The following is a 55961-nucleotide window of genomic DNA, read 5'->3' as shown; positions in this document are numbered from 1 at the left end:
GAACGTGGCGTGGTTGGCGATGTGGAAGATCGCCGCCACTGCTGCCAGCGGGCTCGACATACCCAGCAGCGTGGTGATCAGGCCGAGGTGGCTGATGGTCGAATAGGCCAGCAGACCCTTCAGATCAGTCTGGAAGATTGCGGCATAGGCGCCGAAGATCAGCGTGGCGAGGCCAGCGAAGGTCACGATCCAGAACCAGGCATCCGTGCCGGCCATGACGGGCCAGAAGCGCACCAGCAGGAACACACCCGCCTTCACCATCGTCGCCGAATGCAGATAGGCCGAAACCGGGGTCGGCGCCGCCATGGCGTGGGGCAGCCAGAAATGGAACGGGAACTGGGCGCTCTTGGTCAGCGCGCCGAGCAGCAGCATCAGCAGCGCCGGCAGGTACAGTTCGTGATTGCGGATCATGTCGCCCGAAGACAGGACGACGTCGAGGTCATAGCTGCCAACGATATGGCCGATGATCAGCATGCCCACGAGCAGGCCAAGCCCGCCCAGCCCGGTGACGGTCAGCGCCATGCGTGCACCGTCGCGGGCGGTTTGCAGGTGGAACCAGTAACCGATCAGCAGGAAAGAGGTGATCGAGGTCAGTTCCCAGAAGACCACAAGCTGAATGATGTTGCCGGACATGACGACGCCCAGCATCGACCCCATGAAGGCCAGGAAGAAGGCCATGAAACGGGGAACGGGGTCTTTGGGCGACATGTAGTAACGCGCATAGAGCACCACGAGGAACCCGACGCCGGTCACCAGCACGCCAAAGAGCCAGGAGAACCCATCAAGCCGCAGGATCAGGTTGAGCCCGAGCGAGGGGATCCACTCGATGTCCTGCCGGACGATTCCGCCGTTGGCGACATGGGGGAAGAGCCAGGCCATGGCTCCAAAACCGAAGACCGCTACTATACCCGCCAGCCAAGTCTCGATGTTGCGCGCGTTCGAGGGAAGAACCGCAGCCGCTAGGCTGGCTGCGAAGGGCAATACAAGAACCAGGATGAGTAAGGCGGATGGCGTCATTGTCTCGGTTTGGGCCTCTCTATGCCAATTTCGGTGAAAGCCCTCTGAAATGGGCCGACTTTTGCCTTTTCAACTGAGCAAAGATTTTGCGCAACCCCGAATTTCGTCGGGGGTGGGGATGAAAACTCCGCGACGAATTCCTATTGGGCATCAACACGCTTTGGAGAATCCAGCATCGCCGGAAAATCGCTTCCACGCGAGCTAAAAACCGCTAAATCCGGGCCTCCGCTGACCCATTTTCGTTACGCAGGATCCTTCACCGACGCCAGCGGGTGAAAATCGGCCTGCCGACTGACAATTGCGTCATAAAAGCCCACAAGCCCCGGATTTACCTTCATGGCCGTCATCCGGCACCGTTCGAGAGAATCGGTTCCCCCCTGCCCGGCCGCCAACTGGGTTAGCAAATCGTTGTGCAGCGACGCCAGCGTAAGGAAGACCTGCGATTGCGCCACCGCCTCCCGCCCGACCAGCAGATGAACCGCTCCGGGTTGGCTGATCCCCTTGAGCGCCAACGCCCCTGCCGCGAGGAAGGCCAGTTCGGGCGCTGCGTCGCGCGTCTCGGTGGTTACCAGAATGTCGTAGCCAACCTGCTTGCAAGCCCCCTCAAGGCGGCTGGCACGATTAACAGTTTCCCCGATGCAGGAATAATCGAACCGCGTCTCGAACCCCATATTGCCCACCAGCGCCGGGCCGGTCGCCAGCCCTATCCCGATGACGATCGGCGCATTCCCTGGGTTCTCAGCATTGAGCCGTCGCAGTGCCTCCCGCATGTCGAGCGCCGCAAGGCATGCGTGGTGAGCGTGGCGCGGCACATCTACCGGCGCATTCCAGAATGCCATCACGGCATCGCCCATGAATTTGTCGATCGTGCCGTGCTGGCCGACAATCGCCGCCCCCAGGACCGCGAACAGGCGATTGAGCATGGCCACCAGCTCGGTGGGTTGGCTCCGTTCGCTGATGGCCGTGAAGCTACGGACATCCGAGAACATCACGGTCAGCTCCCGCACATCACCGCCGAGCTTCAGTTTGTCGGCATTGGCCTCGATCTGGGTCAGCAGCGCCGGCTCCACATAATGCGCGAAAGCCCGCCGGATGCGCCGCTTATCGGCGTCGGTTACTGCGAACTGGAAAAATGCCATGGCGGCATAGGTCACCAGAGTGCCGAACAAGGTGTAACTCGGGTCGAGCAGCACGCCATAATGCGCGAAGGCGAACCAGCTCACCGCGGTCGCCATCGCCGCAATCATGATTGAGAAGATCAGCCCCACCAGCGGCCCGGTCAGCAGGAGCACCAGAACCACCGCCATCCCGCTCGCCGTCATTGCCAGCAGTTCCAGCCCGCCAACCCAGTCGGCGCGGTGCAAAAAGCTGCCCGTCAACATCTGCTCGATGGCCTGCAGGTGGATCGAAACGCCAGGGACAGCGTCGCCGAGGGCACTCGCCCGCATATCCAGCAGTCCTGCCGCTGACGTTCCCACCAATACGATATGCCCGGACAGCAACGGCGCGAGGTCACTGTAGCCATCGCCCAACAACTGGCCGGCCGATACCGAACTCTCCGGTCCCAACGGACGGTAATAGAGCCACATATCGCCGCTCGGTCCGGTGGGAATCTCGAAGGCCCCGACGCGAACGCCTTGCACCGTGCTCGCCTCGTCACCGAGCACCACAACCGTGGAGATTGCTTGCGCGACGCGGATCGCCTCTAGCGAAAGCGCTGGCATGGGCGTTCCGTCACTCTCCCACAGCAAGGGCAGTCGGCGCGCCACCCCTGCCCCAGAGCGGTCAAGGCTCGCAACCCCAAGTCCGGCGGCCGCCTCGCCCAACACCGGCAAAGGAGCAGCGACCCCGCCCAAGGGTGGCAACTCTCCCAACGGATCGCTTCCGACAACCGCAAATCCGGTCTTTGCCGGGGGTGCTGTGCTCCCCGCCCCATTTCGGCTCATCGCCAGGATGCTGGGCCCACGCTTCAGTGCCGCTGCAAACGTCGCGTCGGCATCGCTGTCCAGCCGATCGGGCTCGACAAATAGCAGGTCGAACACCACCGCCGCGGCCCCCAGCTCGGTCAGCCGGTCAGCGACCTCCGCCATGGTGCGCCGCGACCACGGCCACTGCCCCACCTCCGCCAGCGACACCTCATCGATATCGAGGATCCGCACTGGAATGTCCGGCGGCGCTTCGCGCGGCTTGATCTGCTGATAGATGTCAAAGGTGGTTTCGCGTGCCACCTGAACCGCATAGGGGTCGGCGGCGCGCAACAGCACCAATCCAGCGACAACCGCGGCTCCGACGATCAGGGCCGCCAATCGTCGCTTCCACATGCGTCAGTTGATCGGGTTGCTGGTGCTGGGGCGCAGCACCAGGGAGGCACTTGGTCGACCGCGCAAGTCGCGCCGGAAGTCAGTGGGTGACATGCCTGCGATCTTGCGGAAGGATTTGTTGAACGCGCTCAGCGAGCCAAATCCGCTATCCATGGCCACCTGCAGCACATTGGCTTCCTCCTGCATCAGCAGGGCCTGCGCGTAGCTCAGGCGCATCAGGTTTACGTAATCATTGAGCGTCATGCCCGTCGATTTCTTGAATACGTTCATCGCGTATTTCGGATGGACGGCAGCAGCGCAGGCGATATCGGCGGAATCGATGTCCTCGAGGAAGTTGTCGGCGATGAAATCGCAAATCCGCACCACGATGGGTGAGGCGTGCTGGTCGACACTGCCGGCTTCGCCAGGGCCACCCATGCCCGAAATCAGCGAATAGTCATCAAACCGGATGCGCTCGATTCTCAGCAGCAGTTCGTCCACCGCCATGCCGGCCTTCATCGGATCGCCCGAGCGGGCATAGGTGTTCCACCGCGCAAAATTGAGCGCGTCGGACGCGTCGGTCGCGCTGGTCAGCAGGATGGCACCTTGCATCAGGTTGGATTGCACATTCTGCGGCAGTCTCAGCCGGAAGAAGTGCACAAGTGGCAGGTGCCCGCCAGCATAGATCAGGTCTTCGGACGCATCATTGAGCAGATGCGGACGCCCACCCCAGAACAATGCCAGGTCGCCTTTCTGGAAGCGGATGTCCCGGCCGGACATTTGATAATTGGCCCAGCCCTGCACGACGTAATTGATTTCGACCTGGGCGTGCCAGTGTGCGGTGCGCATTAAAAGAGGCGAGGCAAGGAACATACTTAGTTCCGTTGGAAGCCGTTCCACCCCGTTCTTGCCGGGTTCATAATACGCCCGCTGCGTCATCTTACTTTCCGCCCATTCTGCATGCCCGTTGAGAGGGACGCCATGCGCAATGACGATAGCTTAGAAAGCGCTCAACATAAGAGCAATTGAAAAGGGAGGACTATATGAACCGCATAGTTTCGCGTCGTGTGCGTGCGCTCGGCCTGGCCTTGACTGGTGTTAGCTTTCTGAGTGTTGCGAGCGCCATGGCTGGCGACGTCACCGTTTGGGCGTGGGACCCCAACTTTAATGGCGCCACCATGAAGGAAGCCGCCAGCCGCTATAAGGCGATCAATCCCAACGCCAACATCATCATTGATGACACGGCCAGCCAGAATGACATCCGCGCCAAGCTGCAGACCCAGCTCCTTGCTGGCAGCACTGATGGCCTCCCCGACATCGTGTTGATCCAGGACGACATCGCGCAGAAATACCTGCAGGCATTCCCAGGCGCCTTCGAACCCCTTTCCGACTCCATCGATATGTCGGCCTTCGCCCAGTACAAGGTCGCCGCCGCAACTTACGATGGCAAGTCCTACTCCCTCCCCTTCGACTCCGGCGTGACCGGCCTGTTCTATCGCTCCGACTACCTCAAGGAAGCCGGCTTCACCCCGGACGATCTCAAGGACATCACGTGGGACCGTCTGGTCGAAATCGGCACGCAGGTCACTGCCAAGACCGGCCACAAGCTCCTCGACCTCGACCTCAATGACACCGGCCTCATCCGCATGATGATGCAGTCGGCCGGCAAGTGGTACTTCACCGCCGACGGAAGCCTGGACGTTCTCGACAACGCCGTGCTCAAGAAATCGCTCGAAACCTACGCCAAGTTCTACCAGGCCGATCTGGTTAACCCGGTTTCGAGCTGGGCCGAATATACCGGTTCGTTCACCTCGGGTAACACCGCGATGGTCCCGGTCGGTGTCTGGATCACGAGCACGATCAAGGCCAATGCCGATCAGGCCGGCCTGTGGGGCGTGGCCCCAATTCCGCGCCTCGACATCGAAGGCTCGGTGAACGCATCCAACCAGGGCGGCTCGAGCTGGTACGTTCTGGCGTCCTCCGACAACAAGGAAGAAGCCATCGACTTCCTCAAGCAGGTCTGGGGTAGCGACGTCGACTTCTACCAGAAGATCCTGACCGCTCAGGGCGCCGTGGGCTCCCTGCTCGCCGCGCGCGAAGGCGACGCCTACAAGGCGACCGACGACTTCTTCGGCGGCGCCCCCGTCTGGCAGGACTTCTCCACCTGGCTGAGCCAGATTCCGAGCGTCGACTACGGCACCTTCACCTCCGAAGTGGACGCGGCCGTGCAGGCCCAGCTCCCCACGATCATTCAGGGCGGCGACCTCACGGCAGCCCTGCAGGCCATCAACGACCAGTCGGTCCAGCAAATGCAGTAATCTGCTTGGGAAAGCGGGTTTCGGCCCGCTTTCCCTCCCGCCGACATGATGTTGATGCACCGGGGAGGGTGACACTTGGCACAGGCGCGACTTGATCGCAGAGAGAGCTTTACCGGCTGGGCATTCGTAGCCCCTGCCCTGATACTGCTCGGATTGTTCATGATTTATCCGATCGTCTGGTCGCTCTGGATGAGCTTCCAGGTCGGCAAGGGCATGAACCTCAGCTTTGGCGGCCTCGCTAATATCGAGCGCCTGACCAAGGACCCCGTATTCCTGCGGGCCTTGGGCAATACCTTCACCTTCTTCATCATCCAGGTGCCGATCATGATCGTTCTGGCGCTGCTGTTCGCAGTAGCACTGAACGACTCCACCCTCAGATTTCGAGGCATTTTCCGCACTGCGATCTTCCTGCCCTGCGTCACCTCGCTGATCGCCTATTCCACCGTCTTCAAGTCGATGTTCGCCATCGATGGGGTGTTTAATCAGGCCCTCATGGCGCTCCACCTCATCAACAGCCCGATCTCTTGGTTCGGCGACCCCTTCTGGGCCAAGGTTGCCATCATCATCGCCATTACCTGGCGGTGGACCGGCTACAACATGATCTTCTACCTGGCAGCCCTGCAGAATATCGACCGCTCGATCTATGAGGCCGCCCGCATCGACGGCGTCCCCGCATGGGCGCGGTTCCGCTACCTCACCATTCCCATGCTGAAGCCGGTGATCCTGTTCACCACCGTCATCTCAACCATCGGTACGCTGCAACTGTTCGACGAGGTCTACAACTTCACCGCGGGCACCGGCGGCCCATCGGACTCGACCGTTACGCTGTCGCTCTACATCTACAATCTCACGTTCAAATTCATGCCCAGCTTCGGCTACTCGGCGACCGTGTCGTGGGTGATCGTCGTGCTGGTGGGGATTTTGAGCCTCATCCAATTCCTCATCGCCCGTGACCGGAGGTCGGCATCATGACAGCCACATCGATCACAACGGCCAGCGAGGCCGGGGCGGCCGCCAGAAGGCTCCCTGGCAATCCGCTGGCACTCCTCCGCCGCGGCATCGTCTATGCCCTGCTCTCGATCGCCGCTTTCGTTTCGGTGTTCCCGTTCCTGTGGATGATCATCGGCGCCACCAACACGTCCGCCGATATCATCAAGGGCAAGACCTCGTTCGGCTCGGCGCTCTTTACCAACGCGGCTTCGTTTTTCACCCAGGTGGATGCCGTGCGCATCTTCTGGAACTCGGGCTTCATCGCCGTCGTCGCGACGGTTCTGACGCTGGTGATCTCGTCGCTGGCTGGCTACGGCTTCGAGATGTTCCGCAGCCGCGTCCGCGAGGGCATCTTCGCCCTGCTGCTGTTGCTGCTCTCCATCCCGTTCGCGGCGATGATGGTGCCGCTCTTTGTGATGTTCTCGCAGGCCAAGCTGGTCAACACCTACACCGCGGCCATCCTGCCGAGCATCGCCTCGATCTTCATCATCTTCTACTTCCGCCAGGCGACCAAAGCCTTCCCAGGCGAATTGCGCGATGCGGCCAAGATCGACGGTCTCAAGGAATGGCAGATCTTCTTTTTCGTCTACCTGCCGGTGATGCGTTCGACCTATGCGGCCGCGACGATCATCATCTTCATGGCCAACTGGAACAACTATCTGTGGCCGCTGATCGTCCTGCAGACCCCCGAGAACAAGACCATCACGCTGATCCTGTCAGCCCTGACGTCGGCCTATACGCCTGACTACGGCATGATCCTGTTCGCCACGGTTCTCGCCACTCTCCCGACCCTCGTCATTTTCTTCCTGCTTCAGCGTCGCTTCGTCGAAGGCATGCTGGGAGCGGTCAAATAAGGTGCAAATGCCATGAGCAGCGTAAAACTTAGAGGCGTGCGCAAGGCCTATGGGTCCCACGAGGTGATCAAGGGTGTCGACCTCGATGTGCCGAGCAAGCAGTTCGTCGTCTTTGTCGGGCCATCGGGCTGTGGCAAGTCCACCCTGCTGCGGATGATCGCGGGCCTCGAAAACATCACCGCCGGTGATCTCGAAATCGGCGGCCAGCGCATGAACGATGTCGATCCGTCCAAGCGCGGCATCGCCATGGTGTTCCAGACCTATGCGCTCTATCCGCATATGACGGTGCGCGAGAACATGGGCTTCGCGCTCCGCTTCGCCGGCATCGCCAAGGACCAGATCGCCAAGCAGGTCAACGATGCCGCCCGCATCCTGGCGCTCGAACCCCTGCTCGATCGCTTCCCCAAGCAACTGTCAGGCGGGCAGCGTCAGCGCGTCGCCATCGGCCGCGCCATCGTGCGCAACCCGGAAGTCTTCCTGTTCGACGAACCGCTGTCGAACCTCGATGCCGAGCTGCGCGTGCACATGCGCATCGAAATCGCGCGCCTGCACAAGGAGTTGCAGACCACCATCATCTACGTGACCCACGATCAGGTGGAGGCCATGACCCTGGCCGATATCATTGTAGTGCTGCGCGATGGCGTCATCGAACAGGTCGGCAGCCCACTCGATCTCTATGACCAACCGGCCAACCAGTTCGTTGCCGGATTCATCGGCTCGCCCAAGATGAACTTCCTGTCCGGCCGAATCGCCGAGCGCGGCACCGGCACAGCCACCGTCGAGCTGCTCAATCACGGCCACGCCCGCATCACCCTGCCCATCGCGGCCGGTGTGGTCGGCGAGAAGGTCACCCTGGGCGTCCGGGCCGAGCATTTCGGTGCACCCGGCGCGGGAGACACCGACATCACGCTCGATGTCGACGTCGCCGAGCACCTTGGCTCCACCAGCTATGTCTACGCCAGCGGCGGCGGCGAACCCCTGGTGATCGAGCGAGAGGAGTTCCGCCAGGAGCTCGACCTCAAGACCATCACCGTCTCGATCTCTGCCGCCAAGGCCTACCTGTTCGACACCAACGGCCAGCGGATCCGCTGACCAGCACCACAAATTCCGGCTGGGGTGATCCGCCAGGTCCTCCCCAACCACCACGCCGCCCACGGACTTGAACCGCGGGCCAATCGCCGCGCACACCGCGCCATAGCCGACCTGCGGATCATTCCGTGGGCAGGGCCGGTGTGTGTCTGAAGCACAGTTCAAATCGCCCGCCCACTCAAGCGGATATCGAAGGACCAAGACTATGACCGATCAAAAGATCCGCTGGGGAATTATCGGGCCCGGCAGCATCGCCAAGGCGTTCCGGGGCGGCCTTGCGGACAGCAAGCATGGCGTGCTGGCGGCGATCGCGACGCGTGACCCCAACAAGCCGAACCTGGCCACCGACTTCCCCGGTGTCCGCGTCGTTCACGGCTACGACGCCCTGCTCGCCGATCCCGAAATCGACGCCGTCTATATTGCCGTCCCCCATACCGGCCATGCCGAGTGGGCCATCAAGGCTGCCGAGGCCGGCAAGCATGTGCTGGTCGAAAAGCCCTTCGCCCTCTCCGCCTTCGAGATCGATGCCGTGCTGCATGCCCACCGCAGGGCCGGAACCTTCGCGGGCGAGGCCTTCATGTATCGCCTGCATCCTCAGGCCGCCAAACTGGCAGAGCTGATCCGCTCCGGCGTCATCGGCGAAGTCCGCATGATCCAGTCGAGCTTTGGCTTCTCGATGGGCAAGTTCCAGCCCCAGCACCGCCTGTTCGCCTCCGAACTGGCCGGAGGCGGCATTCTCGATGTTGGCGGCTATCCGGTGTCGATGGCCCGCTTCATCGCCGGGCAGGCCATGGGCAAGCCCTTCGCCGATCCGGTGAAAGTTACCGGCACTGCCAAGCTCAATGCCGAAGGCACCGACGATTGGGCCGCCGCCGTCCTCACCTTCGAGAATGGCATCGTCGCCCAGGTCTCCTGTGCCGTCATGATCAATCTCGATAACGTCCTGCGCATTCACGGCTCGGAAGGCCGCATCGAAGTGCCTGACTTCTGGTTCGCCGGGGGCGATCGCACTCAGGGGCTTGGCCGCATCGACATCATCAAGGGTGGCAAGACCGAGACCGTCAGCGTCAACGAAACCCGCCACGTCTACTCGTTCGAGGCCGACGCCGCTTCCGAGGCCATCATGGCCAAGCGCCAGGAGCTGAGCGCACCGGGCATGACCTGGGCCGATAGTCTGGGCAATGCCCGCGTGCTCGACGCCTGGCGCAAGGATGCCGGTATCACATTTTCGGTCGAAACCGCGGCCAAGCGCGTCAACACACTAGCCAATCGCCCGCTCGGCCCCAATACCGGCGTCATTCCCAAGTGCTCCATTCCGGGTCTTGGCAAGCAGGCTTCGGCCGTCGCCCTCGGGTTTGAGGATTTCCGCACCTTCGCCTCGGGCTCCATCCTGCTCGATGCATTCTGGGAAAAGGGCGGCAACGTCTTCGACACCGCCTATGTCTATGGGGCCGGCTACACCGAAACCCTGTTTGGCCAATGGCACCGCAATCGCGGCACCCGCGAGGGCTCCGTGCTTATCGGCAAGGGCGCGCACAGCCCCCTCTGCTACCCCGACGTCATCGGCAAGCAGCTCACCCAGTCGCTGGATCGCCTGCAGACCGACTATGTCGACGTCTACTTCATGCACCGCGACAACCTCGATGTCCCAGTCGGCGAGTTCGTCGACGCGATGGATGCCGAGGTGAAGAAGGGCCGCATTCGCGGACCGTTCGGCGGTTCGAACTGGACCAAGGAGCGTTTCGACGAGGCCACCGCCTATGCCGAGCGCACCGGAAAGACCAAGCCTATGGCCCTCTCCAACAACTTCGCACTCAGCGAAATGCTGGTGCCGATCTGGGATGGCTGCGTTACCTCGTCCACTGACGACTGGAAGGCGTGGCTGAAAGACCGTCAGGTCACCAACTTCTCCTGGTCGAGCCAGGGCCGTGGCTTCTTCACCGACCGCGCCGGCCGCGACAAGCTCGACAACGAGGAACTGGTCCGCTGCTGGTACAACGACAAGAACTTTGCCCGTCGTGATCGCGCCATCGAACTGGCCAACAAGCTCGGCCATAGCCCGATCCACGTCGCACTCGCCTTCGTGCTCACCCAGCCCTTCCCCTCGATCCCCCTGATCGGCCCCCGAACCCTCGGCGAGCTCGACGACAGCCTCAAGGCCTTCGAAATCAAGCTGACGCCCGAGCAGGTCAGCTGGCTCGACAACGGTTAACGGAAACAGTGGGCGGCACGGGCTGCCCACCCACTGCCTCCCGGAGAATCGCCTTGGGGCGCCCCCTCACCCACCCACCGCGTCACCCCGGGCTCGACCCGGGGCCCATCTCGAGATCTCTCCCCCGCCGCAAGGTCTTCACTACCCGGCCATCTCAGGGTGGATCCCGGCTCAAAGGCCGGGATGACACCGAGCGTGTGGTAACAATAGCGCCTCACCCTCAGTCGTCTCCCTCCCCCTTGTGGGGAGGGATCAAGGGTGGGGGTGGCTCACTCGCAGCGAGCTGATGCTTCGGGCTCGGCCGCAGACGTACCACCCCCAGTAGGTCATCCCGGCGAAGGCCGGGATCCATGTCCCCATCCATCCTCAGCATCCAGCGCCCAGCGCGCTCTCCGTCACCCAGCGCCTTCGTGAACAATTTTCTGCGACCGTTCGCCAATTCGGCATAGTTACCAAATTGTATCCACTTGTCCGCTTGGGGCCCCTGCCCTATGTTCCGGCCGTGGAACGAAAACGTTCCGCATGTTCTCAGGGCGGGGTGCAATTCCCCACCGGCGGTAAAGGCGGCGACGCCAAGCCCGCGAGCGCCTTCGGACTTCGGTCCCTGGGGTCAGCAGATCCGGTGTAACTCCGGAGCCGACGGTATAGTCCGGATGAAAGAGAACGGGACCAACGCTGGCTTGCCCGCGTCTGCACATCCGTTTGTGCGGCCGGCTGCCGGCGAGACTTCCCGTAACCCTGAGGAAACTGGTTACGGAAAGGACTTCAGATGAACCAGGTTTCCTCTACCCAAAATGGCGCCACCACCGGCGCGATCCTCATGGTCACGGCGGCCTTCGCTTTTGCAGGCTCCAATGTGCTGCAATCGGTGCTGCCGACCCCGGTCGAGTATGGCGGCTTCGGCATGAGCTCGACGGGCATGGCCTTCTGGCAGTACCTCATTGCATCGGTACTGGCCCTGCCGCTGATCCTGCGTATCGGCGTCAGCAATCTGCGCACCAATCACAAGCTGGCTCATGAAATCCGCGCCCTCGCGTCAGCGATCGGCGTACACGTCTTTGTCTATGGCTTCGCCGCCGGCGTGCCGATCTGGCAGATGGTGACCCTGCTCGCCACCGGCCCGCTCTTCATCATTCTCGGCTCAACGGTCTTTCTGGGTGAACGCGCCACCACCGCCCGTTTGATTGCCGCTCTGGCGGGCTTTGTAGGCGCCATCATCATTTCCGGCGTCGGCGCCGAGGGACTTAGCCCGGCAACGCTGGTGCCCATTGCTGCAGCAGCGCTCTGGGCCACTACAGACGTTCTGACCAAATATCTGTCCCGCCATGACTCGCCAGAAACCCTGACCATCTCGCTGCTGGTCCTGATGACCCCCAACCATCTGCTGGTTCTGCTAGCGGTCAACGCCATGGGCTGGTTTGCTCCGTCGATCATGCCGTCTGGCCTCGCCTCCGGCTTCCCGTTCGCACTGCCCACCGGCAATGCGCTCTGGTTGCTGCTGTTGCTCGGCGCCTTGACCGCCGCGGCGCAGTATTTGCTAAGCATCGCGTACAAGGTGGCCGATGCGACCTACCTGCAGCCCTTCGGCGACCTCAAGGTAGCGCTGGGCGGGCTGATGGGCTGGCTCTTCCTGGGGCAGGTCCCCGGTGTGCTGTTCTGGCCTGGCACCTTGCTGATCATCGGTGCCTCGACTTTCCTGTTCTGGATCGAGTCAAACAAGCGCGGCAATCTGAGCCTCGCCTAAGGACCGCACACAACGGGAACGACGCGGTGGAAGTCGGGCGTCAGCCCACTTCCACCCACCTTTCTTCCCGGTGGCTCCGGGCCATGGCATGTACCGCCCGCTCAATCCCAAGGCCCGCGTCGAAATCAACAATGCGGGCCTTTTCGCCGCCGATAGCCCGTAGCAGTTCGTGGCACTCGATGATCTTGAGGTCGTTGAAACCCAGCCCATGGCCGGGCGCCGGAATAAACCGGTCATAGGGCGCATGTTGCGGCGCGGCCAGGATGGTTCGGAAACCCTGTTCGGTTGGCCGGTCGCTGGTGACATAGAGCTGCAACTCGTTCATGCGCTCCTGGTCGTAGACCACCGTGCCCTTGCTGCCGAAAATCTGTAGCGCGATCCGACCCTTGCGGCCCCAGGCCGAACGGTTGGCGGAGAGGACCCCGCTGATCCCCTGCCCCAGTTCAAACAGCACGCTGGCCGTATCAAAGGTCTCGACCGGACGCCGCGTGCCCTCCCTGGTCGGGCGTTCGGCATAGGGCTTGCTGAGATGGGCAAAGACCCTGGTGGGCGTTCCGAACAGGACATGCAGCAGGCTGAGCGGGTGCACACCAAAATCGTCCAGCGCGCCGTAGCCCGAGCTCGCCTCGCTCTTCCAGTAGAAAAGCGCCTCCGGGTCGGCCATGAAGTCTTCGTCCATTTCGATGCGAACGTGGTTCACGACCCCGATAGTGCCATCGTTGATGATGGTCTCGATCTGCCGCACCAGCGGGTTCTGGATATAGTTGTATCCCAGTGCCGTGACCTTCCCCGAGGCCCGCGCCGCTTTTGCCATGCGCTCGGCGTCACCAAGCGCGACCGCCATCGGCTTTTCGCACCACACATGCTTGCCCGCTTCCAGCGCCGCTATCGCCATTTCGGCATGAAAGGCGTTGGGGGTAGTCACCGACACGACATCTACAGCAGGGTCGGCGATCAACTCACGCCAGTCGCCGGTTGCCTTGGCGAATCCGAATTCATCAGCCTTGCGCCGGGCCACTTCCCCGGTTACCTCCGCCAAATGAACCAGTTCCGGTTTCGGCCCCTCCCCGAAAACCGCCCGCACCCCAATCCAGGCCAGCGCGTGGCACTTGCCCATGTAGCCGGTGCCGATTAGTCCAACTCCTAGGCGTTTTGTCATTGGTGCCTCCTCAAGCTGCGGTATGGATAATACATCCGTTCTATTTTCGGAATGGACTTTCTATCAGCGCTTGATCGGCGGGGCGGATTTGGAGATTATGGGGGATCATCGAGAGTTTGCCATGTCCGACGCTACCGCCAACAATCTGCCGCCGCAGGATTTCGACTCCCTCCGGGCCGCTATCCTCGAACGGAAGTCGGAACTGCCCAAGCGGCTGACGCAGGTGGCGGCCTATGCGCTGGACCATCCCGACGACATCGCCTTCGGCACGGCTGCCAGCATCGCCATCTCGGCCGATGTACAGCCCTCGACGCTGGTGCGCTTCGCTCAGCACTTCGGTTTCGACGGCTTCTCGGGCCTGCAACTGCTGTTCCGCGCCCGCCTGCGCGAACGCACGTCTTCCTATGAAGAGCGCCTGCGCACACTGGAGCAGAATGGCGCCGCCCTCGCGGAAAGCACCACTATTTTCAATGGCTTCGTCTCAGCAGCGCATCGCTCGCTCGATGCCGTCACGGCGGCCGTCGACCCCGATGCGTTCGAGCGCGCAGTGACCATCCTGGCGCGCGCCGAGACGATCTACCTGATCGCCAAGCGCCGCTCCTACCCCATCAGCAGCTACATGGCCTATGCCTTCGGCAAGCTGCGGGTGAAGTGCCAATTGGTGGGTACCTCGGCCGGCATTGACGACGACCTGCTGGCGATGGGCACGCCCAAGGACGCCGCTTTCGCCATCAGCTTTTCGCCCTATGCGTCGGAAAGTGCAGCACAGGCGCGCGCCATGGCGCAGCGCGGCGTCCCCGTGGTTTCGCTGACAGATTCGGCCTTTTCGCCGCTGGCGGAGTGCTCGCAGGAGTGGTTCGAAGTGGTCGAAGCCGACCATGCCGGTTTCCGCTCTCTCTCGGCCAGCATGGCCTTTGCCATGGCCTTGACGGTCTCGATCGCCGAAAAGCGCCGTCGCGGCTAACAAATTCCGGTTGTGGAACGGACGTTCCAGATTGACGAACGACCGGAACCCATGTTTCATATCAGTCATCCAGCATGCTGGAAGAAATCTGCCGGATTGCTGCCAGCATGCTGGCAGATTTCTTGCGGTTTTCTTGCAGATTTCTGGATGTTTGCTGACTGAATCGGCCACTGGCCGCATGGGAGGATCGCCGTGAGCAACGCGCACCCCGATGACGGGAAGAAAACCCTCGACGTCATCACCATTGGCCGCGCCTCGGTGGACCTTTATGGCCAGCAGATCGGCACGCGCCTTGAGGACGTTGGCAGTTTTGCCAAGTCGGTGGGCGGCTGCCCGACCAATATTGCGGTGGGCACTGCCCGGCTCGGGCTGAAATCGGCGCTGGTTACCCGTGTCGGCAATGAGCAGATGGGCCGCTTCATCCGCGAGCAGCTGAACCGCGAAGGGGTGGAGACCGCCGGTATCGTGACCGACCCCGAGCGCCTGACGGCGCTGGTGCTGCTGTCGGTCGAGAACGAGCATTCGTTTCCGCTGATTTTCTATCGCGACAACTGCGCCGACAACGCCCTCAACGAAGGCGATATCGACGAGACGTTCATCTGCTCGTCGCGTTCGGTGCTGGTTACCGGCACCCACTTTTCCAAGCCCCATACCGATGCGGCGCAGCGCAAGGCGATGCGCATTGCCAAGGCGAACGGGGCCAAGATCATTCTCGATATCGATTATCGCCCCAACCTGTGGGGCCTCGCCGGGCATGATGCGGGTGACAGCCGCTACATCGCCTCGGACAAGGTGTCGGCACACATGAAAACCGTGCTGGCCGATTGCGACCTGATTGTCGGGACCGAGGAAGAGGTGCTGATCGCCTCCGGCCAGTCCGACCTGCTAACCGCGCTCAAGACGATCCGGTCCCTGTCCTCCGGAACCATCGTCTTGAAGCGCGGGCCCATGGGCTGCATCGTCTATGACGGTGCCATTCCCGACGATCTGGAAGACGGCATCGTCGGCAAGGGCTTTCCCATCGAGGTCTATAACGTGCTGGGCGCCGGCGACGCGTTCATGAGCGGCTTCCTGCGCGGCTGGCTGCGGGGCGAGCCCCATGCCACCAGCGCCACCTGGGCCAATGCCTGCGGCGCCTTTGCGGTATCGCGGCTGCTCTGCGCGCCTGAAATCCCGACCTGGACCGAGCTGACCTATTTCCTCGAAAACGGCAGCGAGGAGCGCGCCCTGCGCAAGGACGCCGCCATCAACCACGTGCATTGGGCAACCACCCGCCGCGGCGAGTGGCCAAGCCTCAAGGCGCTGGCCATCGACCATCGCAGCCAGCTTGAGGATCTCGCCAATGGCGATCCGCAGATTCTGGCGCGCATCCCCGCATTCAAGGCGCTGGCCGTGAAGGCTGCCGTGCAGGTTGCCAAGGGGCGCCCGGGCTTTGGCATGCTGATCGACGACAAATATGGCCGCGACGCGCTCTATGCCGCCGGTGGCGTGAGCGACCTGTGGATCGCCAAGCCGGTGGAACTGCCGGGCTCGCGCCCGCTGCGGTTCGAGTTCAGCCAGGACCTTGGCTCGCGCCTTGTCGATTGGCCGGTCGACCACTGCATCAAGGTGCTGTGCTTCTATCACCCGGACGATCCGGCCGAGTTGAAGCGCGAGCAGATGGACAAGCTGCGCGCGACCTATGATGCCGCCCGCAAGGTTGGTCGCGAACTGCTGATCGAAATCATTTCCAGCAAGCATGGCCCGCTTCGCGACGACACGGTGAGCCGCGCCCTGAACGAGGTTTATGACGCCGGGATCAAGCCGGACTGGTGGAAGCTCGAACCGCAGGCCAGCCCGGCCGCCTGGGCGGCCATCGACAGGACAATCGAGGCGCGTGACCCATTCTGCCGGGGTGTCGTGCTGCTGGGCCTTGAAGCATCGCACGAAGTTCTCGAAGCTGGCTTTGCCGCCGCCCGCACTGCGCGCAGCGTGAGGGGCTTTGCAGTTGGCCGCACCATTTTTGCCGAGTCGGCAAAACGCTGGCTGGCCGGTACGATGAGCGACAATGATGCAGTCGCCGACATGGCGAGCCGCTTTGGCGCATTGGTTGATATCTGGGAGAAGCTCGACAAGAGCGCGGCGGCATAGACCGCCCTCCCCGTTTGAGATTTGAGGAACGGCCATGAGCCAGAAGACTATCCGACTGACAATGGCCCAGGCCGTGGCGCGTTTTCTGACGATGCAGAAGACGGAGATCGACGGCGAGATCGTTGGGATCTTTGGCGGCGTGTTTGCCATTTTCGGGCACGGGAACGTGGCCGGCATCGGCGAGGCGCTCTATGGCGTGCGGGATACGCTGCCGACCTATCGCGCCCAGAACGAGCAGGGCATGGCCAATGCCGCCGTAGCCTATGCCAAGGCCAGCTTCCGCCGCCGCTTCATGGCCTGCACCACCTCGATTGGCCCCGGCGCGCTCAACATGGTGACGTCGGCCGCCCTCGCTCATGTCAATCGCCTGCCGGTGCTGCTGCTGCCCGGCGACGTCTTCGCCAACCGCCTGCCCGACCCGGTGTTGCAGCAGGTTGAGGACTTCGGCGATGGCACCGTTTCGGCCAATGACTGCTTCAAGCCGGTAAGCCGCTATTTCGACCGCATCACCCGCCCCGAACAGATCATCCCGGCGCTGCGCCGCGCCATGCAGGTTTTGACCGACCCTGCCGAATGCGGTCCGGTGACACTGAGCCTGTGCCAGGACGTGCAGGCCGAGGCCTATGACTATCCCGAGAGCTTCTTTGACGAGAATATCTGGAACATCCGCCGCATCATGCCCGATGCCGACGAATTTGCCACGGCCGCTGCGGCGCTGCTGCAGGCAGAGAAGCCGGTGATCATCTCGGGTGGCGGCGTGCTCTATTCGGGCGCCACCGAGGCCCTGCGCCGCTTTGCCGAGCGCTATGGCGTGCCGGTGCTGGAAACGCAGGCGGGCAAATCGAGCCTGCCGCATGACCACCCGCTCAATATGGGTTCGGTTGGCGTTACCGGTACGTCGGCCTCAAACGCGCTGGCTGAAAAGGCCGACCTGGTGCTTGCCGTCGGCACGCGCCTGCAGGATTTCACCACCGGCTCGTGGGCGCTGTTCAAGAACGACAACCTCAAGATCGTCGGGCTCAACGTGCAGCCCTTCGACGCCCACAAGCACCGCGCCCTGCCCCTGGTTGCCGATGCGCGGGCGGGCCTTGAGGCGCTCAACGCCGCGCTGGCCGGATGGGAAGCCGACGCCAGCTGGACCGAACAGGCCAAGGCGGGCAAGGACGACTGGCTGATGGATGCCGACACGGCCACGGCCAGCACCAATGCCGAACTGCCATCGGACGCGCAGGTGATCGGCGCGGTGCAGCGGGCCCGCGAGAATGCGACGCTGGTTTGCGCCGCCGGCGGCCTGCCGGGCGAACTGCACAAGCTGTGGAAGGCGCAGGGCCCCGGCAGCTACCACCTGGAATATGGCTTTTCGACCATGGGCTACGAAATCGCCGGGGGCCTTGGCGTCAAGCTCGCCCGCCCCGATGCCGACGTGGTCGTGATGGTTGGCGATGGCAGCTACATGATGCTGAATTCGGAAATCGTCAGCTCGATCATGCTGGGGGCCAAGCTCACCATCGTGCTGCTCGACAATGCCGGCTATGGCTGCATCAACCGCCTGCAGATGGCCACCGGGGGCGCCAACTTCAACAATCTGTTGAAGGACACCCACCATGTCACTCTGCCGGGAATCGATTTTGCCGCGCACGCTGCCGCGATGGGCGCGGTATCGCGCAAGGTGGCATCCATCGCCGAGCTGGAATCCGCGCTGCAGGAAACTGAAGCCACCGACCGCACGACGGTGATCGTGATCGACACCGATCCGCTGATCACTACGGATGCGGGTGGCCACTGGTGGGATGTCGCGGTGCCCGAGGTCAGCGATCGGCCGCAGGTGAACGCGGCGCGGGAAGCCTATGTGCAGGCGTTGAAAGCGCAGCGGGCGGGGTAACTGGTTGCCATCCACCGGGTCATTCCGGCGCAGGCCGGAATCCAGTCCGGCTAGCGCCGCAAACGCTGTGCAGGGGATACATGCGGACATGGATTCCGGCCTGCGCCGGAATGACACCGCGAATTGAATTAGCCCAGTGGGCAAGACTTGGAGCACTACCTTGAAAGCCAAACTTGGCATGTCCCCCATTGCGTGGTGGAACGACGACCTGGTGGAACTCAGCGATGACGTGTCGCTGGAAGAATGCCTGCGCCAATCGCGCTCGGCCGGATTTACCGGCATGGAAAAGGGCCGGCGCTTTCCCGATGATCCCGAGGTGATGCTGCCCATCCTGCGGGCGGCGGACGTGACCCTGTGCGGCGGGTGGTTCTCGGGCACGCTGGTCGACGAAGACATGTCGGCCAATAAAGACCGCATCGCGCCGATGATCGAGCTGTTCAAGGCGGTCGACGCGCCCTGCATCGTCTATGGCGAAGTGGGCCGCTCCATTCAGGGCGACCGCTCCAGGCCGCTGGCGACCAAGCCCCGGCTCAGCGACGACGAAATGGCGGCCTATGCCCGCAAGATGACCGCGTTTGGCGAATGGTGCGCCGAACAGGGCATGCCGCTGGCCTATCACCACCACATGGCCGCCGTGGTGGAGACCGAGCCGGAGCTCGACGCCTTCATGAAGCATTCGGGCGCGGGCATTCCGCTGCTGTTCGATGCGGGGCACCTGGCCTTTGCCGGAGGCGACGTGTTGCGCGCCATCGACAATCACCACGCCCGCATCAGCCATGTTCACGTCAAGGACGTGCGGATGGAGGTGATCAACAAGCTCGACCGCAGCCGGCAATCGTTCCTCGATGCCGTGGCGCTCGGGGCCTTCACGGTGCCGGGGGATGGATCGCTGGATTTCGGCGCGATCGTGCAGAAGTTTGCCGATTATGGCTATGAGGGGTGGTTCGTCGTCGAGGCCGAGCAGCACCCGAAGGCCAATTCGCCGCTCACCATGGCGCAGGTCGGCTACAAGGAGCTCATGCGCGTCATGACGGCCGCCGGCTACACCGTGGCCACCGAGGGCTTTCCCAAGGGGTGAGTTTTTTGGCGCGGGATATGCTAGGGCGTTGAGCCCGATAGCTTTCCATAAAGGCGGACTGGATTGAAACAAACCGACATCAACTGGTTCCGCCCCCTGTGGCGCCGCGCGGCCGTAACCGGATTTATCGCCGCGTGGTGCGCCTGGGAGTGGATCTGGACCAAGGACACGTTCTGGAGCGTGCTGGTCACCGCCGCCCTCGCCTATGCGGTCTACACATTCTTCTACGCCTTTCCCAAGGAGGAGCCGAGCGATGGCGACCAATCCCAATCTGCGCGTCCGCCCGAAGGGGACGACCGGTAAGGTTCACGATATCACCCCGGCTTCGGCCGGGTGGGGACATGTGGGTTTTGCCCTGCACAAGCTGAGCGCCGGCCAGACTGCGGGCGGCGAATCCGGCAGCCAGGAGCTGTGCCTGGTGCTGGTGGGCGGCAAAGGCCGATTCAACGTCAACGACAAGGATTTTGGTGAGCTGGGCGAACGGATGTCGCCGTTCGAGGGCGCGCCGTGGGCGCTTTACGTGCCGGCGGGTTCGACCTGGCTGGTGGTGGCGGCGACCGATCTGGAGCTGGCTGTGTGTGCCGCGCCGGGTGGTGGGGAATTCCCGGCCAAGGTCATTCGGCCGGGGACCCATCCGCGTATCACGCGCGGCAAGGGCGCCAATGTGCGGCACGTCTACAATATCATGCCGGAAGACGACGGCGCGGCGAACGCGCTGCTGGTGGTGGAAGTGATCACGCCGCAGGGCAATACCTCGTCCTATCCGCCGCACAAGCATGACCAGGACAACCTGCCCCACGAAAGCCAGCTGGAAGAGACGTATTTCCACCGGCTCAACCCGCCGCAGGGCTTTGCCATGCAGCGCGTCTATACGGACGACCGGAGCCTGGATGAGGCGCTGGTGATCGAGGATGGCGACGTGACGCTGGTGCCGCGCGGGTACCACCCGGTGGCGACGACGGCGGGGTATGATCTCTACTATCTCAACGTGATGGCTGGGCCGAAGCGGGTGTGGAAGTTCCACAATGCGCCGGAGCATGAGTGGCTATTGAAGTAGGCCCCCACCTAGCCTCCCCCTGAAGAGGGGGAGGGACAGATCGCGGTTGGGGTGCGATCATTTCACATGCACCGGCGCTGCCCGCGGGCTTGATCCGCGGGTCACTGTTCCCATGCGTCGTGCGGGGCGAGGCCCCCGGATCAAGTCCGGGGGCAGCAATGGTGGGGAGCGACTTTTGGGGGCGTTAGCGCCCCTGGAACACGCTCTTGTCGGCCAGGATGCCGGTGATTTCGCTGAGTTTGACGGCCCGGCCCTCTTTTACCGATTTCACGGCGGCGTCGGCCATGGCGAGGGCAATCAGGCCATCTATGCCGCTGGGCTGGGCCGGAGATTTTGATTCAACGGCCTCGATGAAGGTACTGATTTCGCGGGCATAAGCCTCGGTGTAGCGGGTCATGAAGAAGTCGTGCAGTGGCGGGCGGGTGTAGCCGGCGGCGTTGGCGACTTCGATGGAAACGGGGCGCTGGTTCTCGGCCGAAACGGCGCCCTTGGAGCCGTGAACCTCGATGCGCTGGTCATAGCCATAGGTGGCGCGGCGCGAGTTGGAGATGGTGGCGTGCTTGCCCGACGCGGTCGAGAGCATCACCGAGGCGCTGTCATAGTCCCCTGCCTCGCCGATGGCCTTGTCGACCAGAACCGAAGCCTGAGCGGAGACGGTCTCGATCTCTTCGCCCAGCAGCCAACGGGCCATGTCGAAATCGTGGATAGTCATGTCGCGGAAGATGCCGCCGGAGCGTTTGACATATTCCGCCGGGGGCGCGCCGGGATCGCGCGAGATGATGGTGACCATTTCGACGGTGCCGATCTCGCCCTTGTCGATGACGTTCTTTACCGCCTGGAAATGGGGGTCGAAGCGCCGGTTGAAACCGACCATGAGCGTGCCGCCTTCGGCGTCCACGACCTTGAGGCAGGCCTTGACTCGCTCGACGTCGAGATCGATCGGCTTTTCGCAGAAGATGGCCTTGCCCGCGCGCGAGAACTGCTCGATCAGGTCGGCATGGGTGTCGGTGGGCGTGCAGATCACCACGGCGTCGATATCGGACGACGCCAGGATTTGCTCGATGCTGCGCACTTCGCAGCCATACTGGCCGGCGATGGCATTGGCGGCATCAGGGAAGGCATCGGCCACTGCGACGAGCTTGGCCAGGGGATTGGCGGATACGGCCTTGGCGTGAACCTTACCGATACGGCCAGCACCCAGCAGGCCGAAACGAACAGTCATTCGATAGTCTCCATTCAGATATCAGATCGTGCCGCCCAGCGACGCGCTGAGTTCGGCCATTTCGGCGCCACCGGCCATCATATCCTGCAGCGCCTCGGGGGTGATTTCCCCCCGCTTTGCAGTGCCCAGGGTTTTGCCCCGGTTGAGCACAGTGAAGCGGTCGCCGACTGCCATGGCATGACGCACGTTGTGCGTGATGAATACGATGCCAATGCCAGCCTTGCGCACCCGATCAATCGTGGCAAGCACATTGGCAGTCTGACGCACACCCAGCGCCGAGGTGGGCTCATCGAGGATGAGAACCTTGGCGCCGAAATAGACGGCCCGGGCGATCGCGACGGTCTGGCGCTCGCCGCCAGACAGCGTGCCCACGGCTTGGCCGGGCTCGCGCAGGTTGATGCCCATGCGGCGCATTTCTTCCATGGTGACGCGCGTGGCCATTTCTTCATCGAAGAACTGGAAGGGTCCCCAGCGCTTGCGCGGTTCGCGGCCCATCCAGAAATTGCGCGTCACCGACATGAGCGGGATCATCGCTAGGTCCTGATAGACGGTGGCGATGCCGGCGCTCATGGCGTCGCGTGGATTGGCGAAGATCACCGCCTGGCCATTGACCCGGATCTGCCCGGAACTGGGCTTGTGCACCCCGGCCATGGTTTTGATGAAGGTGGATTTGCCCGCACCATTGTCGCCCAGCAGGCAATGGCATTCGCCCGGCAGCACAGACACCGAGACGCCATTGAGCGCAATGACCGGCCCGAAGCTCTTGGTGATGTCGATGAGTTCGATCAGCGGTTCGGTCATTTCAGCGCTCCCCGGTGATCAGGCGGCGGATATAGGTATTGAGGATCACTGCCAGCAACAGGATGACGCCGAGGAACACGCGGAACAGCGAGCTTTCGACACCGGCAAAGAATAGCCCCTGCTGCACGACGCCAAAGATCAGCGCACCAAGCGCCGCCCCAATGACGGAGCCATAGCCGCCGGTGAGCAGCGCGCCGCCGATAACCACGGCGATGATGGCCTCGAACTCCTTGAGCAGGCCGCGGTCGGCCGCAGCGGAGCCGAACTCCATGACCTGAGCGGTCGCAAACACCGTGGCGCAGAAGGCCGAGAAGACGAACATCAGGATTTTGACCCGATTGACCGGCACGCCGACATAGCGCGCGGCCTGAGCGTCGCCGCCCGAAGCGAAAATCCAGTTGCCGAAGCGGGTCTTGGTCAGCAGGACATGGGCAAAGATGATCAGCGCCAGGGCCCAGACCATCAGCATGGGAATGCCATCGACCACCGGCTGGCCAGCGCGGTTGCCGGCCTTGAAGGTGGCAATCCAGCCCATATCGGCGAGCCAATAGAAGAAGAAGCCCAGCACCTTGCCGCCGAAGATGGGCGCGAGCCAATCCCCTGCTGCCGCCTCGCGCACGCCGCCAATGATGGTCTGGCGCGTGGTGGTGATGGCCACATAGATGGTCAGGCCGCGCAGGATGTAGAGCGAGGCCAGCGTGACGATGAAAGACGGCAGGCCGGTCTTGATGACCAGATAGCCATTGGCGGCGCCAATCAGCATGGCGACGAGGAAAGCGGTGATGATGGCGGCCCACATCGGCCAGCCCAACTGCACACTGAGCACCGCGATGACGATGCCGGCAAAGCCGATCATCGAACCGACGGACAGATCGAACTCGCCCGCGATCATCAGCAGGCAGGCGCCCACGGCGATAATGGCGAACTGGGCGGAAACCACGCCCCAGTTCATGATGCCGTCCGGAGCGAACATGCCCGTGGAGCCGGCGACGATGAAGAAGTAGCAGAAGACGAGGATGGTGCCTGCCATGGCGCCCAATTCGGGCCGCATGAGCATGGTGCGAAGGCGCGAACGATGGGCGAGGCGCTCGTCGGCCGCGGCGGGTGTCTGGGCGGTCGGCTGGGTCATGTCTCGATCTCTCTAGGCGCGCCGCATGGCCTTCCGCCGGAGGCGAAAGTGGGCTCGCGCGCTTGGTGTCATCGAAAGAGGCGGCCCCGGCTTTTGCCGGGGCCGCTCAGCGTCTGCTAGCGATATTCGCCGGCGTACTTCTCAACCAGGTTGATATTGTCCTTGGTGATGAAGCCGGGGCCCGAATTGATCGAGTTGCCGGGCACCACGCCATAGCGGGCCAGATTGGTCAGGATCACCACCGGCAGGTAGCCCTGCAGGAAGGGCTGCTGGTCGATGGCGAAGTTGATCGTACCGGCCTTGATGGCCGTCGAGATTTCCGGCGACAGGTCGAAGGTCGCGAAGAAGAGCGTTCCGGCCTTGCCGCTCTGGTCGAGCGCAGCAATGGTGGGATGCGCCGAGTTCGGGCCGAGCGTCAGGATGCCGTTGGTGTCCGGATTGGTCTGCAGGTAGGCCGCGACCTTGGACTGCACTTCATTCGGGTCAATGCCGGAGTCGATCATCTGGCTACCCAGCTCGACGCCAAGCGCGTCGGCAAAGCCCTGGCAGCGCTCAACCGAGGCCGGATTGGTGATGTAGTGGTTGACGCAGAGGAACTTGGTCACGCCGGCCGCCTTGGCCTTCTCCCCGGCCCCAAAGCCGGCGTCGTATTCAGGCTGGCCGACATGCAGGAGCGCGCCGATTTCCTTGGACTGCTCGATGGTGCCCGAATTGATGGTGATCACCGGAATGCCACGCGCCACAGCGTCTTCCAGCGGCCCCTTGAGGGCGTCGAAATCGGCGATGGTGGAGATGATGCCATTGGGCGAAGACGCAGCCGCCTGCTCGATGATGCGCGCCATGTCCGCGAGATCGCCGGTGGGTGGATTGCGGTATTCGACGGTGACGCCCATCTGATCGCCCGCAAGCTTGATGGCGTTCTTGATAGTGTTCCACCAGCTATCGGAATCGGGAGCGTGGCTCACCAGAACAAAGCGTTCTCCCTCGGCGTATGCAGGCATGACGGCAGAAGCAACCATTGCCGTGGCCATAAAGCAGGCCAGTGCGATCTTCTTCATTTCGTTTCTCCTCCACAGAGCTGGTGTCCGGTTCACCGGCTGTTCTCCCCGGATGTTCCCTGGCACGGGAATTCTCAGTATCGGCGGCCAAGCGCCTGATTTTGCTGACACAACGGCGTGGCCCAGGGCGCTTGCGCCCGGCTCCCTGCCCCATCCATTGCCGTCCAATTTCGTCAAATGAAATACAGGTTCCGCATTGTTGTCAATACGGAATGTTCATTCCAAAATTGGTATGGAAGTGGTGAAAACAGCCCAAATGGAAGCGCCCCGGCGTGCGGTTGGCGCGCCAAGCTAGCAGCTTGATGGAGGGGATTTACGCGACCTCAGTTCTCGCGGGCGCGTTCCAGGATGCGCTTGCATTCGAGCAGTTCGCGCAGCACTTCGGAGAGCTTGTCGCGGGATTCCCGATCGAGCGCGGGGCTGGCCAGCATGACGGCTTCTTCGACTTCCGCCTCATCGCTGGCCTCTTCGGCCATTTCGATCATCGGCAGGATTTCTTCGAGCGGCTTGCCCTCGCCGACGGCGATGACATAACGCGGGCCCTGGTCCTTCAGGATCCGCTGGACGCCCTTGATGGTGAAGCCCTGATCGTAAAGCAGGTGACGGATGCCGCGCAGCAACATCACGTCTTCGGGGCGGTAATAGCGCCGGCCGCCGCCGCGCTTCAGCGGCTTGATCGTGTTGAAACGAGTCTCCCAAAAGCGCAGGACGTGCTGAGGCAGGTCCAGCTCTTCAGCCGCTTCAGATATCGTCCGGAATGCGTCGGGAGACTTGTCCACGGAGGCGGTGACTCACTGGATGGCTTATTTTCCAGCACGAACCATAGATTTGTTGATCTTGGACTTCAACACGTTGGATGGCTTGAACACAAGAACCTGCCGGGGAAGGATCGGAACCTCCTCACCCGTCTTGGGATTCCGGCCGATGCGCTCGTTTTTCGAGCGGACCTGGAACGATCCAAAGGAAGACAATTTCACATTGGCGCCGCCGATCAGCGCATCGCCGATGAGCTCGAGCACGCGCTCGACCAGCTCTGCCGACTCGGTCCGGGAAAGGCCGACCGTTCCATAAACTGCTTCGGCAAGATCAGCTCGCGTAACCGTCTTCTGCGTCATCCGTGCCCCCGTGTTGCTGAAAGGATTAAATCCCCTGTCGGGATGCAGACATCCGCATCCCAACCACATCTCGTTGGCCGGTTCCCTGCTCGGGTAAACCGCACCGCGGGAATCCGTACCCTTCATCAGCGCTACCGGACCGCCACAACCCCTCGTTCGGCCGATTTCTGCGCTGGGTTCCTCTACCCGCAAGGACACTAACGCCTTGAAAGGGTTGAGGTCAATCAGGCGTGAAGGACGTTACCACCGAATGAGGCAGGCACCCCAGGTAAAGCCGCCGCCCATCGCCTCGAGCATGACCAGATCGCCCTTCTTGATGCGGCCATCGGCAACGGCGACGCTGAGCGCCAGCGGCACCGAGGCAGCCGAGGTGTTGGCATGCAGGTCGACCGTGGTCACCACCTTTTCGGGCGGCAGGCCGAGCTTGGCCCCTGCCCCGTCGATGATGCGCTTGTTGGCCTGATGCGGCACGAACCAGTCGAGGTCATCGACGGTGTAGCCGGTCTGTTCAAGCGTGGCGTAGACCACGTCGGTGATCTTGCCCACGGCGTGGCGGAACACTTCGGGACCCTGCATATGCACATGGCCGGTCGTGCCGGTGGTCGATGGACCGCCGTCGACATAGAGCTTGTCCCAATGGCGGCCGTCCGAGCGCAGGGCCGAGGCCAGCACGCCGCGTTCCTGCTCGCCGTCGGCCAGCTCGGTCTTTTCCATCACGACCGCGCCGGCGCCGTCGCCGAACAGCACGCAGGTGGTGCGGTCGGTCCAGTCGAGCAGGCGGGTGAAGGTTTCGGCGCCGATGACCAGCGCGCGAGTCGCCAGGCCGTTCTTGATGTAGCTGTCAGCGGTAGCGACGGCATAGACGAAGCCAGAGCACACGGCCTGGATGTCGAATGCCATGCCGTGGTTCATGCCGAGCTTCATCTGAACCAGCGTCGCGGCAGACGGGAAGGTATAATCAGGCGTGGTAGTAGCGACGACGATCAGGTCGATCTCATCGATGGTCACGCCGGCAGAGGCCATGGCCTTGCGGGCCGCCTCTGCTGCCAGATCAGAGGTGAACTGGCCTTCGGCAGCGACGTGGCGCTCCTTGATGCCGACACGCTGCTGGATCCACTCGTCGGATGTATCGACCATGGTCGCCAGCTCGGCGTTGGTCAGGACCTTCTCGGGGAGATAGCCGCCGACACCGCGGATGATTGTACGCGTCTTGGTCACGCCGGTTTCGCCTCAGGTTCGGGATCAACGGTCTCCGGGACCGTCTTGATAGGAAAGCGCTGCATGGTATCGCCGATCTTATCGATCAGGCGGCTGCGCGCCATTTCATAGGACAGGCTCAGGGCACTCTTGTAGCCGATCTCGTCAGTGCCGCCATGGGACTTGATGACGATGCCGTTGAGCCCAAGGAACACGCCGCCATTGACGGTGCGCGGGTCCATCTTGCGGCGCAGGGCATTGAGCGCGGAGGTCGCGAACAGCGCGCCGATGCGGCTCATCAGATTGGACTTGAGTGCGTTGCGCAGGTAGGTGCCGACCTGGCGGGCGGTGCCTTCGGCGGTCTTGAGCGCGATATTGCCGACAAAGCCCTCGGTGACGACAACGTCGACCGTGCCCTTGCCGATATCGTCGCCTTCGACGAAGCCGTGATAGGCAAAGCCGGAGCCGCTGGCTTCGGTGAGGATGCGCCCGGCTTCCTTGATGTAGTCGAGACCCTTGACCTCTTCAGTGCCCACATTGAGCAGGCCGACGGTCGGGGTGTCATCGTCGAACAGGCAGCGCGCGAGAGCGGAACCCAGAATCGCATAGTCGACCAGCTGCTTGGCATCGGCGCCAATGGTGGCCCCCATGTCGAGCACGATGATATCGCTGCGCAGCGTGGGCCAGATGGCGGCGATGCCGGGACGGGAAATGCCCTGCATGGGGCGCAGGCAGAAGGTGGCCATGGCCATCAGCGCGCCGGTATTGCCGCCGGAGATTGCGACGTCGGCTTCGCCGTCCTTCACCGCCTGGATGGCCATCCACATGGACGACGTTCCCTTGCCCTTGCGCAGGGCCTGACTGGGTTTTTCGTCCATGGCGATGACCGTCTCGCAGTGGCGTACGGTGCATGCCGACTTGAGCTCGGGAAACTCTTCGAGGAGAGGAGCAATCTGCTCCTGCCGTCCATGGAAGATGAAGCGGGTATTCTTGCGCTCGCGCAAGGCCAGTGAGGCGCCGTGGATCACCGCACGGGGCGCGTTGTCGCCGCCCATGGCGTCCACTGAGATTGTAATAGTGTCGGTCATTTCCGCCCGTTCTACGCCTCACTAGGAGGCAAGCAAACATATCCCATCAGGGAGTCGGTGCAAGCCCACTCACCGTTTCTAGCGGTCAGTATCAGTGGACTTCTTGAGCTTTTCTAAGGCTGCAAAGGGCCCGGAAGGCTCATCGCCGATTTTCACGCCGAGCGTATCAAGGCTCTCGCCCGGGTGGCGCGGATAGGGATCGATCGCCAGCGCCATGGTCTCGATCAGCAGCGCGCTGAGATCAACCTCGGGACCGTCGATATGATCGGGAAAGTCGTCATCTTCAAGGTCGATGAACATTTCGGAGCCGGGCGTCGGCTTGTGGGCGGTCGCCTCCGGCAGGTACACGCGATCGACGACTTCGTCGATATGCTGGCCAACCGGCTCGAAGGAAACCACCGAGGGCTGGACGATATCGGCGGTGACGCGGCCCTGGGCCCGGATGCCGCCGCGCAGAGGCACGACGGTCAGCATCGCATCGAACGAATCGACGGCGCTGAGCTTGAGGGCCTCTGCCAGAACGGCGCGGGTCGGCTCATCGAGCGACACCTTGAGGTCGCGGCCGGACGCAGGAAGACGGTCGAGTCGCACGACAGCGTCGAAAATAGGATCGTGGGCGCTCACGCTGCCACCTCAAAACGGAGTTCGCCGCCGGTGATCGTCTTGGCAGGCTGTTCGCTCAGCGCCCGATCTTCGGCCAGCAGGTAATCGGCCAGGGCCGCGATATGCGGGCCCTCAGTGCCGTCAAAGACATTGCGCGACAGCACGGCCTGCAGCGCCTGCGCATCGTTGCGGTCCATCGCTTCGTTCATCGCCGCGAGCAGACCAAAGAAGATATTGCCCATCTTCTGGATGCGCTTCGGAACGCCGAGGTCGCCTACCCCCATTTCGCGCAGGGAGCGGTCCATATCCTTGAAGAAGAGATCGAACACGGCCTGGCTGAATTCTTTCTGATCGCCGGTTTCGGCGCGCAGACGCCGGAACAGCAGCGCCATATGCAAGCTGATCATGTCGAAACGGCCAGTGACGGTATCGGGCACCTGCCAATCCGCGTAGAAGCGGGGTTGCCGGGATTGCGCCACAATAGCGCTATAGACGGCATAAACCGGTTCGGTGGCAGTATTCTTGCGAAACAGTGACAGGATCATGGGATTGCGCTCAGCATCTTGTTGGGCCTAACACTGGCAAACTGGCCCGCCAGACCATTGCCAACTTGCCAGAAGGACGGGTTGGCAGCTACACATTCCGGCGACCACAAAGGCTCGGCCTTGTTGTGGAGCCTATAGTCGAGAGCCATCGGGAAAGTCAAATTCATGCCCCTGCGTACCGTTTCCGGTTCCATCGCGCCGCTCGCCGCTGCCGCCCTGCTCGCCCTGACGCTTGCCGCGTGCACCAGCAGCAATTCGCTGATCACCAAGCGGACCCAGGGATACGAGATCTCGGATAGCGCGCTGGCTCAGATCCGTCCTGGCCAGAGCCAGCAGCTGGTGACCATGGTGCTCGGCTCGCCGCAGTCGACCAATACGTTCGGCGACCAGTCTGCATTCTATTATGTCGAGACCAAGGTGCGTCAGACCTCGTTCGGTATGACCATGGTCGACTCGCGCAAGGTGCTGGTCGTCTATTTCGACAAGAACAAGAAGGTCATCGACAAGGCCGTCTATGGCCTGAAGGATGGCAAGACCGTCGCCATCGAGAGCCGCCGCACGCCGTCCTACGGCGAAGACCGGTCGTTCATCGACTCGATCCTGTCGAGCTTCTAGGTTCACCACCAGAACAACAAAAAGCCCTGCGAAAGCGGGGCTTTTCTTTTGGGGTGGTTCTCGCGAATGCCTGGGAGGACTACGCCTCGTCGTTGCCCGTCTCGCGGGCAATCGCGTCGAGCGCCGCGTTGACGAGCCCTGTGGCGTCGTCTTCGTAGAAGGCCTTGGCCACGTCTACATATTCGGTGATGACGACGCGCGAGGGAATGTCCTTGCGCCGCAGCAGCTCGAAAGCCGCCGCACGAAGGATTGCGCGCAGGGTTGCGTCGACGCGCTCAACCGGCCAGCCATCGGCCAGGGCACGGTCCACGGCGGGATCGATCGCCAGCTGGTGGCGGGTCACGCCGGTGACGATCTGGCGGAAGAAATCCGCGTCGGCAGGAAGGTACTGCTCGCCCTCGATTTCGCGACCGAGATGGAAGGCGCCAAACTGGGCCAGCGTGTCCTCGAGCGTCGCGCGACCGACGTCCATCTGATAGAGCGCCTGAACGGCGGCCAGACGGGCGGCACCGCGCTGGTTGGCGGGGCGGTTCGCTTGTGGATCGCGTTTGGGGGCGTCGGCCATGTCTGCTTTCATCTTTGCTGTGTGGCCGCAGGGCCGCGATGCCAAAATCGGGGGAATGCAACCCCATAATCTTCCCCGCAGGGAACTTCAACCGGGGGCGCTGCTATTCTCGCAGCGCGGGTCGCTCGTAAAGGGTCAATTCGTCCTCGCCCAGTGCCCGCCGCTCGACCTCAACGAGGCCCGCAGCCTCGATCACGTCGGCAATCGGCCCATCCGTGCTGGCCGGAATGCCGTCATCTTTCAGCAGAGTTTTGCTGGTGATAAGCGCGAACCGGTCAACAAGATCGGCTTCGAGGAGCGCCGCCGTGAGGCGCTGGCCGGGCTCGACCAGCAGGTTCTGGACGCCCTTGCCGCCGATGGCCCTGAGCGACTCGACGAGGTTGGGGCGGCCCTTCTGGCCAGCCACGCGGATGACCTCAACCGATACTGGAGCATCAATCTTGGTGTTGGTTTCTGCAATGATTGCAGTGCGATAGCCGGAAAAGCCGCCAATCAGATTCACGTCGCGGCCGATACCTTCGACGCCAGCCAGCACGATGCGCAGCGGGGTGCGCGCGGCCAGGCCGGGCAGATCGACGGAGAGATCTGGATCGTCGCTGCGGGCGGTCGCGCCGCCAATGAGGGTGGCGTCGGAGCGCGAGCGCAAGACGTCGACCCAGTGCCGCGCCGCCGGACCCGGCAGGTTCCCCCTGCCCCCGGCAGCGAGCCCGATCTTGCCATCGGCGGAGACGGCAAGCACGGCGGTGACCTGCGGGCGCCCGGCGATTTGCCGCAGCACATGGCCGGCATGCAATCGCAGCGATGGCAGGTGATCGGCGATGATTGTCTCGATGCCGGCAGATTCGAGCAGCGCGACGCTGCTGCGATCCGGCGAAGCGGCGGCGCCGATAACGACGCGCATGATGCCGGCGCGGATGATCGCATCGACGCAGGGCGGAGAGCGGCCCCAATGGTGGCAGGGTTCGAGCGTCACGTAGAGGGTGCAACCGGCCGCGTCGAATCCGGCGGCCTCGATGGCCTGGGCCTCGGCATGCGGGCGCCCGCCCCTGGCGGTTACGGCCCGTGCCAGCAAGGTGCCCGTGCGTTCATCGACAACCAGCGCGGCAACCGCGGAATTATCGGCGGTCGTGCCGAGAAAAGGCGCGGCATAGCGCGCCGCGGCGTCGAGCCAGCGCTCGTCCTGTGCAGTCGTCGGATTGGTCACTCGTCGTCCCGGACGCTTCCCTGCCCATCGGCAAGTTCGGCAAGGAAATTGCGGAAATCGTCGGCAGCCGAAAAATTCTTGTAGACCGATGCAAAGCGGACGAAGGCCACGTCATCGAGGCCCTTGAGGCCGTCCATGACATATTCGCCGATCTGGTCGGAGGTGACTTCGACATCGCCCAAGCTCTCGAGCTGGCGGACGATGCCGGAAATCATGCGTTCGATACGGTCGGTGTCGACGGCTCGCTTGCGCAAAGCCGTATAAACCGAGCGGGCGAGCTTTTCGCGATCGAAGGGCACCTTGCGGCCACTCTTCTTGACCACGGTCAGTTCGCGCAGCTGCACCCGCTCGAAAGTGGTGAAGCGGCCGCCGCATCCGTTACAGACGCGGCGACGGCGGATAGCCCCGGAATCCTCGGTCGGCCGGCTGTCCTTGACCTGCGTGTCGTCATTTCCGCAATAGGGACAGCGCATACCGGATCCTTACTGGCCGTAGACTGGGAAGCGATCGGTGAGGGACTTCACCTTCGCACGAACCTGAGCTTCGACGGCGCCGTTATTATCTTCGCCGTTTTCCTTGAGGCCATCGAGCACTTCGATGATCAGCTCACCGATCAGCTTGAACTCTGCCTCGCCGAAACCACGCGACGTACCAGCCGGGGTGCCCAGGCGAATGCCCGAGGTGATGGCAGGCTTTTCGGGGTCGAACGGCACGGCGTTCTTGTTGCAGGTGATGTGCGCGCGCTCGAGCGCCTTCTCGGTCGCCTTGCCGGTCAGGCCCTTGGGACGCAGATCGACCAGCATCAGGTGGTTATCGGTGCCCTTGCTGACGATATCCACGCCGCCCTTGACGAGGGTCTCGGCCAGCACCTTGGCGTTGGCGACGACCTGCGCGGCATACGCCTTGAATTCAGGCTGCAGGGCTTCCTTGAACGCCACGGCCTTGGCGGCGATGACGTGCATCAGCGGACCGCCCTGGATGCCCGGGAAAATGGCCGAATTGATCTTTTTGGCGATCTCTTCGTCATTGGTCAGGATCAGGCCGCCGCGCGGACCGCGCAGGGTCTTGTGGGTCGTGGTGGTGGCGACGTGGGCGTGCGGGAACGGGCTGGGGTACACACCGCCAGCGACGAGACCTGCCACGTGGGCCATATCGACGAACAGGATGGCCCCGACTTCATCGGCAATGGCGCGGAACTCCGCCCAGTCCATGACGCGGGAGTAAGCCGAGAAACCGGCCACGATCATCTTGGGCTTGTGCTCGCGGGCGAGCTGGCGAACCTGGTCCATATCGACCAGACCGTCCTGCTTGCGCAGGCCGTACTGGATGGCGTTGAACCACTTGCCGGACTGGTTGGGCTTGGCGCCGTGGGTCAGGTGACCACCGGCGTCGAGCGACATGCCCAGGATGGTGTCGCCGGGCTGGACCAGCGCCTGATAAACGCCCTGGTTGGCCTGCGAGCCGGAATTGGGCTGCACGTTGGCATAGCCGACGCCGAAGAGTTCCTTGGCGCGATCAATGGCCAGGGTTTCGGCGATATCGACATACTGGCAGCCGCCATAGTAGCGGCGGCCCGGATAGCCTTCGGCATACTTGTTGGTGAGGACAGACCCCTGTGCTTCCAGCACGGCCTGCGAGACGATGTTCTCGGAGGCGATCAGCTCGATTTCGTCCTGCTGACGGCCGCGCTCGCTGTTGATGGCGGCGGCCAGTTCCGGGTCGGTATCGGCGACGGAATTGGTGAAGAAGTTCGGGAAAAGCGAGGGAGATGCGGCGGAAGTCATAGGGTAGTTACCTCGCGAGCGACGAAGTGAAATGGCATTGCGGTGGCCTTAACACGCCGGAACGTGCGATTCCAAGGCCGGGAGGGTTTTGCGGGGTGTAGATACATGGGGGCTCCCTGTTGACGGATGGGTGCCCAGGCGAGCGGCATTTCAAGTTCGCGTTCCCCGATGGTACACCATCTCTTCTCGCCAGTAGCGCGAACGGCTCATTTATGGCGCAGAACAAAGCCAATGTGAAGTGGGCCCCGCTGGCGATCGGGCTTTGTGGATCCGTAAAATTGTCGCAGAAGACTTCACTGATCGCTCACCAGCAAAACCAACGCTTAATAGACAAATTTTACGCAAGATGGCTCCAGGACAAATAAGAATCCGCAGGGGGCAATATGAAATCTTCCATCTCGAAAATTACGGCCATTGTTATGACTGGCTTGCTGACGGTAACCAGCCTTACCCCGGCCCAGGCGCAGGACACCCAGCTCAGCTTTGGCCAGCGCAAGCAAGTGGTGCAGAGCTATTGCCAGTCTGCCCCGCAGGACTGGAACTGCAGCGGCTACTGGTTCTGGGGCGACCGCGAATACGACGCTTTCTACTATCGCAACCGCACCAATCTGGAGCCGCTCGTCGCGGGCATTTTGGGCCTGGCAATCGGCGCGATCATTGCCGGTGCTATCGCCAACGGCAACAAGAGGGCACCCGCGGCCGACCCCGCCCCTACCCGTCTTGATCGCGGCCATGTCGCCCGCTGCTATGCGCGCTACAAGTCTTACGACGAGCGTACGGATACCTTCATGGGGTATGACGGCTACCGCCACCCGTGCAATCTCTAGACTAGGCGTATTTGCCACGAGGCTGGGGCGACGGCGATTGCTCGCTGCCCAGCTTCCTTTGCAGCTTGGCCAAGGCAAGGCGCTGCATATCGTTGCGGGATGCGTTGAGCGGGGCGATGACCACAACCTCGACGCCCGTGGTGGCATCGATGGCGGCGACCCGCATCTGCTGGCCGACCTGCACGAACTCGAAATAAACCTCACCATCGGCCATGTTGGTTCTCCCGCCCCGACATTAGCAGATTCTCGGCTCGCCAAAAGCAAACGCCCTCCGGATGGAGGGCGCTACTCTTGTTCTAAACGTTAGCGGGCTCAAGCTTCAAACTTGACCTTGCCCTGGGCGTCGAAGTCGTAGACGTCGTCGCGGAAGCTGACGGTGCCCTGACGGTTGGCCCAGGCAGTGATGTAGGTGGTGTGGATCGGCACGCGGGCCTTCACCTCGACATCGAGACGCTGCAGGGACGCGAAGGTCGAATCGACCTTGTTCTGATCCCAATCGCCATTGTCGCGCAGCAGCCAGTTCACCAGCTGGTTGACGCCCTCGACGCGCACGCAGCCCGACGAATGGAAGCGCGCATTCTCTCCGAACAGCGCCTTGCCGGGCGTGTCGTGCAGGTAGACGTCATGGGGATTGTAGAAATTGATCTTGCAGTGGCCCATGGAGTTTTCGGCCCCGGGCTCCTGGCGATACATGTAGTTGATCGCGTTACCGAGATTATCCCAATCGATGGTGGAGGGAGAAACCTCCTGCCCCTTGCCATCGTAAATATGGATGTTCTGCTCGGTCAGGTAATTCGGGTTTTCTTTCATGTACTTGGTCAGGTCGCGTTCAACGAGCGACTTGGGCACATGCCAGTACGGATTGAAATTGATCTGGCTGATCTTGCTGGCCAGGATCGGGGTGGCGCGATCGACGCGGCCAACGACGGCCGTGTGGCGCTGCTCGACCATGCCGCCATCCACCGCCTCAATGGTCGCAGCAGGAATGTTCACCACCACGTAGCGCGGGGTGAGGTTGGAGGCCATGTTCTGGACACGGGTGAAGTTGAGGTAGAGCTGCTGCAGGCGGGTCGCGGCCGGAACGTTCAGCGCATACCAGGTGGCTTCATCGACCTGGCCATTGACCTGCAGGCCATGACGCGCCTGGAAGGTGCGCACGCCGCGGTCGGTGGCTTCGTCGAACAGGTCGTTGACGTTGGGGACCAGAACCATGTCGCCCGACGAAATCAGCCGGCGCTTGAGCGCGATGACCGCAGAGCCGGACTTGCCGAGCAGCAGCCGGAACGCTTCCTGGGGCACCTCTTCCCAGCCGCCATTGGCGACGAAGGGTTCGTACTGGGAAATCGCCAGCTGCAGGTTATGCGCGGTGTCGAAGGACAGGATGGGCTCATTGGTGGCGATGAGCGCCTGGGCAGCAGCGGTGTTGCTATCCCTATCGGCGTTACGCAGCACATTGCCGCGGTTCATCATGTCGAAAATGGATTCCTGCCCACGAGCCACTGCGGGAAGCGCGAGGGAAGCCCCTGCCAACGCCGAGTATCGGAGAAGAGAACGTCTATTCAGCCGCATTGAGTCACCTGAAAATTCCAGCCCCTAAGGCCGGGTAGCCCTACCATCGCGTCCAACAGCCCACAACGCGGTCAACCGCATTTGAACTTTTTCAGACCTCGTGAACCATGAATACACGGGAAATGGTTTCAACCGCGTAACGAAGCTGGTCGCGTGGGTTTGCGGCACAAATGTGAACGCCGGCCCCAAGGACCGGCGTTCGCGAACAGATGTGGCACAGGCGCAACAGGCCTTAGAGCTTGTAGAGGATCTGATCGACCCAGAAGCGCTCGAGGCGGGCGAGAGCCTTGTTGAGGCCGTCGAATTCGTCGTCACCAAGGCCGCCGACCTTGTCGATCGACTTGAGGTGACGGTCATAGAGCTCGTCGATCACTTCGGCCACTTCTTCGCCCTTCGGGGTCAGCTTGATACGGACCGAGCGGCGGTCGGAACGCGAGCGCTCCTGGAAGATGTAGCCGGTTTCGACCAGCTTCTTGAGATTGTAAGAGACGTTCGAGCCCAGGTAGTAACCGCGCGAGCGCAGCTCGCCAGCGGTCAGTTCCGCGTCGCCGATATTGAACATCAGCAGGGCCTGAACCGGGTTGATGTCGTCCCAGCCCATACGGTCGAACTCGTCCTTGATCAGGTCGAGCAGGCGGCGGTGAAGACGCTCGACGCGCGAAACAGCTTCAAGATAGAGCGGCTTCAGGCTCTTGGGACGTTCCGAAGTCATTACCTCGGCTGCGTTGGATTTGATTGCCATTGGTGCCTCACTGTTTTGCAGTCTGTGCGATTTTTCGCATCTCATGAGGCCAAACTACGGCGTGCGGACTAAGATCGCCCTAAGCAGCGTGATTAAGAGCATCTTACTGGAAAGCAATGAGAATTTGGCTTTATAGTTCGTTACACCAGTAGAGAAATTTGTAACCTTACGAGGGTGTGAAGAGCGGCGGACCTCTCTTCAACGCGAATGCTCAGAGCATCATGCGCACGCCGGCCAGCTTGATCACGACGACTCCGGCGACGGCGATTGCCTGCCCTATCAGCAGGGCCATGCCTATGGCCGTAAGGCTTGGCGCGTGCACCACGGCGAGGGCAATGCTGCCCAGCACCCAAGTGATGTCGCCGCCAATATTGCCGAACATCACGCCGCGCGTCGGGCGGGCGGCACGGGCCACATAGAGGTTGAATGCCGCCCATGGCAGCAGCAACAGGCCGATGGTGGAGAGGAAGCTCTCCGGCAGGGTCCAGCCGACAATCTGGGTCAGTGGGGCGGCCGTCAGGAACAGCACCACGCCCATTGCGCCGGAGACGACGGTATCGGCGGCATAAATGAAGCGTGGGGACAAACGGGGGCTGGTTGCGGTCTGGGTCGTCATGGCTGGCTCCGGGACGGTGTTTACTACGGCCCCAGACTGACGATCGCTGGTCATGGTCTCAATTACGTCAGAGGTAATGGAATTGTCGCAGCGGCTCATCCATGCTGGCGGAAAAGGGAGGTCAGCATGTTCAGCACCATGTTGCGGGAGTGGCGCGGCCGTCGCGGGATGAGCCAGATGCAGCTGGCATTGAGCGCCGACGTTTCGACGCGCCACGTTTCCTTTATCGAATCCGCACGGTCCCGGCCGAGCGCCGAAATGGTGCTGCGGCTGGCCGAGGCGCTGGACATGCCGCTGCGCGAGCGCAATGCGATGCTGGCGGCCGCCGGGTTTGCGGCACAGTTCGGCGACAGCGACTGGCACAGCGAGGCGATGGCCGAGGTGCGGCAGGCAGCGGCGCTGCTGCTGGCGGCCCATGAGCCCTACCCCGCCATCGTGCTGGATGTGGCGTTCAATATCCTCGATGCCAACCCGCCCGCCTGGGCAATGATCGGCGCGGGCCCCGGCGATGCCGGCAAGATCAACCTTGTCGACCTGGTTTATCGCCCCGGCGCGGTGCGCGACTCGATCGTCAATTGGAGTGACGTTGCCGAATATCTGTTGCACCGGATGCGGGAAGGCGTGCGCCGCCATGGACCGGAATCGGCCATCGGCGCGGTCTTGCGGCGGGCCATGATGCAGCCGGGCACGGCGGAGCTGTCGACGGTTCGCAGCCATTGGGGAGGCGCGGTACTGCTGCCGCTCGAGTTTCGCAGCAATGGCGTGACGACGCGCTGGTTCACCACAGTCACCAGCTTCGGCGCGCCACAGGATGCGCTGGCCGAGGAAATCACGATCGAGCAGTTTCACCCAAATCCGGGCTAGTCGGTGGAGCGGGCCCGATCGAGGCGGAAGGCCAGCACGAAGATGACCACGATAGCGGCGAGCAAAGCCACGCGCACGGCAAAGCCAAAGGCCGACATGCCCACATCTGTGCTGCCCATGAGATAGAGCGCCAGCTCGACGACGGTGACGCCAACCAGCATCACGGCGCCCCAGCTGGCCTTGATCCAGAGGCCAACGGCCGCAAACAGGCGGGCAAGCGCAAAGATGGACAGGTAGACGAATCCCGTCATGCCCATCGCGGCGATCGGGCTGACCGAACCGAGATTGACACCCAGCAGACGCGACGCATCGTTCAGGCCGAGCAGCAGGCTGATGATGGCAACGATGCGAACATAGATGCCAATAGGCTGGGCGTTGAAATCCATGACGCGTTTCTAGCTGCCCCTTGCGAATGCGACAAGCCGCACCTTGGACGGCGCTAACGGCTTTGATATTGAGGGCGCAATATAAGGAGCCCCCATGGCCGACAATTGGCAGAAGCACGACATGTCGTTTCTCGATGGACGCCGCCTTCGGCGCACGCGCCAGACGGCGTGGAGCCGGGCCATGGTGCGGGAAACCCTGCTGACCCCTTCCGACCTGATCTGGCCGCTCTTCGTCATCGAGGGGCACAATGAAAAGACCGGGATTCGCACCATGCCGGGCGTCGAGCGCCTGAGCATCGACCTGTGCGTCGAGGCCGCCAAGGCCGCCCGAGACGCGGGTATTCCGGCGCTGGCCCTGTTTCCCAATACGCCCGACCACCTGCGCAGCGAAAACGGCGTGGAAGCCTTCAACCCGGACAACCTGATGTGCCGGGCGCTTTCGGCCATCAAGAGCGCGGTTCCCGAAATCGGGCTGATCGCCGACGTGGCGCTTGATGAGTATTCGAGCGACGGCCAGGACGGGCTGGTGCGGGACGGCGAAATCCTCAACGACGAGACTGTCGACGTCATGGTCCGCTCGGCACTGGCGCAGACCAAGGCAGGCGCCGACATCATCGCGCCGTCGGACATGATGGACGGCCGTGTTGCCGCCATCCGCGCCGCGCTCGATGCCGAAGGGCATGATCAGACGCAGATCATGTCCTATGCCGCCAAGTATGCTTCGTTCTTCTATGGCCCCTTCCGCGAGGCCGTCGGCACAGGGGCGCGGCTCAAGGGCGACAAGCGCACCTACCAGATGGATTATGCCAACTCAGATGAAGCGATGCGCGAAATCGCGCAGGACATCGAGGAAGGCGCCGACAGCGTGATGGTCAAGCCGGGCATGCCCTATCTCGATATCGTGCGCCGGACCCGCGACACCTTCAACATTCCCGTCTACGCCTACCAGGTGAGCGGGGAATACGCGATGATCGAGATGGCCGCCGCCGCCGGCGCCATCGACCGCAAGGGTTCGATCATGGAAAGCCTCTATGCGTTCAAGCGCGCCGGAGCCAACGGGGTGCTGACCTATTTCGCGCTGGAAGTGGCGCGGGAGCTGGGGCGCTAGGATCATGCCGGGCCCTTGTGGTTCGATGCTTGCGAAGAGTTCGCATCGCACCACGAGGGCTGCTTTGGATGCCGTGTTCCAAGACCCAGCCATACGCGGGCACATTTTTGTGACCGGGTACTTGCGTCGCACCGCGCCCGTAACAATCTTGTGCTCATGAACCAGACCAGCACCACCCTGCCCGATCCGAGTACCGCCCCCGAACTGTTCGAGGGGGTGCTGACGCGCCGCGTCATCGCCTTTTTTATCGACACGCTGATCATGGGCGCGATGATTGTCGCGTTCGCTCTGGTGGGGCTGATTGCGGGCTTTCTGACCTTCGGGCTGGCCTGGCTTGCCCTGATCTTCGTCATTCCGGCGACCATCGTCGTCTATTACGGGTCCACGCTGGGCTCGTCGAAGCGCGCCACGCTTGGCATGCAGGCCATGGACATCGTGCTGACCCCAACCCGTGGCCAACCGCTCGATGGCTGGATGGCGGTGATCCACGCCGTCCTGTTCTGGATGACCACCTGGATTTCCTGGCCGATTTCGCTGCTCTTCGCGCTGTTCACGCCGCGCCGCCAGATGGTGCACGACCTTATCGTGGGCACCCTGATGGTGCGTCGCTCGCCGATGGAACGCCACTGGCGCGCCTCGCAGGCCCGGCAGGCATACTGAACCGTTGCCCGGGGTGCACAGGGGGAGTAGATTGGCCTGAATGCACCCAATGGGCATTCGATGACCGACCAGACGCCTGAAACCACCCAACTCTTTTTGACCGCGGCCATGCCGTGTCCCTACCTGCCAGGCAAGCAGGAGAGGAAGCTGTTTACCCATCTGACGGGTCGACGGGCGGCGAGCCTGCATCATCTGCTGAGCGAGAACGGGTTCCGGCGCAGCCAGAACCTGATCTACCGCCCGGCCTGCGAGGGGTGCAGCGCCTGCCAGTCGGTACGGATCGTCGCCAACGAATTCGAGTCCAGCCGCCGCTTCCGCCGCGTGCTGCATCGCAACGACGACCTGAGCGTCGAAGTCTGCCCGACCCGGGCAACCCATGAACAATATGACCTGTTCAAACGCTACCTGGAGCGTCGCCACGCCGATGGCGGCATGAACCAGATGAGCTTTATCGACTATGAATACATGGTCGAGGACACGCCGGTTCAGTCGGTGTTGGTGGAATACCGGCTGCGCGGCGACCCGGAAAACCGCCTGGTGGCGGTAGCGCTGACCGACGTGATGCCCGACGGGCTTTCGATGGTTTATTCGTTCTACGATCCGGACATGGCCGACCGGAGCCTGGGGACCTACCTGATCCTCGACCATATCTCGCAGGTGCGCTCCGCAGGGCTGGACTATGTCTATCTGGGCTATTGGGTCAAAGGTTCGCCCAAGATGGCCTACAAGGCGCAATTCCGTCCGCTGGAAGTGCAGATGGGCCCGCTGGGCTGGTGCCCACTCAAATAGCATTGGCGTGAGCAAGGGACATTTCCGTTGCAGCCGCGATGGCCACGCGGATAGTGTCCGCGCCGTCACCTGCCCCTTCCCCTTTCCGCCGGACGTTTCATGGCTGCCATCAAGATGCTGATCCGGCTTGGCTTTGTGCTGGGTTCGCTGGGCGTAGCCCTGCTGTCGATTCTGGCGCTTTTCGGCTTTGCGATTCCCGAATTCGACCTGCTGAACCATGCGCAGATCTTCCTGCTGGCGGGCACGGCCATCGGGCTGATCGTCGTAGCGGTGGCCCTGAGGGGCGTCTGGCGCAGCATGGCTGTGATCGTGATGCTGGTGGGCCTTGCGGCATCGGCCAATGTGATGCTGCCGGAATATCTCGGCGGGATCAGCGCCCGCCCGCCGGCTCCGGAAAGCGGCACCATCAAGCTGATGACGCACAACCTGTTTGGCCGGAACTACGAGATGGACAAGGTGACGGCGGCGATTTTTGCCGACGATCCCGACATCATCGTCCTGCAGGAGTATTTCGGCGAACAGGCCAGCGAGCTGCATCCGCTGCTGATTGCCCGCTACCCCAATTTCGTCCGCTGCCGCGGCGGCAAGCGGGCCAATCTGGGCCTCTACTCGCGGCTACCCTTCACGCAGATCGAGGACGGCGCCTGCCCGAGCGACGCCTATACCACCACACGCACTGCCCATATCCTCGCCCAATTCGAAACCGCCACCGGCAAGCCCTTCACCGTAATGACCACCCACATGGATTGGCCCCTTCCGGTGCAGCGTCAACGCGACCAGCTTAGCGAGCTTTCACGGACCGTGGACAAGATCGAGGGGCCGCTGGTGCTGGGCGGGGATTTCAACTCGACGCCCTGGTCCTATGCGCTGCGGCAATTCGTGGCCGACAGCGGGCTGGTCCGGCAGACAATGAACCTGCTGACCTTCCCCAAGACCTGGTTCTATTTCGGGGAATGGCGCGCCACTGTGCCGTTCCTGCCGCTCGACCACATTATCACACGCGGCGTGGTGGTGCACGATGTGCATGCCGGCCGGGCGACGGCCAGCGATCATCTACCGGTCGTCGCCACGTTCTCGGTGGAATGAGCGCTAGGATTTGACCTTGAGGTCAAACACCAGAATGCCACCATCTCGTCCGCCTTCGAGCGCAGCCACCAGGCGGGCACCGGCTGCACGGTGAGCCGGGTGGACCAGATACCCCGTGAGCGCGGCCTCGTCGGCGAGATCCATGATGAAGCATCATTGAAGCCGAGCGAGCGGCCCTCGGGCGATACGTTGGGGCCAAAATCAGCCGACAGCAGGCCATCGATCTGGCCCACAAGCGCATTGAGTCCAGCGTAGATGCCAGCGCGTTCGTCGGCACTGACATCGGCTCGAAACTTCACAAAAACGCAGTGCCTGATCATCCGACGAACTTGTTGTTGCGCGGGAAGCCGTTGGGCGGCTGACGGCCGGCGCTAGCACGATCGCCGTTCCAGTCGGTCAGCTCTTCCATCGGCTTGGTGAAGGTGCGGCCGGAACTGTCGGTCCAGGTGAGGCCGTCGGCGGCGTAGAAGGTCTTGAGGTCGGAAATACCGCCATCCTTGTAACGCTGCAGGCGCACGCCCTTGCCACGGCCCATCTCGGCGAGCTGGCTCAGCGGGAAGACCAGCATCTTGCGGTTCTGGCCAATGACGGCCACCCGGTCGCCCGCCACCGGCACGAGAAGCGCCGCTTCGTCGGGGCTGGTGACGTTGAGGATCTGCTTGCCCTTGCGGGTATTGGCGACCATGTCGTCTTCGTTGACCACGAAACCGTAACCTGCCGTCGACGCGACGATGCGCTTCTGACCCGGGCGGTAGACGAAGATATCGACGATATCCTGGCCCTCTTCCATGTCGACCATGATGCGGACCGGCTCGCCCTGCCCACGACCGCCGGGCAGCTTGTCGCCGGCGAGGGTGTAGACCTTGCCACCGGTGGTGAGCATCAGCAGCTTGTCCGTGGTCTCGCATTTGAGGGTCAGCTTGAGGCGGTCGCCCGCCTTGAAGCCCTTTTCGTCATTGGCCTCGACAGCGTGACCGCGCGGCGCACGAATCCAGCCCTTTTCGGACAGTATGATGGTGATCGGCTCGCGCTCGATCAGGGCTTCAGTGATTTCGGCCAGATCGGCATTGGGCGCGGTGCCTAGCACTGTGCGGCGCGCGCCCAAAGCGTGCGGCGTGCCATCGGGATTGGTCAGCGGATAGGCCTTCTTGATGGCCTCGACTTCCTTGCTGATGGCGCCCCACTGGCGCTTGTCAGAGGCCAGCAGTGCCTGAAGATGCCCCTGCTCTTCGGTGAGACCCGCGTGCTCCTTGCGCAGCTCGATTTCTTCAAGTTTGCGCAGAGAACGCAGGCGCATGTTAAGGATGGCTTCGGCCTGCACGTCGCTGAGCTCAAAGGTGCTCATCAGGGAGGCTTTGGCATCATCCTCTTCGCGGATGATGCGGATGACCTCATCGAGATTGAGATAAGCGATGATGTAGCCGGCCAGGACCTCAAGGCGATGCGCAATCTGATCGAGGCGGTGGGTCGAGCGGCGAACCAGCACTTCCTTACGGTGCTCAAGCCAGGCCTTGAGCACCTGCGCGAGGCTCATGACCTTAGGCACGGCGCCCTTGTCGAGCACGTTGAGATTGAGCGGAAAGCGGGTTTCCAGATCGGAGAGCTTGAACAGCTGCTCCATCAGGATCACTGGATCGACAGTGCGGGCGCGCGGCTCGAGCACGAGGCGGATGTGGTCCGAGCTTTCGTCGCGCACGTCCTTCAGTAGCGGCAGGCGCTTGGCCAGCAGAAGTTCGGCGATCTTTTCGACCAGACGCGACTTCTGGATGCCGTAGGGAATCTCGGTGACGATGATCAGGTAGACGCCGCGGGCGGATTCCTCGACTTCCCACTTGGCGCGCAGCCGGAATGAGCCGCGACCGGTGGCGTAAGAATGGGCGATCGAGGACTCGGATTCAACCAGAATGCCGCCGGTTGGGAAGTCGGGGCCCCTGACGAACTGAGTCAGCTCCTGGGCGGAAGCCTCTGGATTTACATTGATAAGATGCAAGGCCGCGTCGCAGAGTTCGCTCACGTTGTGTGAGGGAATGGACGTGGCCATGCCCACGGCGATGCCGGTGGAGCCGTTGGCGAGCAGGTTCGGGAAGTTCGACGGGAGCACCACCGGCTCTTCGTCTTCGCCGTCATAGGTCGGCTTGAAGTCGATGGCGTTCTCGGTGATGCCTTCGAGCAGACGCGTCGCCACGTCGGTCATGCGGCTTTCGGTGTATCGCATGGCCGCGGCGCCATCGCCGTCGATGTTGCCGAAGTTGCCCTGCCCGTCGACCAGCGGATAGCGCAACGCAAAATCCTGCGCGAGGCGCACCAGCGCGTCATAGATCGACTGGTCGCCATGCGGGTGGAACTTACCGATCACGTCGCCGACGATACGCGCCGACTTCTTGTAGCCCTGGCCCGGATCGAGCTTGAGCAGGCGCATGGCATGGATGATGCGGCGATGCACGGGTTTGAGGCCGTCGCGCGCATCGGGGAGCGCGCGCTGAGTGATCGTGGACAGTGCGTAGCTGAGATACCGCTCTTCGAGGGCCTGCTTGAGGTCGACGACGCGCTGGTCGTCGGCAGGAGGCAGGGTTTCGGAGTCGGACATCGGCAGTTCTTCCAGGGGAACGAATCAGGAAAGCAGTATAGCGGGCAGGACCGGTTGTCCCCAAAATTGGGGCTGAAACACGCGGTTTTGCACGGGTTATGGCGCGAAAAGACGCCGCCTGACAATGGTGTCGGCAGTTACCGGGATGGACAGCGTTGCATGCGGCGAAACCTGCCTCATGAGTTTGTTTAGTAAGCGAGACAAAGCCTCGCCGCATGCGATGGGATTTCTGGAGGGCGGACTATCTGGCGGGGCATGGCCCAACCTTCCGCGGTCCCACAGGGCTGCGAACTTCCCCGCTCCCATCAGCCTTCCCACAAGCCGGTCCGCGCGACCCCGCTGGTAGTGTGAGTTGGTGGGCGGAGTATGCGCGCGGTTTGAGTGGCGGGGATAAGGGGGATAAGTGGCGGGGTGCCAACCCGGAGGCGGAGGGCCACGGACATGGATCCCGGCCTGCGCCGGGATGACCCGGTGGGCTTTGGGGCACCACGTCCCCGCCCTCCCATCAGGTGCAAGACGTCTTCAGTCTTCCTTGCTGAGCATGGTGATCAGCAGGTCGCGGGTTGGGGAGGGTTCCTGCTGCCTGGGGCCCCAGAGGTGGGCTTGTAGGAAGTGGCCGGAGAGATGCAGGGCATCGGCGATGTCGTGGGGGCCGGCATTGCCGCGGCCGGTGAGGAAGCTGGGCAGCGGCAGAAGGCGGTCGAGATAGGGTTGGGCGGCCTCGCGGCAGACGGCGCGGCCCGATTTGGGCGAGACATGCGTCAAGCCGGTGGTCTGGCCGGTGACGGCGCAGCAGGAGAGATCGAGCCCATAGCCGAGGTCCTCAAGCAGAGCGAGTTCGAAGCGGGCCAGGTCGGCGCCGTCCGGGGCGCCATCGATAAGGTGCAGGGCCATGCCCAGCATGCGATCATTGGCATCGCGCTCGGGCAGCAGGCGCAGATGATCACAGACGGTCTGGCTGAGGTAGAGCCGGGTGCGGTCATTGATGAGCTCGGCGGCACGTGCCTGCAGCAGTTCGACCGTGAAGGTGCCGAGGTGGTCTTCAAGGCGGGCGCGCCAGGTGAGCTGGATGGTGTTACCGGGCTGAAGAACCGCCCCCAGCTTGGGGGAGCGACCGCCGCGCACGAGGCCGAGATTGCGGCCACGGCCGACAACCATCACCTCGGCGATGACGCTGCTCTCGCCGTGGCGGCGCACACCAATCAGCAGGCCTTCGCCGGTCCATTCCATGGGTCAGAACCCTGTGCCATACCCTCGTGTTTCGACAAGCTCACCAATGCCCGGCGCGGCCGAGGTCACGCCGTCGTCAGCTTTTCCCGTGCGGGTATTCGAGACCCATTTCGCGGTAGCGCTCGGGGTCGTCGCCCCACTTTTCGCGGACCTTGACGAACAGGAAGAGATGGATCGGCACTTCGTACATGGCCATCAGTTCCTTGCGCGATTCCGCGCCAATGGCCTTGATGGTCTGGCCGCCGGCGCCGAGCACGATCTTCTTGTGGCTCTCGCGGGAGAGGTAGATGACCTGGTCGATCTTGTAGGAGCCATCCTTCTGGATCTTGAAGGACTCGGTTTCGACCGTGGAATTGTAAGGGATCTCGTCGTGGACGCGCAGGAACAGCTTCTCGCGCGTGATCTCGGCGGCGGTGATGGCCATGGTGAGATCGGTGAGGTGATCCTCGGGGAAGTGCCAGGGACCGGGCGGCACGTGCTTGACGCACCAATCGATGAAGTCTTTGACGCCGTAACCCTTGAGCGCCGAAATCATGAAGGTGGCCTCAAAGCGCAGCTTCTCGTTGAGCGTCTGGGACAGCTCAAGCAGGGCTTCGTTCTTGATGGCATCGATCTTGTTGAGGATCAGCACCTTGGGATGGGTAATATTGGCGAGGCCCTCGATCAGGGCTTCCAACTCCGACGTGATACCGCGCTCGGCATCGACGATGAAGGCGACGAGATCGGCATCCCCTGCCCCGCCCCAGGCGCTATCGACCATGGCGCGGTCGAGCCGGCGCTTGGGCGCGAAAATGCCGGGTGTGTCGATGAAGACCAGTTGGGCCTTGTCGAGCGTCAGCACGCCGCGCACCTGGCTGCGGGTGGTCTGCGCCTTGTGGGTGACGATCGACACCTTAGTGCCGACAAGGGAATTGAGCAGCGTCGACTTGCCGGCATTGGGGGCGCCGACCAGCGCGATGAAGCCGCAGGACGTATCAGTCGGTTCGATGGGCATATTCATTTTGCTTCCTTCCAAACCTTCTGGGCGATGAGGAACAGTTCGGCGGCCTTGTGTTCGGCGATCTTCTTGGAAGGACCGGTGGCGCTCAGCGGTTCGTAGTCACCCAGACTGACGGAAATGGTGAATTCGGGGGCGTGGTCGGGACCGCGCCTGTCGGTTTGACTGTAGGTAGGCGGTTCCAGCCCGCGGGCCTGCGCCCATTCCTGCAGCGTCGTCTTGGCGTCGGCCTTGTTGGCCTGGCCATCGGCGAGAAACTCTTCGAACATGCGCTCGACGAATTCATAGGCCTTGCCCATGCCGCCGTCGCAATAGATGGCCCCGATGACCGCTTCGGTCACGTCGCCCAGGATGGCTTCCTTTTCAGCGCCGCCGGTGCGGGCTTCACTGTCACCCAGATTGAGTTCGGACCCAAGGTCGAGCGTGCGGGCTATTATCGCACAGGTTTCCTTGCGGACCAGCGTATTCAGCGTGCGGCTGAGTTCGCCCTCGTTGGCCTTGGGATAGCGGCGGTAGAGCATGTCGGCCACGACGAGGCCAAGCACACGGTCGCCAAGGAATTCCAGCCGCTGGTAGGAGCGCTCGATGCGCTTGGCCGGCGAAACGGCGCTGGAATGGGTCAGCGCCCGGTTCAGCAGTTCCGGATCGGCAAAGCGGTAGCCTAGCCGAAACTGCAGCTTGTCATGATTGCGGACGCCACGACTCATTGCGGCTGGTGATCGACGGACTGGAACATGCGGTCCCAACGGACATTGGCCGGCCACTGCCACAGCTGCCAGGGCGGAAGATTGTCCTTGATCGAGAAGAAGCGGAACTCGGCCTTGGCGATGAGATTGACGGCAGGCACGTAGCCAACCTGGCTCAGCACGCGGCTATCGGCGGAGCGGTCGCGGTTGTCACCCATCATGAAGTAGTGGCCGGCGGGAACGACATATTCGGCGGTGTTGTCGAGCGGACCGTTATCGACGATTTCCTGAATGATATGGGTCGTGCCCTCAGGGAAGGTCTCGCGATAAACGGTGACTTCGCGGGTCTGGCCTTCGCTGTCGGTATCCTGCGCCTTGCCGATTTCCTCGCGTTCGATCATGGCGCCATTAATGTAGAGGCGGCCTTCCTTGACCTGGATGGTATCGCCCGGCAGGCCGACGATGCGCTTGATGTATTCGATATCCTGCGGAACCGGACGGAACACGGCGATGTCGCCGCGGTTCGGATCGCGGCCGAAGATGCGATTGTTGATCGGCAGCTCGAAATCGAGCGCGGTGAAATTGCCGTAGCGGCCCAGCGAGAAGGAGTGCTTGCCGTAACCCCAGACGAACTTGTTGGCGACGAAGTAGTCGCCGATCATCAGGGTCTGCTGCATGGATGCAGTGGGGATCGAAAATGGCTGATAGAGGAACGAGCGCAGCACGATCGCGATCAGCAGAGCTTCGACCACGACGACGATGGTCTCTACCCACTCGTTGGTCGCAGACTTCTTGATGGGCTTGTCGACGCGCTGGCTCATGAAATTCCCCGGAAATGCGGTGTCGCAGGGTTAGGCGTTTGTCTGTGCCGGGTCAACTTAGTTGGCCGGCGACCTATCCCGAAAGGTCTACAACTTTTCGGGTTCAGGCTGTGGAAGCGCCTCGATGATGACGAAGGCCTGGGCGAGCCCGGCATCGTCGGTGATGGTCAGGTGGATGTGGGGCACGTGGCCCGGCGGCACAAGGCGCGCCAGCGCTTTGGCAGCACCATTGGTCAAATGCATGGTCGGCTTGCCCGATGGCAGGTTCACCACGCCCATATCCCGCCAGTAGACGCCATGGCTGAGCCCGGTGCCCAGGGCCTTGGAACAGGCCTCCTTGGCAGCAAAGCGCTTGGCGTAGGACGCGGCGCGCTGCGCCCGGCGGTCGGACTTGCGGCGCTCGATTTCGGTGAAGCACCGCATGACGAAGCGATCGCCATAGCGCTCAAGGGTCTTTTCGACCCGACCGATCTGGCAAAGGTCGGAGCCGAGACCGATGATCATTTGACGCCCTGAATTCCGCGGCTGCCCGGCTTGACGGCCGGGATGGCGGCCAGTTCGGGCGGCAGCTGATCGGCTGGGTAGGCGGGCACCTTGTATTCGATGAGGCTGACCAGCGGCACGCCGACATCGGCTTCGCCGCCAGAGCGGTCGATGAGGCAGGCAGCAGCAACCACGTTGGCGCCAATAGCGCGCAGGGATTCAACGCATTCGCGGATCGACAGGCCGGTCGAGACGATGTCTTCGACGACGATGACCTTGTCGTCCGGCGCGATTTCAAAGCCGCGGCGCAGTTCGAACTTGCCATCGACGCGCTCGGTATAGAGCGCAGGCAGGCCAAGCTGGCGGGCGGTTTCGTAGCCGGGAATGATGCCGCCGATGGCAGGCGAAACGACCTTGGTCACCCCACCAAAGCCTTCGGCGTGGATCTTTTCGGCGAGGGCCTTGCAGAGTTTTTCGGTCTGGGCGGCATACTGAAACACCTTGGCCTTCTGCAGGAAGACCGGCGAGCGCAGGCCGGAAGACAGGATGAAGTGGCCTTCAAGCATGGCACCGCATTCGCGGAAAATGGCCAGAACATCATCTTTCGTCATCAACAAACCTCTTATCTACCTTGCCGTCCCACTCCAGCGTCGAAATCATGGATGCTTCGCGAATGCCAGCACGCTGGACCGCGGAGAGGCCGGGGCTACGCTTGAGCGTTGCCAGAACATCGGTGAGTTGCGCAAGGTCGCGCACTTCAATTTCGAAGATCATCTGGTGAAAGTCGGGCGAAATCATCCGCATCACCAAATTGTTGATGTTGGCGTCGCAAGCCGCGATGGCCGATGAGATTTGCGCCAGTGAGCCGGGCTTGTTCACGGACTCCATGGTTATGACCGTGGAATAGAGCCTGTCATCGCCGGGGGACAGGTTCCAGCGCACGTCGACCCAGGCCACGTCGCTGTCGTGCTTGTCGATCAGGGCATCCGAATGGATCGGATAGACCTGGATGGGCGCATCAGGCTGCAGGATGCCGACGAGACGATCGCCGGGGACCACGCCTTCGCTCGAAACCGAGACCGGCATGTGGAAATCGAGCTGCGCCAGGGCGGCCTTGGCATTGGGACCGGAGCGCTGGCCGCCGGGCACGCGGAAGCGGAAGAGATCGGTGGCGCGCAGGGCGAACCAGCCATCGGCCGTATTGGCTACCGGCAGATCGAGTTTTCGGCGGCGCTTGCGCAGACCCTTGAGGGTGGCGAGTTCGGCAGCCAGGGGCTCGGAGCCAACCTTGCCCTCCCCCACCGAAATCAGCAGGTCGCGCTTGTTGGTGAAGCCGAGGGCTTCAGCGAGAGCCTTGGCCTCGCTGTCATCGAGCATGACGCCTTCGCGCTCGAGCAGCATGTTGAGCACGTGCTCGCCCAAGCCCTGTGCGCGCTGGGTGGCGGCATGGCGCACGGCGCGGCGAATGGCGGCGCGGGCCTTGCCGGTGGCGGCAATGCCCAGCCAGTTCATTGGCGGGGAGTGGTTCTGGTCGCGAATGATCTCGACTTCGTCGCCGCTGCGCAGCTGGGTCACCAGCGGCAGGATCGAGCCGTTGATCTTGGCGCCGACGGTGGTGTCGCCGATATCGGTGTGCAGGGCATAGGCGAAATCGATGGGCGTCGCGCCCCGCGGCAGGGCGATAAGGCGGCCGCGCGGGGTGAAGCAGAACACCTGGTCCTGGAAGAGCTCCAGCTTGGTGTATTCAAGGAAATCCTCGGTCGAATTGCCGGCCGTGAGGTGGGCAATGGTCGAGCGCAAGGACCCATAGGCCTGCGATTCATTTTCAATGCGGCCAAGGTCGGCCGAGGCGCCATCCTTGTAGAGGGCATGCGCGGCAATGCCGAATTCGGCAATCCGGTCCATTTCTTCGGTGCGGATCTGCAATTCTGCGCGCTGGCGGCCGGGGCCGACAATCGTGGTGTGGATGGACTGGTAGTCGTTGTGCTTGGGGACAGAGATATAGTCCTTGAAGCGGCCGGGCACGACCTTCCACTGGGTGTGGACCACCCCGACAGTGCGATAGCACTCGGCAATCGAGCCGACGATAACGCGGAAGCCGATCATGTCGGACAGCTGTTCCAGCGCGATCGACTTGCGCTCGATCTTGTTGAAGATCGAGAACGGCGACTTCACCCGCGCCTTGACCCGGGCGGTGATGCCTTCAATGGCAAGACGCTCGCTGAGTTCTGTCGAAATGGTGGAGATGGTTTCGCGATACTCCGCCTGCATCTCATCGAGGCGGGCGGTGATCGCTGCATAATGATCGGGCTGAAGAATCTTGAACGAGATGTCTTCCAGCTCGTTGCGCATGTCCTGCATACCCATGCGCCCGGCGAGCGGGGCATAGATATCCATGGTCTCCTGCGCGATACGGGTCCGCTTTTCGGGCGGCATATATTGCAGGGTGCGCATGTTGTGCAGGCGATCGGCCAGCTTGACCAGCAGCACGCGTACGTCCTGGCTGATGGCCAGCAACAGCTTGCGCAGGTTCTCGGCCTGAGCCTCTTCGCGCGACACCAGATTGAGGCGCTCGATCTTGGTGAGGCCATCGACGATGGCGCCGATTTCAGCGCCAAACAGCTGATCGATTTCGGCGCGAGTGGCATCGGTATCCTCGATCGTGTCGTGCAGCAGGCCGACGGCGATGGAGGCATCATCAAGCCGGAGCTCGGTGAGAATGGCCGCCACTTCGAGAGGGTGATTGAAATAGGGGTCGCCGGAGGCGCGCTTCTGCGAGCCATGCTTCTGCATGGCGTACACATAGGCCTTGTTCAACAACTGCTCGTCGACGTTCGGGTTGTATGCCTGAACGCGTTCGACAAGCTCATACTGACGCATCATGGGGTTAGTCGCTCGCTTGGGAAAACGAGATTAGCGCTTTGAAGGAAAATGGGAAGCGCCGCGGTTGGTTATCTGAGTTGCACTTAGGTGGGAAGTTCTCGCTCGAACGCAGGGCGACGCCCCAAACGAAAACACCCTCGGCTTGCGCCGAGGGTGCTGAATTCTAGTGCAGCGACAGATTAGTCGTCGCGGCGCTCCGGCGGCGCCAGGCTCTCGATGCCACGCAGCAGCTCTTCTTCGCTGATGGTGTCGAAATTGATCGAATCATCGCCACCGGCGCTTTCGATCAGCGGAGCGGCATGGCTCTCGGGCTCGTCGACTTCGACATACTTCTGCAGCGAGTGGATCAAATCCTCGCGCAGATCTTCCGGCGAAATGGCGCCATCGCCAATTTCACGCAGCGCAACAACGGGATTCTTGTCGTTGTCGCGGGGGACGGTGATCTGGGCGCCCGACGAAATCATGCGCGCACGGTGCGCAGCCATGAGAACGAGATCGAAGCGGTTTTCGATCTTTTCGATGCAATCTTCAACGGTGACGCGGGCCACGAACGTCTCCAAAACTTATGGAATGAACGCTTCCCATACACGACTGCTCGGCCCGGCACAAGTTTTGCCTTGCCGCAGCCAACATGGATTTCGTTGCTGGATTGAACCCGATTCAGCCGTCTTGAACAACGCAAAAAAACATGCGAATACGCTGCTGCATTTAAGTTCTCGGCGGAATTTAAGCAGACTCCAGCCGCGCGCGTTTGGCAAAGTGCTTCGTGCGGCCAATGCCGCAGCTGGGAGGGTCGATATGCCCATAGATCCGCGTGAAAAGATCGTCCTGTTTATCGATGGCGCCAATCTATACGCGACATCGAAGGCAATAGGCATCGACATCGACTACCGCCGTTTGCTGGCGGAGTTCAACGCCAAGGCCTACCTTCTGCGCGCCAATTACTACACCGCGCTGGTCGAGGATCAGGAATATTCATCCATCCGCCCGCTGATCGACTGGCTCGATTACAACGGCTTTACGGTGATCACCAAGCCGGCCAAGGAATTCACCGATGCGGCCGGCCGTCGCAAGGTGAAGGGCAATATGGACATCGAGCTGACTGTCGATGCCCTCGAACTGGCCCCGTTTTACGATCACCTGGTGCTGTTTTCGGGCGATGGCGACTTTACCGCCCTGGTCATGGCCCTGCAGCGCAAGGGCAAGCGCGTGACGGTGGTCTCGACGCTGACGACGCCCACGCCGATGATCTCTGACGAACTGCGCCGCCAGGCGGACTTCTTCATCGATGTGGCTGATCTCGCCAAGACGGTTGGCAGACCCCCGAGCACACGTCCGCCTCTGCCACCGGTGCCACCGACTGTCGAGTCGTAGGCTGGGGCACGCCCTCGTGGTTCGAGGCTTGTAAGGTATGGCACCCCACCATGAGGGCTACTGGAAGGGGATGAGGTCGTGGCGCCAGCGCACTACCCTCGCCCGCCTTCCTTCATGATTCGGGATTTGTCGCGGTTCCAGTCGCGGTTGCGCTCGGTTTCGCGCTTGTCGTAGTTCTTCTTGCCCTTGCCGATGCCGATCAGCACCTTGGCGCGGCCCTGGTCGTTGAAGAACAGCTTCAGCGGCACGATTGTGTTGCCGGCGCGGGCCACTTCCTGATCCAGCTTGGCCAGCTGCTTGCGCGAGACCAGCAGTTTGCGCGGGCGGCGCTCTTCGTGGTTGAAGCGGTTGGCCTGCAGGTATTCAGGGATATGGGCATTAATGAGCCACAGCTCGCCCTTTTCGGGCGAGGCGTAGGATTCGGTGATCTGTGCCTTGCCCAGACGCAACGACTTGACCTCGGTGCCGGTCAGCACGAGACCGGCTTCCAGGGTATCGCCGATCTCGTAATCGTAACGCGCACGGCGATTCTCAGCCACGAGACCGTGGCTGATCACACCGTTCTTCGATTTGTCGTTCTTGGACGTCATAGGGTCTAGATAAGACCTGCGTGGGATATTGCAAAGTCCATCGCGTCCTGCGTCGGCTTGCTGATCGGCACGAGCGGCAGGCGCATCTCGTTGGTGCAGAGGTTAAGCCGGTTGGCTACATACTTCACCGGGGCCGGGTTGGGCTCCATGAAGAGGTCCTTGTGCAGGTAAACCAGCTTGTCGTTGATCTCGCGCGCACCGACGAAATCACCGGCGAGCGAGAGTTCCTGCATCTGCGAGCAGAGGCGCGGCGCAACGTTGGCGGTGACCGAAATGCAGCCATGGCCGCCGTGGGCGTTGAAGCCCAGCGCGGTGCTGTCATCGCCCGAGAGCAGGATGAAATCCTTGCCCAGCTTGTTGCGCTGCATGCTGGCACGCTCGAGGTTGCCGGTAGCATCCTTGACGCCGATGATATTGGGATGAGCGTCGCGCAGGCGGGCAATGGTATCGACCGTGAGGTCGACCATGGTACGGCTCGGCACGCTATAGAGAATGACCGGAATGCCGATGGCGCTAGCCACAGCCGAGAAGTGCTGGAACAGCCCTTCCTGGTTGGGCTTGTTGTAATAGGGCACGACCGAGAGCACGGCATCGGCGCCGGTTTCTTCGGCGAACTTGGCCAGCGAGACGGCTTCGGCGGTCGAATTGGAGCCTGCGCCGGCGATCACCGGAACGCGCTTGTTGGCGACTTCGATGGCGATCTCAACGACGCGGCGGTGTTCTTCGTGGCTGACAGTGGGGCTTTCGCCGGTGGTACCGACCGGCACAACGCCGTGCGTTCCCTCGGAAATCTGCCAGTCGACAAAGCTTGCGAAGGCTTTCTCATCCACGGCCCCATCGCGCATGGGAGTGATGAGTGCCGTTATCGATCCTCGCAGCATTGTCGAGATGTCCTTAGCTAGGCGCCACAGTTCAGCCGTGGCCTGTTGGTAGGGGTTGGCCAATGGATGGCCTGATTTGAGTGGCGCACCATACGTTCACTTGGCGGTCGGGACAACGTTTTCGTTGGCGTTACCCGACAGGATTGTCGAGTTAGGCCCACCACTTTCGCCGACAGCAACCTGATGTTTACCCACCAGGGCTAACGGTGAGTTAACCGCAGGATGGGGGCACCCTGTCGGGATCGTGCGTACCAGCAGGACAGCAGATGACCTATCGCTTGCGGGCAGGATTCATCGTCGCGGTTTTGGGACTGGCAAGTGTTACCCCAATCTCCAATGCGACGACCAATGATACGATCGACAGCGTAACCACCGGCGCGATACGCCCGGCTGAGCGCGTCGAGGTGGCCGATACCAAGGGCTCGGCTGAATTCCGCGCGGCGCTGGCAACACTGATCGATGGCGACCCGGTGGCCGCCTATGCCCGGGCCGGCGCGCTTAGCGACGAGCTCGAACGGCGCACGCTGGAATGGACGATCATCTATTTCAGCGCCGGGCAGATCGACTATTCGGCCATCGAGAGCTTCGCGACCGACGCGCCCGACTTCGCTTCGGCGAGCGTCTTCGCCACGCGGATCGAGCAATCGCTCGTCAAGACCGATGCGGCGCCCGCGGCAGTCGTCGCGGCACTTGGCGCGTCGCCCAGCACGATCGATGGCCAGATCATGCTGGCGGAAGCCTATCAGGCGCTGGGAAAAACCGCCGAAGCGGCGAACATGGCCAAGAGCCTGTGGATCAACAATTTTCTGACGGAAACCCAGGAAGCGCGGATTAGCGAAAAGCTTGGGGCGCTGCTGGATCGCGACGCTCATTGGGCGCGCGCCGTCAACCTGATGATGAACGACCGCGCGCGTGGCAGCGAGCGGCTGCTCCCGTATCTCTCCGAGGAGCAAGCCTCGCTGGTTGTCGCCCGGGCGGCCGTGTCGCGCAACGATGCCGACGCCAAAAAGCGGCTCGACAGCGTCGACCGCTCAATGCAGAGCAATCCGGTTTTCATCTTCT

Annotated in this window: 56 protein-coding genes, 1 pseudogene and 2 riboswitches (2 of these 59 cut by a window edge); of the genes and pseudogenes, 21 read left to right on the top strand and 36 right to left on the bottom strand. The window is 62.4% G+C overall.

Translation table 11 applies throughout. The features are described 5' to 3' along the window. From ACZ5WT_RS13570 to ACZ5WT_RS13560, 3 genes are all read right to left on the bottom strand, one after another. Positions 1–1017, bottom strand: partial view of a monovalent cation/H+ antiporter subunit A gene (locus tag ACZ5WT_RS13570; RefSeq protein ID WP_464284319.1) — the 5' portion only. It extends 1929 nt beyond the left edge of the window; 1017 of the gene's 2946 nt are visible here — the first part of the coding sequence; it begins with the start codon at positions 1015–1017; its stop codon lies off the left edge, out of view. A 242-nt stretch (positions 1018–1259) separates the two neighbouring features. Continuing rightward, a complete protein-coding gene (locus ACZ5WT_RS13565) occupies positions 1260–3323 on the bottom strand; it encodes a CHASE2 domain-containing protein (protein ID WP_464284318.1) in 2064 nt (687 codons plus the stop codon). A gap of 18 nt (positions 3324–3341) precedes the next feature. Beyond that, positions 3342–4256: a helix-turn-helix domain-containing protein gene (locus ACZ5WT_RS13560; protein WP_464284317.1), complete on the bottom strand. Its 915-nt coding sequence runs from the start codon at positions 4254–4256 to the stop codon at positions 3342–3344. A 104-nt stretch (positions 4257–4360) separates the two neighbouring features. Here ACZ5WT_RS13560 and ACZ5WT_RS13555 point away from each other — a divergent pair, with 104 nt between their 5' ends. The 6 genes from ACZ5WT_RS13555 (at position 4361) to ACZ5WT_RS13530 (ending at position 12524) form a co-directional block, all read left to right on the top strand. Next, positions 4361–5635, top strand: a complete 1275-nt coding sequence (locus ACZ5WT_RS13555; RefSeq protein ID WP_464284316.1) for an ABC transporter substrate-binding protein — start codon at positions 4361–4363, stop codon at positions 5633–5635. A 159-nt stretch (positions 5636–5794) separates the two neighbouring features. Next, positions 5795–6607, top strand: a complete 813-nt coding sequence (locus ACZ5WT_RS13550) for a carbohydrate ABC transporter permease (protein WP_464284315.1) — start codon at positions 5795–5797, stop codon at positions 6605–6607. Further along, positions 6604–7479 carry a carbohydrate ABC transporter permease gene (locus ACZ5WT_RS13545; protein ID WP_464284314.1) on the top strand — a complete coding sequence of 292 codons (876 nt, stop codon included), beginning with the start codon at positions 6604–6606 and terminating at the stop codon, positions 7477–7479. Before ACZ5WT_RS13550 ends, ACZ5WT_RS13545 begins: the two co-directional genes overlap by 4 nt. 12 nt (positions 7480–7491) lie before the next feature. After that, entirely contained in the window at positions 7492–8571 is a 1080-nt protein-coding gene (locus tag ACZ5WT_RS13540; protein WP_464284313.1) for an ABC transporter ATP-binding protein, read from the top strand. 202 nt (positions 8572–8773) lie between these two features. Next, a complete protein-coding gene (locus ACZ5WT_RS13535) occupies positions 8774–10780 on the top strand; it encodes an aldo/keto reductase (protein ID WP_464284312.1) in 2007 nt (668 codons plus the stop codon). Positions 10781–11300: 520 nt separating this feature from the next. Then, positions 11301–11449: riboswitch (FMN riboswitch) on the top strand. A gap of 100 nt (positions 11450–11549) precedes the next feature. Next, on the top strand, positions 11550–12524 hold the full coding sequence (locus ACZ5WT_RS13530; protein WP_464284311.1) for a DMT family transporter: 975 nt from the start codon (positions 11550–11552) through the stop codon (positions 12522–12524). Between the two features lie 40 nt (positions 12525–12564). Here ACZ5WT_RS13530 and ACZ5WT_RS13525 read toward each other — a convergent pair whose 3' ends face one another. Continuing rightward, positions 12565–13683 carry a Gfo/Idh/MocA family protein gene (locus tag ACZ5WT_RS13525; RefSeq protein WP_464284310.1) on the bottom strand — a complete coding sequence of 373 codons (1119 nt, stop codon included), beginning with the start codon at positions 13681–13683 and terminating at the stop codon, positions 12565–12567. A gap of 121 nt (positions 13684–13804) precedes the next feature. On the opposite strand from ACZ5WT_RS13525, the gene ACZ5WT_RS13520 reads away from it, so the two are divergent. The 6 genes from ACZ5WT_RS13520 (at position 13805) to iolB (ending at position 20794) form a co-directional block, all read left to right on the top strand. Then, positions 13805–14647: a MurR/RpiR family transcriptional regulator gene (locus tag ACZ5WT_RS13520; RefSeq protein ID WP_464284309.1), complete on the top strand. Its 843-nt coding sequence runs from the start codon at positions 13805–13807 to the stop codon at positions 14645–14647. 192 nt (positions 14648–14839) lie between these two features. After that, complete coding sequence (locus tag ACZ5WT_RS13515; RefSeq protein WP_464284308.1) at positions 14840–16777, top strand: bifunctional 5-dehydro-2-deoxygluconokinase/5-dehydro-2-deoxyphosphogluconate aldolase; 1938 nt, start codon at positions 14840–14842, stop codon at positions 16775–16777. 34 nt (positions 16778–16811) lie between these two features. Beyond that, positions 16812–18659 carry a 3D-(3,5/4)-trihydroxycyclohexane-1,2-dione acylhydrolase (decyclizing) gene (gene iolD, locus ACZ5WT_RS13510; protein WP_464284307.1) on the top strand — a complete coding sequence of 616 codons (1848 nt, stop codon included), beginning with the start codon at positions 16812–16814 and terminating at the stop codon, positions 18657–18659. 160 nt (positions 18660–18819) lie between these two features. After that, positions 18820–19737 carry a myo-inosose-2 dehydratase gene (gene iolE / locus ACZ5WT_RS13505; RefSeq protein WP_464284306.1) on the top strand — a complete coding sequence of 306 codons (918 nt, stop codon included), beginning with the start codon at positions 18820–18822 and terminating at the stop codon, positions 19735–19737. 63 nt (positions 19738–19800) lie between these two features. Next, on the top strand, positions 19801–20040 hold the full coding sequence (locus ACZ5WT_RS13500; RefSeq protein WP_464284305.1) for a hypothetical protein: 240 nt from the start codon (positions 19801–19803) through the stop codon (positions 20038–20040). Beyond that, complete coding sequence (gene iolB / locus ACZ5WT_RS13495) at positions 19991–20794, top strand: 5-deoxy-glucuronate isomerase (RefSeq protein ID WP_464284304.1); 804 nt, start codon at positions 19991–19993, stop codon at positions 20792–20794. Before ACZ5WT_RS13500 ends, iolB begins: the two co-directional genes overlap by 50 nt. A 184-nt stretch (positions 20795–20978) precedes the next feature. Here iolB and iolG read toward each other — a convergent pair whose 3' ends face one another. The 10 genes from iolG to ACZ5WT_RS13445 all read right to left on the bottom strand — a co-directional run bounded on the left by iolG (position 20979) and on the right by ACZ5WT_RS13445 (position 29552). Continuing rightward, on the bottom strand, positions 20979–22016 hold the full coding sequence (iolG, locus tag ACZ5WT_RS13490; protein ID WP_464284303.1) for an inositol 2-dehydrogenase: 1038 nt from the start codon (positions 22014–22016) through the stop codon (positions 20979–20981). 21 nt (positions 22017–22037) lie between these two features. After that, positions 22038–22817, bottom strand: a complete 780-nt coding sequence (locus ACZ5WT_RS13485) for an ATP-binding cassette domain-containing protein (protein WP_464284302.1) — start codon at positions 22815–22817, stop codon at positions 22038–22040. 1 nt (position 22818) lies between these two features. Beyond that, entirely contained in the window at positions 22819–23946 is a 1128-nt protein-coding gene (locus tag ACZ5WT_RS13480; protein ID WP_464284301.1) for an ABC transporter permease, read from the bottom strand. A 116-nt stretch (positions 23947–24062) separates the two neighbouring features. Continuing rightward, complete coding sequence (locus tag ACZ5WT_RS13475) at positions 24063–25004, bottom strand: sugar ABC transporter substrate-binding protein (protein ID WP_464284300.1); 942 nt, start codon at positions 25002–25004, stop codon at positions 24063–24065. 323 nt (positions 25005–25327) lie between these two features. Beyond that, the gene (locus ACZ5WT_RS13470) at positions 25328–25783 is read right to left on the bottom strand and encodes a MerR family transcriptional regulator (protein ID WP_464284299.1); all 456 of its coding nucleotides are present in this window, start codon (positions 25781–25783) and stop codon (positions 25328–25330) included. A gap of 24 nt (positions 25784–25807) precedes the next feature. Continuing rightward, on the bottom strand, positions 25808–26119 hold the full coding sequence (locus ACZ5WT_RS13465) for an integration host factor subunit alpha (protein WP_464284298.1): 312 nt from the start codon (positions 26117–26119) through the stop codon (positions 25808–25810). Between the two features lie 240 nt (positions 26120–26359). Next, a complete protein-coding gene (locus tag ACZ5WT_RS13460; protein WP_464284297.1) occupies positions 26360–27337 on the bottom strand; it encodes a beta-ketoacyl-ACP synthase III in 978 nt (325 codons plus the stop codon). Next, a complete protein-coding gene (plsX, locus tag ACZ5WT_RS13455) occupies positions 27334–28404 on the bottom strand; it encodes a phosphate acyltransferase PlsX (RefSeq protein ID WP_464284296.1) in 1071 nt (356 codons plus the stop codon). The genes ACZ5WT_RS13460 and plsX overlap by 4 nt, the downstream gene beginning before the upstream one ends. 78 nt (positions 28405–28482) lie before the next feature. Next, positions 28483–29028, bottom strand: coding sequence for a YceD family protein (locus ACZ5WT_RS13450; RefSeq protein WP_464284295.1), 546 nt, complete (start codon positions 29026–29028; stop codon positions 28483–28485). Next, entirely contained in the window at positions 29025–29552 is a 528-nt protein-coding gene (locus tag ACZ5WT_RS13445; RefSeq protein ID WP_464284294.1) for a ubiquinol-cytochrome C chaperone family protein, read from the bottom strand. Before ACZ5WT_RS13445 ends, ACZ5WT_RS13450 begins: the two co-directional genes overlap by 4 nt. Before the next feature lie 165 nt (positions 29553–29717). Here ACZ5WT_RS13445 and ACZ5WT_RS13440 point away from each other — a divergent pair, with 165 nt between their 5' ends. Continuing rightward, the gene (locus tag ACZ5WT_RS13440; protein ID WP_464284293.1) at positions 29718–30167 is read left to right on the top strand and encodes an outer membrane protein assembly factor BamE; all 450 of its coding nucleotides are present in this window, start codon (positions 29718–29720) and stop codon (positions 30165–30167) included. Between the two features lie 79 nt (positions 30168–30246). On the opposite strand, the gene nusB is transcribed toward ACZ5WT_RS13440, so the two are convergent. The 4 genes from nusB to glyA form a co-directional block, all read right to left on the bottom strand. Beyond that, entirely contained in the window at positions 30247–30732 is a 486-nt protein-coding gene (gene nusB / locus ACZ5WT_RS13435) for a transcription antitermination factor NusB (protein ID WP_464284292.1), read from the bottom strand. Positions 30733–30835: 103 nt separating this feature from the next. Next, positions 30836–31936 carry a bifunctional diaminohydroxyphosphoribosylaminopyrimidine deaminase/5-amino-6-(5-phosphoribosylamino)uracil reductase RibD gene (gene ribD / locus ACZ5WT_RS13430; protein ID WP_464284291.1) on the bottom strand — a complete coding sequence of 367 codons (1101 nt, stop codon included), beginning with the start codon at positions 31934–31936 and terminating at the stop codon, positions 30836–30838. Then, positions 31933–32409: a transcriptional regulator NrdR gene (nrdR, locus tag ACZ5WT_RS13425; RefSeq protein WP_464284290.1), complete on the bottom strand. Its 477-nt coding sequence runs from the start codon at positions 32407–32409 to the stop codon at positions 31933–31935. Before nrdR ends, ribD begins: the two co-directional genes overlap by 4 nt. 9 nt (positions 32410–32418) lie before the next feature. Further along, entirely contained in the window at positions 32419–33720 is a 1302-nt protein-coding gene (gene glyA, locus ACZ5WT_RS13420) for a serine hydroxymethyltransferase (protein ID WP_464284289.1), read from the bottom strand. A gap of 125 nt (positions 33721–33845) precedes the next feature. Then, a riboswitch (ZMP/ZTP riboswitch) is annotated at positions 33846–33927 on the bottom strand. Between the two features lie 176 nt (positions 33928–34103). Between glyA and ACZ5WT_RS13415 the strand changes: the two genes are divergently transcribed. After that, positions 34104–34547, top strand: coding sequence for a BA14K family protein (locus ACZ5WT_RS13415; protein WP_464284288.1), 444 nt, complete (start codon positions 34104–34106; stop codon positions 34545–34547). Between the two features lies 1 nt (position 34548). Here ACZ5WT_RS13415 and ACZ5WT_RS13410 read toward each other — a convergent pair whose 3' ends face one another. The 4 genes from ACZ5WT_RS13410 to ACZ5WT_RS13395 all read right to left on the bottom strand — a co-directional run bounded on the left by ACZ5WT_RS13410 (position 34549) and on the right by ACZ5WT_RS13395 (position 37474). Then, a complete protein-coding gene (locus tag ACZ5WT_RS13410) occupies positions 34549–34761 on the bottom strand; it encodes a DUF6898 family protein (protein ID WP_464284287.1) in 213 nt (70 codons plus the stop codon). Between the two features lie 98 nt (positions 34762–34859). Further along, the gene (locus ACZ5WT_RS13405) at positions 34860–36017 is read right to left on the bottom strand and encodes a L,D-transpeptidase family protein (RefSeq protein ID WP_464284286.1); all 1158 of its coding nucleotides are present in this window, start codon (positions 36015–36017) and stop codon (positions 34860–34862) included. 331 nt (positions 36018–36348) lie between these two features. Next, complete coding sequence (ldtR, locus tag ACZ5WT_RS13400; protein WP_464284285.1) at positions 36349–36858, bottom strand: transcriptional regulator LdtR; 510 nt, start codon at positions 36856–36858, stop codon at positions 36349–36351. A gap of 211 nt (positions 36859–37069) precedes the next feature. Next, positions 37070–37474, bottom strand: coding sequence for a hypothetical protein (locus ACZ5WT_RS13395; protein ID WP_464284284.1), 405 nt, complete (start codon positions 37472–37474; stop codon positions 37070–37072). A 126-nt stretch (positions 37475–37600) separates the two neighbouring features. Here ACZ5WT_RS13395 and ACZ5WT_RS13390 point away from each other — a divergent pair, with 126 nt between their 5' ends. After that, entirely contained in the window at positions 37601–38338 is a 738-nt protein-coding gene (locus ACZ5WT_RS13390) for a helix-turn-helix domain-containing protein (RefSeq protein WP_464284283.1), read from the top strand. On the opposite strand, the gene ACZ5WT_RS13385 is transcribed toward ACZ5WT_RS13390, so the two are convergent. Continuing rightward, positions 38335–38724 carry a DUF6163 family protein gene (locus tag ACZ5WT_RS13385; RefSeq protein ID WP_464284282.1) on the bottom strand — a complete coding sequence of 130 codons (390 nt, stop codon included), beginning with the start codon at positions 38722–38724 and terminating at the stop codon, positions 38335–38337. The two genes, ACZ5WT_RS13390 and ACZ5WT_RS13385, sit on opposite strands and share 4 nt — an antisense overlap. A gap of 94 nt (positions 38725–38818) precedes the next feature. Between ACZ5WT_RS13385 and hemB the strand changes: the two genes are divergently transcribed. From hemB to ACZ5WT_RS13365, 4 genes are all read left to right on the top strand, one after another. After that, positions 38819–39832, top strand: coding sequence for a porphobilinogen synthase (gene hemB / locus ACZ5WT_RS13380; RefSeq protein WP_464284281.1), 1014 nt, complete (start codon positions 38819–38821; stop codon positions 39830–39832). 156 nt (positions 39833–39988) lie between these two features. Next, positions 39989–40492 (top strand): RDD family protein, encoded by a 504-nt coding sequence (locus ACZ5WT_RS13375; RefSeq protein ID WP_464284280.1) that lies wholly within the window; start codon positions 39989–39991, stop codon positions 40490–40492. A gap of 60 nt (positions 40493–40552) precedes the next feature. Further along, positions 40553–41281 carry an arginyltransferase gene (locus tag ACZ5WT_RS13370; RefSeq protein WP_464284279.1) on the top strand — a complete coding sequence of 243 codons (729 nt, stop codon included), beginning with the start codon at positions 40553–40555 and terminating at the stop codon, positions 41279–41281. 99 nt (positions 41282–41380) lie between these two features. Further along, a complete protein-coding gene (locus tag ACZ5WT_RS13365) occupies positions 41381–42367 on the top strand; it encodes an endonuclease/exonuclease/phosphatase family protein (protein WP_464284278.1) in 987 nt (328 codons plus the stop codon). A gap of 3 nt (positions 42368–42370) precedes the next feature. Here ACZ5WT_RS13365 and ACZ5WT_RS13360 read toward each other — a convergent pair whose 3' ends face one another. The 11 genes and pseudogenes from ACZ5WT_RS13360 to rpoZ form a co-directional block, all read right to left on the bottom strand. After that, positions 42371–42511, bottom strand: a complete 141-nt coding sequence (locus ACZ5WT_RS13360) for an antibiotic biosynthesis monooxygenase family protein (RefSeq protein ID WP_464287251.1) — start codon at positions 42509–42511, stop codon at positions 42371–42373. Positions 42512–42594: 83 nt separating this feature from the next. After that, positions 42595–42687: pseudogene (locus tag ACZ5WT_RS13355) on the bottom strand (Dabb family protein); the annotation flags it as partial. Beyond that, positions 42684–44954, bottom strand: coding sequence for a DNA topoisomerase IV subunit A (gene parC / locus ACZ5WT_RS13350; RefSeq protein WP_464284277.1), 2271 nt, complete (start codon positions 44952–44954; stop codon positions 42684–42686). The pseudogene ACZ5WT_RS13355 and the gene parC, both read right to left, overlap by 4 nt. Positions 44955–45476: 522 nt before the next feature. Beyond that, a complete protein-coding gene (gene recO / locus ACZ5WT_RS13345; RefSeq protein ID WP_464284276.1) occupies positions 45477–46184 on the bottom strand; it encodes a DNA repair protein RecO in 708 nt (235 codons plus the stop codon). 76 nt (positions 46185–46260) lie between these two features. Beyond that, entirely contained in the window at positions 46261–47184 is a 924-nt protein-coding gene (gene era, locus ACZ5WT_RS13340) for a GTPase Era (RefSeq protein ID WP_464284275.1), read from the bottom strand. After that, a complete protein-coding gene (gene rnc, locus ACZ5WT_RS13335; protein WP_464284274.1) occupies positions 47181–47888 on the bottom strand; it encodes a ribonuclease III in 708 nt (235 codons plus the stop codon). Before rnc ends, era begins: the two co-directional genes overlap by 4 nt. Then, complete coding sequence (gene lepB / locus ACZ5WT_RS13330; RefSeq protein ID WP_464284273.1) at positions 47885–48688, bottom strand: signal peptidase I; 804 nt, start codon at positions 48686–48688, stop codon at positions 47885–47887. Before lepB ends, rnc begins: the two co-directional genes overlap by 4 nt. A gap of 87 nt (positions 48689–48775) precedes the next feature. Further along, positions 48776–49192 (bottom strand): holo-ACP synthase, encoded by a 417-nt coding sequence (gene acpS, locus ACZ5WT_RS13325; RefSeq protein WP_464284272.1) that lies wholly within the window; start codon positions 49190–49192, stop codon positions 48776–48778. Next, positions 49189–49782 carry an orotate phosphoribosyltransferase gene (pyrE, locus tag ACZ5WT_RS13320; protein ID WP_464284271.1) on the bottom strand — a complete coding sequence of 198 codons (594 nt, stop codon included), beginning with the start codon at positions 49780–49782 and terminating at the stop codon, positions 49189–49191. Before pyrE ends, acpS begins: the two co-directional genes overlap by 4 nt. Beyond that, positions 49769–52054: a RelA/SpoT family protein gene (locus ACZ5WT_RS13315; RefSeq protein ID WP_464284270.1), complete on the bottom strand. Its 2286-nt coding sequence runs from the start codon at positions 52052–52054 to the stop codon at positions 49769–49771. Before ACZ5WT_RS13315 ends, pyrE begins: the two co-directional genes overlap by 14 nt. Before the next feature lie 179 nt (positions 52055–52233). Then, on the bottom strand, positions 52234–52602 hold the full coding sequence (gene rpoZ, locus ACZ5WT_RS13310) for a DNA-directed RNA polymerase subunit omega (RefSeq protein ID WP_464284269.1): 369 nt from the start codon (positions 52600–52602) through the stop codon (positions 52234–52236). 250 nt (positions 52603–52852) lie between these two features. On the opposite strand from rpoZ, the gene ACZ5WT_RS13305 reads away from it, so the two are divergent. Next, positions 52853–53428, top strand: coding sequence for a LabA-like NYN domain-containing protein (locus tag ACZ5WT_RS13305; protein WP_464284268.1), 576 nt, complete (start codon positions 52853–52855; stop codon positions 53426–53428). Positions 53429–53520: 92 nt separating this feature from the next. Here ACZ5WT_RS13305 and smpB read toward each other — a convergent pair whose 3' ends face one another. After that, positions 53521–54018: an SsrA-binding protein SmpB gene (gene smpB, locus ACZ5WT_RS13300; RefSeq protein WP_464284267.1), complete on the bottom strand. Its 498-nt coding sequence runs from the start codon at positions 54016–54018 to the stop codon at positions 53521–53523. A 5-nt stretch (positions 54019–54023) separates the two neighbouring features. After that, the gene (dapA, locus tag ACZ5WT_RS13295; RefSeq protein ID WP_464284266.1) at positions 54024–54899 is read right to left on the bottom strand and encodes a 4-hydroxy-tetrahydrodipicolinate synthase; all 876 of its coding nucleotides are present in this window, start codon (positions 54897–54899) and stop codon (positions 54024–54026) included. Between the two features lie 266 nt (positions 54900–55165). On the opposite strand from dapA, the gene ACZ5WT_RS13290 reads away from it, so the two are divergent. Beyond that, positions 55166–55961, top strand: partial view of a lytic transglycosylase domain-containing protein gene (locus ACZ5WT_RS13290; protein ID WP_464284265.1) — the start only. It continues 1232 nt past the right edge of the window; only the first 796 of its 2028 coding nucleotides appear in the window; it begins with the start codon at positions 55166–55168; the stop codon falls past the right edge of the window.

The organism is Devosia sp. T2-14 (assembly GCF_055397495.1).
This window is presented reverse-complemented; position numbering and strand designations above follow the sequence as displayed.

Bases quoted from the DNA above. Each gene is read 5' to 3' on its own strand.
- nusB (WP_464284292.1), bottom strand. From the start codon at position 30,732: ATGGCCGACGCCCCCAAACGCGATCCACAAGCGAACCGCCCCGCCAAC.
- era (WP_464284275.1), bottom strand. From the start codon at position 47,184: ATGAATATGCCCATCGAACCGACTGATACGTCCTGCGGCTTCATCGCG.
- ACZ5WT_RS13465 (WP_464284298.1), bottom strand. From the start codon at position 26,119: ATGACGCAGAAGACGGTTACGCGAGCTGATCTTGCCGAAGCAGTTTAT.
- ACZ5WT_RS13385 (WP_464284282.1), bottom strand. From the start codon at position 38,724: ATGGATTTCAACGCCCAGCCTATTGGCATCTATGTTCGCATCGTTGCC.
- smpB (WP_464284267.1), bottom strand. From the start codon at position 54,018: ATGACGTCCAAGAACGACAAATCGAAGAACGGTGTGATCAGCCACGGT.
- ldtR (WP_464284285.1), bottom strand. From the start codon at position 36,858: ATGGCAATCAAATCCAACGCAGCCGAGGTAATGACTTCGGAACGTCCC.
- ACZ5WT_RS13475 (WP_464284300.1), bottom strand. From the start codon at position 25,004: ATGAAGAAGATCGCACTGGCCTGCTTTATGGCCACGGCAATGGTTGCT.
- ACZ5WT_RS13485 (WP_464284302.1), bottom strand. From the start codon at position 22,817: ATGACCGAACCGCTGATCGAACTCATCGACATCACCAAGAGCTTCGGG.
- plsX (WP_464284296.1), bottom strand. From the start codon at position 28,404: ATGACCGACACTATTACAATCTCAGTGGACGCCATGGGCGGCGACAAC.
- ACZ5WT_RS13375 (WP_464284280.1), top strand. From the start codon at position 39,989: ATGAACCAGACCAGCACCACCCTGCCCGATCCGAGTACCGCCCCCGAA.
- iolD (WP_464284307.1), top strand. From the start codon at position 16,812: ATGAGCCAGAAGACTATCCGACTGACAATGGCCCAGGCCGTGGCGCGT.
- ACZ5WT_RS13535 (WP_464284312.1), top strand. From the start codon at position 8,774: ATGACCGATCAAAAGATCCGCTGGGGAATTATCGGGCCCGGCAGCATC.
- ACZ5WT_RS13445 (WP_464284294.1), bottom strand. From the start codon at position 29,552: ATGATCCTGTCACTGTTTCGCAAGAATACTGCCACCGAACCGGTTTAT.
- ACZ5WT_RS13545 (WP_464284314.1), top strand. From the start codon at position 6,604: ATGACAGCCACATCGATCACAACGGCCAGCGAGGCCGGGGCGGCCGCC.
- ACZ5WT_RS13390 (WP_464284283.1), top strand. From the start codon at position 37,601: ATGTTCAGCACCATGTTGCGGGAGTGGCGCGGCCGTCGCGGGATGAGC.
- ACZ5WT_RS13525 (WP_464284310.1), bottom strand. From the start codon at position 13,683: ATGACAAAACGCCTAGGAGTTGGACTAATCGGCACCGGCTACATGGGC.
- ACZ5WT_RS13550 (WP_464284315.1), top strand. From the start codon at position 5,795: ATGATTTATCCGATCGTCTGGTCGCTCTGGATGAGCTTCCAGGTCGGC.
- nrdR (WP_464284290.1), bottom strand. From the start codon at position 32,409: ATGCGCTGTCCCTATTGCGGAAATGACGACACGCAGGTCAAGGACAGC.
- recO (WP_464284276.1), bottom strand. From the start codon at position 46,184: ATGGAATGGACCGGCGAAGGCCTGCTGATTGGTGTGCGCCGCCACGGC.
- ACZ5WT_RS13480 (WP_464284301.1), bottom strand. From the start codon at position 23,946: ATGACCCAGCCGACCGCCCAGACACCCGCCGCGGCCGACGAGCGCCTC.
- ACZ5WT_RS13415 (WP_464284288.1), top strand. From the start codon at position 34,104: ATGAAATCTTCCATCTCGAAAATTACGGCCATTGTTATGACTGGCTTG.
- ACZ5WT_RS13370 (WP_464284279.1), top strand. From the start codon at position 40,553: ATGACCGACCAGACGCCTGAAACCACCCAACTCTTTTTGACCGCGGCC.
- iolB (WP_464284304.1), top strand. From the start codon at position 19,991: ATGGCGACCAATCCCAATCTGCGCGTCCGCCCGAAGGGGACGACCGGT.
- ACZ5WT_RS13315 (WP_464284270.1), bottom strand. From the start codon at position 52,054: ATGATGCGTCAGTATGAGCTTGTCGAACGCGTTCAGGCATACAACCCG.
- ACZ5WT_RS13555 (WP_464284316.1), top strand. From the start codon at position 4,361: ATGAACCGCATAGTTTCGCGTCGTGTGCGTGCGCTCGGCCTGGCCTTG.
- glyA (WP_464284289.1), bottom strand. From the start codon at position 33,720: ATGACTTCCGCCGCATCTCCCTCGCTTTTCCCGAACTTCTTCACCAAT.
- ACZ5WT_RS13410 (WP_464284287.1), bottom strand. From the start codon at position 34,761: ATGGCCGATGGTGAGGTTTATTTCGAGTTCGTGCAGGTCGGCCAGCAG.
- ACZ5WT_RS13365 (WP_464284278.1), top strand. From the start codon at position 41,381: ATGGCTGCCATCAAGATGCTGATCCGGCTTGGCTTTGTGCTGGGTTCG.
- ACZ5WT_RS13560 (WP_464284317.1), bottom strand. From the start codon at position 4,256: ATGACGCAGCGGGCGTATTATGAACCCGGCAAGAACGGGGTGGAACGG.
- ACZ5WT_RS13360 (WP_464287251.1), bottom strand. From the start codon at position 42,511: ATGGATCTCGCCGACGAGGCCGCGCTCACGGGGTATCTGGTCCACCCG.
- ACZ5WT_RS13540 (WP_464284313.1), top strand. From the start codon at position 7,492: ATGAGCAGCGTAAAACTTAGAGGCGTGCGCAAGGCCTATGGGTCCCAC.
- acpS (WP_464284272.1), bottom strand. From the start codon at position 49,192: ATGATCATCGGTCTCGGCTCCGACCTTTGCCAGATCGGTCGGGTCGAA.
- ACZ5WT_RS13530 (WP_464284311.1), top strand. From the start codon at position 11,550: ATGAACCAGGTTTCCTCTACCCAAAATGGCGCCACCACCGGCGCGATC.
- dapA (WP_464284266.1), bottom strand. From the start codon at position 54,899: ATGCTGCGAGGATCGATAACGGCACTCATCACTCCCATGCGCGATGGG.
- hemB (WP_464284281.1), top strand. From the start codon at position 38,819: ATGGCCGACAATTGGCAGAAGCACGACATGTCGTTTCTCGATGGACGC.
- ACZ5WT_RS13395 (WP_464284284.1), bottom strand. From the start codon at position 37,474: ATGACGACCCAGACCGCAACCAGCCCCCGTTTGTCCCCACGCTTCATT.
- ACZ5WT_RS13405 (WP_464284286.1), bottom strand. From the start codon at position 36,017: ATGATGAACCGCGGCAATGTGCTGCGTAACGCCGATAGGGATAGCAAC.
- ACZ5WT_RS13440 (WP_464284293.1), top strand. From the start codon at position 29,718: ATGCCCCTGCGTACCGTTTCCGGTTCCATCGCGCCGCTCGCCGCTGCC.
- pyrE (WP_464284271.1), bottom strand. From the start codon at position 49,782: ATGACGAAAGATGATGTTCTGGCCATTTTCCGCGAATGCGGTGCCATG.
- iolG (WP_464284303.1), bottom strand. From the start codon at position 22,016: ATGACTGTTCGTTTCGGCCTGCTGGGTGCTGGCCGTATCGGTAAGGTT.
- ACZ5WT_RS13305 (WP_464284268.1), top strand. From the start codon at position 52,853: ATGCCCATAGATCCGCGTGAAAAGATCGTCCTGTTTATCGATGGCGCC.
- parC (WP_464284277.1), bottom strand. From the start codon at position 44,954: ATGTCCGACTCCGAAACCCTGCCTCCTGCCGACGACCAGCGCGTCGTC.
- lepB (WP_464284273.1), bottom strand. From the start codon at position 48,688: ATGAGCCAGCGCGTCGACAAGCCCATCAAGAAGTCTGCGACCAACGAG.
- rnc (WP_464284274.1), bottom strand. From the start codon at position 47,888: ATGAGTCGTGGCGTCCGCAATCATGACAAGCTGCAGTTTCGGCTAGGC.
- ACZ5WT_RS13520 (WP_464284309.1), top strand. From the start codon at position 13,805: ATGTCCGACGCTACCGCCAACAATCTGCCGCCGCAGGATTTCGACTCC.